At 44.8% G+C, this 57,671-nt stretch carries 38 protein-coding genes and 1 riboswitch (1 of these 39 running past the window's edge); of the genes, 21 read left to right on the top strand and 17 right to left on the bottom strand.

What is annotated here, in order from left to right; translation table 11 throughout:
• The 10 genes from QUA24_RS13825 to QUA24_RS13780 all read left to right on the top strand — a co-directional run.
• Window positions 1–3,500, top strand: the 3' portion of a protein-coding gene (locus QUA24_RS13825; RefSeq protein WP_445242614.1) for a PAS domain S-box protein. 445 nt of this gene lie to the left of the window's left edge; the window shows 3,500 of its 3,945 coding nt (coding positions 446–3,945); its start codon lies off the left edge, out of view; the stop codon is at window positions 3,498–3,500.
• Between the two features lie 7 nt (window positions 3,501–3,507).
• Entirely contained in the window at window positions 3,508–4,932 is a 1,425-nt protein-coding gene (locus QUA24_RS13820; protein ID WP_333230381.1) for a response regulator, read from the top strand.
• Window positions 4,933–5,142: 210 nt separating this feature from the next.
• Complete coding sequence (locus QUA24_RS13815; RefSeq protein WP_333209949.1) at window positions 5,143–5,535, top strand: response regulator; 393 nt, start codon at window positions 5,143–5,145, stop codon at window positions 5,533–5,535.
• Entirely contained in the window at window positions 5,532–8,090 is a 2,559-nt protein-coding gene (locus QUA24_RS13810) for a response regulator (protein ID WP_333230380.1), read from the top strand. Before QUA24_RS13815 ends, QUA24_RS13810 begins: the two co-directional genes overlap by 4 nt.
• Window positions 8,065–9,723: an adenylate/guanylate cyclase domain-containing protein gene (locus QUA24_RS13805; protein ID WP_333230379.1), complete on the top strand. Its 1,659-nt coding sequence runs from the start codon at window positions 8,065–8,067 to the stop codon at window positions 9,721–9,723. The genes QUA24_RS13810 and QUA24_RS13805 overlap by 26 nt, the downstream gene beginning before the upstream one ends.
• Window positions 9,724–9,911: 188 nt before the next feature.
• The gene (locus QUA24_RS13800; RefSeq protein WP_333230378.1) at window positions 9,912–10,427 is read left to right on the top strand and encodes a DUF1499 domain-containing protein; all 516 of its coding nucleotides are present in this window, start codon (window positions 9,912–9,914) and stop codon (window positions 10,425–10,427) included.
• A 543-nt stretch (window positions 10,428–10,970) separates the two neighbouring features.
• Window positions 10,971–11,834, top strand: a complete 864-nt coding sequence (locus tag QUA24_RS13795; protein WP_333230377.1) for a DUF2382 domain-containing protein — start codon at window positions 10,971–10,973, stop codon at window positions 11,832–11,834.
• A 222-nt stretch (window positions 11,835–12,056) separates the two neighbouring features.
• Window positions 12,057–12,950 (top strand): DUF2382 domain-containing protein, encoded by an 894-nt coding sequence (locus tag QUA24_RS13790; protein WP_333230376.1) that lies wholly within the window; start codon window positions 12,057–12,059, stop codon window positions 12,948–12,950.
• A 289-nt stretch (window positions 12,951–13,239) separates the two neighbouring features.
• Window positions 13,240–13,725, top strand: coding sequence for a glutathione peroxidase (locus QUA24_RS13785; protein WP_333209937.1), 486 nt, complete (start codon window positions 13,240–13,242; stop codon window positions 13,723–13,725).
• A 495-nt stretch (window positions 13,726–14,220) separates the two neighbouring features.
• A complete protein-coding gene (locus QUA24_RS13780) occupies window positions 14,221–14,682 on the top strand; it encodes a VOC family protein (protein WP_333230375.1) in 462 nt (153 codons plus the stop codon).
• 93 nt (window positions 14,683–14,775) lie between these two features.
• Here the strand turns inward: QUA24_RS13780 and QUA24_RS13775 are convergent, their stop codons facing one another.
• From QUA24_RS13775 to QUA24_RS13760, 4 genes are all read right to left on the bottom strand, one after another.
• Window positions 14,776–17,361 carry a PAS domain S-box protein gene (locus tag QUA24_RS13775; protein WP_333230374.1) on the bottom strand — a complete coding sequence of 862 codons (2,586 nt, stop codon included), beginning with the start codon at window positions 17,359–17,361 and terminating at the stop codon, window positions 14,776–14,778.
• A 131-nt stretch (window positions 17,362–17,492) separates the two neighbouring features.
• Window positions 17,493–17,768 (bottom strand): hypothetical protein, encoded by a 276-nt coding sequence (locus tag QUA24_RS13770; RefSeq protein ID WP_333230373.1) that lies wholly within the window; start codon window positions 17,766–17,768, stop codon window positions 17,493–17,495.
• Between the two features lie 543 nt (window positions 17,769–18,311).
• Entirely contained in the window at window positions 18,312–20,450 is a 2,139-nt protein-coding gene (locus QUA24_RS13765) for an ATP-binding protein (RefSeq protein WP_333230372.1), read from the bottom strand.
• 147 nt (window positions 20,451–20,597) lie between these two features.
• Window positions 20,598–20,942, bottom strand: coding sequence for a slr1659 superfamily regulator (locus QUA24_RS13760; protein WP_333209928.1), 345 nt, complete (start codon window positions 20,940–20,942; stop codon window positions 20,598–20,600).
• A 539-nt stretch (window positions 20,943–21,481) separates the two neighbouring features.
• On the opposite strand from QUA24_RS13760, the gene cynS reads away from it, so the two are divergent.
• The 3 genes from cynS (at window position 21,482) to QUA24_RS13745 (ending at window position 24,196) form a co-directional block, all read left to right on the top strand.
• Complete coding sequence (cynS, locus tag QUA24_RS13755) at window positions 21,482–21,925, top strand: cyanase (RefSeq protein WP_333209926.1); 444 nt, start codon at window positions 21,482–21,484, stop codon at window positions 21,923–21,925.
• A 227-nt stretch (window positions 21,926–22,152) separates the two neighbouring features.
• Entirely contained in the window at window positions 22,153–23,535 is a 1,383-nt protein-coding gene (clpX, locus tag QUA24_RS13750) for an ATP-dependent protease ATP-binding subunit ClpX (RefSeq protein WP_333209924.1), read from the top strand.
• 55 nt (window positions 23,536–23,590) lie between these two features.
• Entirely contained in the window at window positions 23,591–24,196 is a 606-nt protein-coding gene (locus tag QUA24_RS13745; protein ID WP_333209921.1) for a type IV pilin-like G/H family protein, read from the top strand.
• Here the strand turns inward: QUA24_RS13745 and QUA24_RS13740 are convergent.
• Together QUA24_RS13740 and QUA24_RS13735 are read right to left on the bottom strand one after the other, a co-directional pair.
• Window positions 24,188–25,462: a serine/threonine-protein kinase gene (locus QUA24_RS13740; RefSeq protein ID WP_333209918.1), complete on the bottom strand. Its 1,275-nt coding sequence runs from the start codon at window positions 25,460–25,462 to the stop codon at window positions 24,188–24,190. The two genes, QUA24_RS13745 and QUA24_RS13740, sit on opposite strands and share 9 nt — an antisense overlap.
• Before the next feature lie 83 nt (window positions 25,463–25,545).
• Window positions 25,546–27,507 (bottom strand): serine/threonine-protein kinase, encoded by a 1,962-nt coding sequence (locus tag QUA24_RS13735; protein ID WP_333230371.1) that lies wholly within the window; start codon window positions 27,505–27,507, stop codon window positions 25,546–25,548.
• 268 nt (window positions 27,508–27,775) lie between these two features.
• Window positions 27,776–27,922: riboswitch (cobalamin riboswitch) on the top strand.
• A 22-nt stretch (window positions 27,923–27,944) separates the two neighbouring features.
• Here QUA24_RS13735 and QUA24_RS13730 point away from each other — a divergent pair.
• The 5 genes from QUA24_RS13730 (at window position 27,945) to QUA24_RS13710 (ending at window position 32,604) form a co-directional block, all read left to right on the top strand.
• The gene (locus QUA24_RS13730; protein WP_333230370.1) at window positions 27,945–28,355 is read left to right on the top strand and encodes a DUF1636 domain-containing protein; all 411 of its coding nucleotides are present in this window, start codon (window positions 27,945–27,947) and stop codon (window positions 28,353–28,355) included.
• Window positions 28,356–28,540: 185 nt separating this feature from the next.
• On the top strand, window positions 28,541–29,578 hold the full coding sequence (gene cobW, locus QUA24_RS13725; RefSeq protein ID WP_333230369.1) for a cobalamin biosynthesis protein CobW: 1,038 nt from the start codon (window positions 28,541–28,543) through the stop codon (window positions 29,576–29,578).
• A 182-nt stretch (window positions 29,579–29,760) separates the two neighbouring features.
• Window positions 29,761–30,732 carry a GTP-binding protein gene (locus QUA24_RS13720; RefSeq protein WP_333230368.1) on the top strand — a complete coding sequence of 324 codons (972 nt, stop codon included), beginning with the start codon at window positions 29,761–29,763 and terminating at the stop codon, window positions 30,730–30,732.
• A complete protein-coding gene (locus QUA24_RS13715; RefSeq protein WP_333230367.1) occupies window positions 30,720–31,802 on the top strand; it encodes a WD40 repeat domain-containing protein in 1,083 nt (360 codons plus the stop codon). The genes QUA24_RS13720 and QUA24_RS13715 overlap by 13 nt, the downstream gene beginning before the upstream one ends.
• 121 nt (window positions 31,803–31,923) lie before the next feature.
• Entirely contained in the window at window positions 31,924–32,604 is a 681-nt protein-coding gene (locus tag QUA24_RS13710) for a CADD family putative folate metabolism protein (RefSeq protein WP_333204863.1), read from the top strand.
• A gap of 210 nt (window positions 32,605–32,814) precedes the next feature.
• On the opposite strand, the gene QUA24_RS13705 is transcribed toward QUA24_RS13710, so the two are convergent.
• Together QUA24_RS13705 and QUA24_RS13700 are read right to left on the bottom strand one after the other, a co-directional pair.
• The gene (locus QUA24_RS13705) at window positions 32,815–33,651 is read right to left on the bottom strand and encodes a metal ABC transporter permease (RefSeq protein ID WP_333230366.1); all 837 of its coding nucleotides are present in this window, start codon (window positions 33,649–33,651) and stop codon (window positions 32,815–32,817) included.
• A 97-nt stretch (window positions 33,652–33,748) separates the two neighbouring features.
• On the bottom strand, window positions 33,749–34,468 hold the full coding sequence (locus QUA24_RS13700) for a metal ABC transporter ATP-binding protein (RefSeq protein WP_333230365.1): 720 nt from the start codon (window positions 34,466–34,468) through the stop codon (window positions 33,749–33,751).
• 90 nt (window positions 34,469–34,558) lie between these two features.
• Between QUA24_RS13700 and QUA24_RS13695 the strand changes: the two genes are divergently transcribed.
• Entirely contained in the window at window positions 34,559–35,635 is a 1,077-nt protein-coding gene (locus QUA24_RS13695; RefSeq protein WP_333230364.1) for a metal ABC transporter solute-binding protein, Zn/Mn family, read from the top strand.
• Between the two features lie 117 nt (window positions 35,636–35,752).
• Here the strand turns inward: QUA24_RS13695 and QUA24_RS13690 are convergent, their stop codons facing one another.
• Both QUA24_RS13690 and QUA24_RS13685 read right to left on the bottom strand, forming a co-directional pair.
• On the bottom strand, window positions 35,753–36,013 hold the full coding sequence (locus QUA24_RS13690; protein ID WP_333037090.1) for a DUF7219 family protein: 261 nt from the start codon (window positions 36,011–36,013) through the stop codon (window positions 35,753–35,755).
• Between the two features lie 289 nt (window positions 36,014–36,302).
• Window positions 36,303–36,470 (bottom strand): metallothionein, encoded by a 168-nt coding sequence (locus QUA24_RS13685; RefSeq protein ID WP_333081421.1) that lies wholly within the window; start codon window positions 36,468–36,470, stop codon window positions 36,303–36,305.
• Between the two features lie 146 nt (window positions 36,471–36,616).
• Between QUA24_RS13685 and QUA24_RS13680 the strand changes: the two genes are divergently transcribed.
• On the top strand, window positions 36,617–37,027 hold the full coding sequence (locus QUA24_RS13680; RefSeq protein WP_333230390.1) for a metalloregulator ArsR/SmtB family transcription factor: 411 nt from the start codon (window positions 36,617–36,619) through the stop codon (window positions 37,025–37,027).
• Between the two features lie 114 nt (window positions 37,028–37,141).
• Here the strand turns inward: QUA24_RS13680 and QUA24_RS13675 are convergent, their stop codons facing one another.
• From QUA24_RS13675 to QUA24_RS13660, 4 genes are all read right to left on the bottom strand, one after another.
• A complete protein-coding gene (locus tag QUA24_RS13675) occupies window positions 37,142–37,339 on the bottom strand; it encodes a heavy-metal-associated domain-containing protein (protein WP_333209897.1) in 198 nt (65 codons plus the stop codon).
• A 173-nt stretch (window positions 37,340–37,512) separates the two neighbouring features.
• The gene (gene aroF, locus QUA24_RS13670; RefSeq protein ID WP_333230363.1) at window positions 37,513–38,412 is read right to left on the bottom strand and encodes a 3-deoxy-7-phosphoheptulonate synthase; all 900 of its coding nucleotides are present in this window, start codon (window positions 38,410–38,412) and stop codon (window positions 37,513–37,515) included.
• 530 nt (window positions 38,413–38,942) lie between these two features.
• Window positions 38,943–41,078 (bottom strand): phosphodiester glycosidase family protein, encoded by a 2,136-nt coding sequence (locus QUA24_RS13665; protein WP_333230362.1) that lies wholly within the window; start codon window positions 41,076–41,078, stop codon window positions 38,943–38,945.
• Window positions 41,079–41,211: 133 nt separating this feature from the next.
• Window positions 41,212–46,695: an AAA family ATPase gene (locus QUA24_RS13660; RefSeq protein ID WP_333230361.1), complete on the bottom strand. Its 5,484-nt coding sequence runs from the start codon at window positions 46,693–46,695 to the stop codon at window positions 41,212–41,214.
• A gap of 1,563 nt (window positions 46,696–48,258) precedes the next feature.
• Between QUA24_RS13660 and gltB the strand changes: the two genes are divergently transcribed.
• On the top strand, window positions 48,259–52,986 hold the full coding sequence (gene gltB / locus QUA24_RS13655) for a glutamate synthase large subunit (protein WP_333230360.1): 4,728 nt from the start codon (window positions 48,259–48,261) through the stop codon (window positions 52,984–52,986).
• A gap of 181 nt (window positions 52,987–53,167) precedes the next feature.
• Here the strand turns inward: gltB and QUA24_RS13650 are convergent, their stop codons facing one another.
• From QUA24_RS13650 to QUA24_RS13640, 3 genes are all read right to left on the bottom strand, one after another.
• Entirely contained in the window at window positions 53,168–53,566 is a 399-nt protein-coding gene (locus QUA24_RS13650; RefSeq protein WP_333230359.1) for a PIN domain-containing protein, read from the bottom strand.
• Window positions 53,567–53,572: 6 nt separating this feature from the next.
• Window positions 53,573–53,806 (bottom strand): hypothetical protein, encoded by a 234-nt coding sequence (locus QUA24_RS13645; RefSeq protein ID WP_333230358.1) that lies wholly within the window; start codon window positions 53,804–53,806, stop codon window positions 53,573–53,575.
• 126 nt (window positions 53,807–53,932) lie between these two features.
• Entirely contained in the window at window positions 53,933–57,316 is a 3,384-nt protein-coding gene (locus tag QUA24_RS13640; protein WP_333230357.1) for an Eco57I restriction-modification methylase domain-containing protein, read from the bottom strand.
• Window positions 57,317–57,671 lie beyond the last annotated feature (355 nt).

Raw genomic sequence — 57,671 nt, 5'->3', positions numbered from 1 at the left:
TAGCTCGATATACTGCCGACTCTCAGGGAAATCGCGTTCAATCAGTGCAAATTTCACCCAATATTTACGACCCGCGAACTCGTCCTTGGTACCTAGCTGCCGCTGCCGCAAAAAAACATATTTGGACTCCAATTTATACAGATTTTTTGACCAGGGAACTGGCAATTACTGCTGCTTTGCCTATCTACGACGATGCTGGCAAATTGTTAGGAGTAGCTGGCAGCGATTTGCTCTTTTCCAGAATCAAAGAATTTCTGGTTAGCCTCAAAATTGGCAAATCAGGACAAACTTTTGTCATGGAGCGATCGGGGATGTTAATTGCCACTTCAACGGCGAGTCCAGAATTCGTGGTGGAAGGTAAAGAAACAAGGCGCATTAAAGCTTCAGAAAGCGAGAATCGGGTAATTAGCCAAACTGCACAATATTTAGATAAATCCTACGATAGCTTAGCTAAAATCAATAATTCTCAACAACTTACTTTTGATGTTGATGGCAAGCGAAATTTTATTCAGGTAGCTCCTTTTAAAGACGATCGAGGGTTGGATTGGCTGATTGTAGTAGTTGTGCCAGAATCGGACTTTATGGAACAAATTAACGCCAATACGCGCACGACTTTTTTGCTGTCGGTTGCAGCTTTGATTGGGGCGACAATTCTGGGAATTCTTACTGCTAAATGGGTGGTGCAGCCGATTTTAAGATTGAATGCGGCGGCGAAAGCTTTGGCGCGGAATGAATGGGATACAAAGCTCATTCTGAATCGTCAAGATGAACTCGGAGAACTTGCCACTGCTTTTAACAGCATGGCCGAGCAATTACAGCATTCATTTACTTCTCTTTCGGAAAGCGAAAACCGAGTAAAACAATTTTTTAATGCAGTACCGCTAGGGATTTTTATTGCAGAGCCGAACGGTCAACCTCACTACATTAATCCTACTGGAAAGCAACTTTTATCTCAAGGAATTGTACCAGCAAATTCCGAAACTTTACGTCAATCCTACCGAGTTTATTTAGCTGGTACTGAGAAAATTTACCCGGCGGAACGCGACCCAATTTTAAATGCTTTGCAGGGTAAAAGTGTAACTGTTGATGACATTGAAATCTTCTCGACTGACAAAACTGTTCCCCTGCAAGTTTGGGGAACTCCTATTTATGACGCTCAAGGAAATGTTATCTACGGGATGTGCGCTTTTCAAGATATTACAGAACGCAAACTAGCCGAGAAAGTATTAAAAGAATACAACGACAATTTAGCCGTGCAAGTTGCAGAACGTACCGCCGATCTTGCCAAGGCAAAAGAAAAGTTTTCTAAAGCTTTTCGTTTAAGTCCTAATGCAATTACCCTGACTAGAATCAGCGATGGTCGCCACATAGAAGCCAATGAGAGCTTTTGTCGGATGATGGGGTACAGTCATGAAGAAATTATTGGAAAAACAGCGGTACAGCTCAATTTTTGGGCGAGTTTGGGAGAGCGCGACCGCATGATTCAAATGTTAAAAAATAAGACGGCTCTTCACAATTATGAACTGAGGTTTCGCAATAAAAATGGTACAGAAAGAACGGCACTGCTGTCGATAGAAACCATCGATATTGACGGAGAAGCTTGTTTTTTGTCGATTTCTAGCGATATTACCGAGCGCCAAAAAGCAGAAACTGCCCTCCGGGAAGCAGAAGAAAAGTACCGTAACATTTATGAAAATGCTTTGAATGGAATTTTTCAAACTGCTATTGACGGGAAATATATCAGCGCTAACCCCGCTTTAGCTAACATCTACGGTTACGACTCGCCTGCGGAATTAATAGCAGCACAGCCGAATTTCTATAACCAGCTTTACGTGAAACCGAACCGCCGCGACGAATTTGCAGCGCTGATGAACGAGTACGGGATACTATCAAACTTTGAATCGGAAATCTACCGCAAAGATGGCAGCATAATCTGGATTTCGGAAAATTGTCGCGCTGCCTGCGATCAAGCAGGAAATCTGCTTTACTATGAAGGTTTTATTAAAGACATTACTGATAACAAACAAGCGGAAATCAAACTGCAGCAGGCGAAAGAAGCGGCCGAAGCAGCAAACAAAGCGAAGAGTACGTTTCTCGCTAATATGAGTCACGAATTGCGATCGCCCCTGAACGCGGTTATAGGCTTTGCTCAAGTCATGCTTCGCAGTAAAACGTTGTCTCAAGAAAATCAAGAAGATGTTGGAATTATTCTGCGGAGTGGTGAACATTTACTGGCTTTAATTAACCAAGTTTTAGACTTGTCAAAAATCGAAGCCGGACGCACGACGATTAATGAAAAAAACTTCGATTTGTACCAACTAATCGACGATTTAGAAGATATGTTTGCTCTTAAAGCTGAGCAAAAAGGTTTGCAGTTAATCTTCGACAGAGACGCCGAAGTTCCCCATTACATTTGTACTGATGAAGTTAAATTGCGGCAAGTCTTAATTAATTTGCTCAATAATGCAATTAAATTTACTTCAGAAGGGGGAGTGTCGGTGCAAGTCAAAGGGGGAAAGCGGAATATACATAAAAAAAGCACTGACCAATTACCCGGCCGCTACTGGCTGCATTTTGAAGTTCAAGATACTGGTGCAGGCATTGCTGCTGAGGAAATCCATCAGTTGTTTGAAGCATTCGTGCAGACGAAAACAGGTAAAGATTCTCAGGAAGGAACGGGTTTAGGTTTAGCTATTAGCCGCCAGTTCGTGCAATTAATGGGAGGTGAAATTACTGTTAGTAGCGAGATCGGAAAGGGGGCAGTATTTCAGTTTGACATCCAAGTTCATCTGGTTGAAGCTAGTGATATTGAAAGCAAAAAAACTCAACGTCGAGTTGTTGCCCTCGAACCGAATCAACCGAGTTATCGCTTGCTAATCGTGGATGACAAACCTTTGAACCGCCAACTGTTAGTAAAACTTCTCAGTCCACTCGGATTTGAGTTGAGAGAAGCGAATAACGGTAAAGAAGCGGTTGATATTTTTATGGAGTGGGAACCGCATCTGATTTGGATGGACATGAGAATGCCTGTCATGGACGGCTATGAGGCAACGAAACAGATTAAAACTACAACTGGCGGGCAAGCAACGGCGATTGTGGCCCTAACTGCTAGCGTTTTGGAGGAAGAACGGGCGGTGATTCTTTCGGCGGGTTGTGATGATTTTATGCGGAAACCGTTTCGAGAGGAGGATATCTTTGTGGCAATGGGAAAACATTTAGGAGTACGCTATATTTATGAAGATCCAACCGCAGTAAGTACCGCAGGTGTAGAGGAGTCAAGTCAGGAGGTGCTGACACCGGAGGCTTTCGCCTCTCTTTCTCCAGACTGGATGGCCCAATTCAAGCAAAGTATTTTGAGTGTAGACATGGAGGCGATCGCAACTTCGATCGCACAAACCGGCACTGTCAATCCCTCTCTTGCGGGCAAGCTTCAAGATTGCATTAATAATTTTGAATATGACAGAATTTTGAACATAATCGAACTCAGCGAGAAACAGTAAATACCCGATGACTTCAACTTCACCTAAAACCAATCGAGCTAATATTTTAGTTGTGGATGATACGCCAGAAAACCTGCGGTTGCTGGCAGGAATTTTGAGCGAAAAAGGCTATCAAGTTCGCCCGGTTCCCAATGGCAAACTAGCATTGTCTGCATCTCAAAAAATACCCCCGGATCTAGTGCTGCTGGATATTATGATGCCGGAAATGGACGGCTATCAAGTTTGCCAGCAACTCAAAGATTCTGAAATAACTAAAGACATTCCTGTTATTTTTATTAGTGCGATCAATGACGTGCTGGATAAAGTTAAAGCTTTTGCAGTTGGCGGAGTTGACTTTATTACTAAACCGTTTCAGGTTGAAGAAGTTTTAGCCCGGATAGAAACTCATTTAAAAATTTGTTCACTGCAACAAACTTTGCAAGAAAAAAATCAAGATTTAGCAACGGCACTGCACCAACTGCAAGCCACTCAAGAGCATTTGATTCAATCGGAAAAAATGGCAGCCCTGGGACAACTGATTGCCGGCATTGCCCACGAAATTAATACGCCTCTGGGCATTATAGGTTCCTCTATTAATAATATAGCTAATTTTTCCGACGAGTTTTTAGAAAAATTTCCTGAAATTTATCAACAACTTTCGGAGGAAAGCAAAGCTTATTTTTTAGCTTTAATGTACAGAGCAACCCATCAAGAAGTTTTATTTACAAGCAGAGAGAAACGGAAATTTAAGCAGCAGTTGACGGGGAATTTGATTGCAGAATATGTTGACAACCCGGAGGAAATTGCGGATACTTTAGTAGACATGGGAATCTACGAAAACATAGAAGATATCTTGCCACTTTTTAAATCACCGGATTGGGAAGTAGTTTTAAATAGTGCTTACCAGTTTGCGAGCTTTAAAAAAAGTATTAGCCTGATCCAAAGAGCGACAGCGAAGTCGGGGAAAGTAGTATTTGCCTTAAAAACCTACGCTCATTTTGATAGCCAACCAGAAAAAGTCCAGGCGAACTTGCACGATGGCATTGAAACGGTGTTAACTCTTTATCAAAATCAACTGAAACACGGTATAGAAGTAGTTAAAGATTATGGAGATTTACCAGACATTATGTGCTATCCCGATGACTTAAATCAAGTTTGGACGAATCTTGTTCATAATGCCTTGCAAGCAATGGATTATAAAGGTATTTTAACTATTGAAACTCGGCAGCAAGAGGCAACTATTTTCCTCAAGTTTACTGATAACGGCAAAGGTATTCCCTCAGAAGTTATTTCCAAAATTTTTCAGCCGTTTTTTACAACTAAATCTGCAGGCGAAGGTAGCGGTTTGGGATTGGATATTGTAAGAAAAATTGTGGAAAAACACCAAGGCACAATTGCTGTAGATTCTGTACCGGGGCAGACAACTTTTACAGTCTCGCTGCCAATTTATTAAACAAAACTTACTTGCAGGGGGCTAATTCGCGGTGGCAGTCATCGCTGTCTCGCTGACAAACACAAGATTTATTACAAGAGACCGGGTTTATCTTCGGAAGTCCTATTAAAATAAGATAGGAGACAGATATCCTGCATACTTGGCGGAAATCCATAATGTAAAAGCAACTCATGTCGGTAAACCTACTAAAATTTAAGCAGAGAGCAAAAGATGAATAAGCCTATAATTCTTTGCGTTGATGATGAACCGGATATCTTGAATACTCTCAAGATTCAGCTCAAAAAAGAATTTAAAAATGATTACTTTTATGAATTAGCTGAAAGTGGTGATGAAGCTTTAGGTTTACTGGAGGACTTTCAAGAAAAAGCTCAGGTGATTGTGGTTGTTTCTGATTGGCTGATGCCGGGAATTAAAGGTGACGAACTTTTAATTAAAGTTCACCAAAAATATCCTAAAATTATTAAAGTGATGTTGACTGGACAAGCGGATGCAGCGGCTGTTCAGCGGGCAGTAGAAGAAGCAGATTTATACTGTTGTTTGTACAAACCCTGGCAAAGCAAAGACTTAATAGAGACTATAAAATCTGGCCTGGCTAAGTTATGAAAAAACCTGTGATTGTTTGTATTGATGATGAACCTGATGTTTTGAACAGTTTAAAAATTGAACTGAAAAAGGCGATCGGCGATCGGTGTATAATTGAAACCGCTGAAGGTGGGGCTGATGCCTTAGAGTTGCTGGCAGATTTGCAGGCAGATGAATACGAGATTGCTTTGGTGCTTTCCGATTATATCATGCCGGATATTAAAGGGGATGAACTGCTCAGAAGAATTCACGAAAGCTCGCCGGAGACTCTGACCATAATGCTAACGGGGCAAGCTGATTTGGAAGCCCTGAGTAATGCTATTAAGTATGCTAAATTGTACCGTTATATTCCTAAACCTTGGCAAAATGAAGACTTAAAATTAACGGTAGTAGAAGCAGTTCACAGTTATTTGCAAGATCAAAAGTTAACCGATGAAATTCATAAGCGCCAAGAAGTAAACGAGGAGTTAAAGCTAGTAAATGAGGCGCTGTCTGCGAGTGAAAGCCGCCTGAGTCAATTTTTAGAAGCTTTACCAGTGGGGGTATCTGTTTATCATCCCGATGGCTCGATCGCCTATTTCAACCAGGCAGCGCGGGATTTGCTGGGTGAAGACACGATCCCGGAAAGCACTGCGGAACAATTAGCTGCCACTTATCAACTTTATGTTGCCAATACTGATGATCTGTACCCGCCGGATAATCTGCCAATTTTGCGCGCACTGAAAGGAGAATCTGTCAAGGTTGACGATGTAGAAATCCGTCAAGATGGCAAAAGAGTTGCGATCGAGATCAATACCACGCCGATTTTTGACGCTAGCGGAAATATTGTTTATGCGATCGCAGCTTTTCAAGATATTAGCGATCGCAAACAAGCCGAAAAAATACTAGCAGATTACCACCACACCTTAGAAGCCCAAATTGACGAACGCACAGAACAACTGCAACAAGCCGCATTAGCTGCTGAAGCAGCAAACAAAGCTAAAAGCACGTTTATTGCCAATATGAGCCACGAGTTACGCACCCCTCTCAATTCTATACTCGGCTTTGCACAAATCATGGAACCCAGCCCGGATCTTACTGTAGAAAACCGAGAAAATATGAGAATTATTCGCCGTAGTGGCGAACACTTGCTTACCTTGATCAATGAAGTCTTAGACTTGTCAAAAATCGAAGCGGGGCGGATGACACTCAACCCGAAAAACTTCGACCTCTACCGCTTGCTTGACGATTTGCAAGATATGTTTCAACTGCGGGTCCATAATGAAGAATTGCAGTTGCATTTCCAGCGCGATGCTGACGTTCCTCAGTACGTGCGAACCGATGATATTAAACTGCGGCAAGTGCTGATTAATCTTCTGAGTAATGCGATTAAGTTTACCCAAACAGGCGAAATCATCTTAAGAGTTATAAAGTTAGAGAAATCTGGATTTCTGGATTTATTGGATAGTCCCACAGCTTGCTTTGATACTACAAGAAGCATTCGGGATTTTGCGAGAACTAGCAGTGATTTTGCCAATGTTGAATGCAGCGATGATGCTGAGGATTCAACAGTGCCTAGTTTTTTCCTTCTCTTTGAAATTGAAGATACAGGATTTGGCATTGCTCCCGAAGAATTGGGCAATATTTTTAAGGCTTTTGTACAAACAGCTTCCGGTCAAAAAACTCAGAAAGGTACGGGTTTAGGATTGAAAATCAGCCGTCAATTTGTCCGCCTGATGGGAGGAGAAATTGTCGTAGAAAGTCAACTGGAACTTGGCACCACTTTTAAATTTGAAATTCCAGTCAGTGCAGTTGATGTTGGTGAGATTCCCGATCCGGAACTTAACCGCGAAGTTAGTGGGTTGGAACCCAATCAACCGTGCTACCGGGTTTTAATTGTGGACGATCGCGAAGACAACCGCCAACTTTTAGTCAAAATGCTTTCTCCTTTGGGTTTCGCGCTGGAACAAGCCACCAACGGTCAGGAAGCAATAGAAATGTGGGAAAATTGGCATCCGCATTTAATTTTGATGGATGTGCGAATGCCAGTGATGGACGGCTACGAAGCTACTAAACAAATTAAGGCAAGAATCAAGCAGAGAGAGCAAGAGGGGGAAATGAATATTTCCCATCCCGACTCCCCGATTCCGAAGATTATTGCTTTGACAGCTAGTACAATTGAAGGAAGGCAAGCGTTCGCTTTACTGGTCGGCTGCGACGATTTTATTAGCAAACCTTTCCGCAAAACAGATATATTTGATACCCTGACCAAACATTTGGGGGTTAAGTATCTGTACTCTAACTCAACGGACTTTATCTCAATAGGCGATCGAAATAATTTATCTGGCTCCCTCCCTAATGCTGCGCTTGCTTATTTACCTACACTTCCGGCACAATGGATAGACAACATAAAGCAGGTAATCCGCAGTGCTGATTTTGACTTAATTGTCAGGACAATCGACGAAATAAGGGAGCCTCATCCTGAATTAGCGGAAATCCTCCAGGGTCATCTCGATAATTTTGATTACCAGAAAATTCTCAATTTAATTGCCGAGGCGGAGGAATCAGATAATGCAGATCAAGGCGGAACAAACTGAAAACTATCAAGCCGATATTTTAGTAGTTGACGATACGCCAGATAATCTGCGTTTGTTGATTAGAATTTTGCAAAAAAATGGCTATAAAGTTCGACCCGTTACTAATGGTTTTTCGGCGTTAGATGCAATTCAATCTAGCCCCCCCGATTTGATTCTGCTCGATATTATGATGCCTGATATTGACGGCTACGAACTATGTAAAAAATTAAAAGCACAATCGCAATTTAGGGAAATTCCCATAATTTTTCTCAGCGCGCTAGAAGAAGGAATAAATAAAGCACAAGCTTTTGAAGTGGGCGGAGCCGATTATATCACCAAACCTTTTCAGGTGAAAGAAGTCTTGGCGCGAGTGAGCAATCAACTTACTGTGCGTTCATTGCAAATGCAATTGCAAGAAAAAAATCAAAAATTGACTGCTCAAAATATCCAGTTGCACCAGGAAATAGCTGAACGCCACCAGGTGGAAATGGAAACAAGATTGCTGCTGCAGGCAACTCAAGCTATTAGCAAATCTGAGGATTTTGAGTCGGCTATAGATGTGATTTTAGGTTTAATTTGCCAAACTATTGAATGGAATCTGGGCGAAGCTTGGATTCCTTGCAGTGAGGGCTTTTTAAAATGCGCGACAGGCAGGTACGTCAGCGACTCCAGTTTTGCCGAATTCCGACAAACAAGTTGGCAGTTGATTTTTGCTCCCGGTGTGGGACTCCCAGGTAGGATTTGGCAGTCGCAGCACTCTGAATGGATCGATGATGTTTCTACTGCACCGGAACAAGTTTTTTTACGAGCGGAAATTGCGGTGAGTGTGGGATTGAAAGCGGCTTTTGGGGTGCCAATTGTGGCGGACAATCAAGTGTTAGCTATTTTGATTTTTTATCGCGAAAAAGTTCTGAAATGTCAGCCTCGCTTGTTGGAATTAGTGAGTGCCGTTGCTACGCAGCTCGGTTCGTTGATTCAGCGGAAACAAGCTGAAGCAGCGCTGAAAGTGCAGCAAGGACAAACAGAGAAATTGCTGCTGAATATTTTACCGAAACCTATTGCGGAGCGCTTACAAAAAGAGCAAAAGTTGATAGCGGATCATTTTGATGATGTGAGCGTCTTGTTTGCTGATTTGGTGGGTTTTACAGAGTTTTCGGCTCACAAAAGTCCGACGCAGTTGGTAGAAATTTTGAACGGGATTTTCTCGGAGTTCGATAGGTTGTCTGAATTGCACGGGTTGGAAAAGATTAAGACGATTGGGGATGCTTACATGGTGGTTGGGGGTTTGCCGACGCCGCGGGAGGATCACTCTGAGGCGATCGCACTTTTAGCTTTGGAGATGCAGGCAGCTTTGAGGAGATTTAATGCCAAAATGGGAGAAAATTTTCAATTGAGGCTCGGAATTCACAGCGGTTCGGTGGTGGCTGGAATTATTGGGATTAGTAAATTTAGCTATGATTTGTGGGGGGATACTGTTAATGTAGCTTCGCGGATGGAGTCGAACGGATTGCCGGGTAAAATTCAAGTGACGGCTGCGACTTATGAGCGTTTGAAAGAGCAGTTTGTTTTGGAAGAACGGGGTCATATCCCGGTTAAAGGTAAAGGAAGAATGCTGACTTACTGGTTAATTGAAGAACAAAAAAAATCTTTTTAAATTTTAGAGGTCAATTTCAATTAATATGAAAAGGAGACCAAATCTGGGTTTGCCATACCCTTTATGATTCGGCGGTTGAAACCGCTACTAGACAAACGAAGTCTGCCTTAGCAGACTAAGAAATAAAGGGGGTATTTAAGCCGGATTTGGTATTATATCCAACTTGCACTTTCTGGAGGGCTAATCCTTTGCAAACAGTTGAAACAAAATCGCCGACAGCGTTGAAAAGAGTCCTAGTTATTTTAATATCACTGCTAGCAGTAGCGGTACTGTCGATCGCTACTTTTATCGCTATACCCGGAGAAAAAACAATGTTTGCTGGAACAAGACCTGCCAATATCGGGATTCAGTCAGGAAAACTCGCAGCGTGCCCGAGTTCCCCCAACTGCGTCAGCAGCTTCAGTCAAGATGCCGAACACAAAATTGAGCCTTTGGCTTACACTTCGTCCCAGAGTGAAGCGATGGTAAAGCTAAAAGGGGTAATCGACTCCTATGGAAAAACTAAAATTATCACGGCAACTGATAATTACCTCTATGCGGAGTTCACCAGTGCTTTGATGGGGTTTGTTGATGACGTTGAATTTTTGGTAGATGATGGAGCAAAAGTCATTCATGTGCGATCGGCTTCCCGTCTGGGACAGTCCGATTTGGGGGTTAACCGCAGTCGGATAGAAGCTATCAGAACTCAATTCAATCAACTCTGAACTTAAAATTTCTAGCTTTCCTGAAGCCCCTCTCCTAAACGGCTGTTTCATTATCCGTAGGGGCAAACCCCCCGTGGTTGCCCCGATATTTGAAACACCCATTCCCACGTCCGTGGAGGGGGTAGGCACGGGGGTGCTACCCCTACAAAACGATGATTTCCCTGAGAATAAAACAGCCTTACCCTCTCCTGCAAGATGAGGGCCTTTGATTTTTATGTATTACTATATAATGTTCATTTTTCACAACTTAGTTAACAATTATTAACAGTAGGCACAGCACAAAGGAGTCTCCTGCCGGGGGAGTAGGACACTCCTTTGCCGTTTCCCTACGGTGCGTTTTGAGTTTTAATACTTGTTATAAGATTGACGATTGTAGAGTTTTACAATCTTTAAAATAGCTGAGCGCGCTAGCACCGAAAAAAAGATGCCGTAGTATTCCTATAGGATTAAACAACCTAAATGATACACTTCTGACTTTAGGGAGAGGGAACTGAACGAATTAATTTCTACTATTAATTTAAGTAGAACAAAGAGGAAAAACACATGGCACTTCAAAGATTAGCAGAATTTTATCCTAATTATCAGGAAGAGATCTTTGCGGGAGACGACATCAAGGGATTTGATGTTTATGCTGGCGACTCGGATGAAAAAGTAGGCACCGTTTATGATGCTTTGGTTGATGACACGGGTCGTTTCCGCTATCTGGTAATTGACACCGGTATTTGGATTTTTGGCAAAAAAGTATTGTTGCCAATCGGCTCGGCTCGCTTCGACTACGGCTCCCATCGGGTCTACGCAACAGGCCTTCGCAGCAAAGCTCAAGCAGAACAATTGCCGGCTTACAATGAATTAGAAGCAGTAGATTACGATCGCGAAGAACAGGTAAGAGGCGTCTACCGCAATCAAGGAACTGCCGCTGCTGCAAGCACTGCAACTCCTGCTAGCTACGATCGCAGTAGCTACAACTACGATATCGACCGCCCCCTCTACGAAACCAACGAACAGCAGCACCAAAATCTCAAGCTTTATGAAGAACGCTTGATTGCCAACAAACACCGCGCAAAAACAGGCGAAGTAGCAGTTGGCAAGCGCGTGGAAACTGAAACAGCGCGAGCTTCAGTACCAATTGAAAAAGAACGAGTCGTAATTGATCGAGTAACCCCGGTAGAAGCAGGTCGAGTAGTTTCAGTCGGTGAGGCTGACTTCCAATCAGGGGAAGTTGCACGCATGGAAGTCTACGAAGAAACGGCCGACATCCATAAGGAAGCTTTCGTCCGGGAAGAAGTCAACGTCAGAAAAGAAGTTGTTCGCAGCACGGTTGAGGGCGAAGAAACCTTGCGTCGTGAAGAATTAGACGTTCAAACTGATGGAACTGCGGTTGTAGATAATAAAAATCCAAAGATCTAAACCAACCGCAACAGCTATTGCATAGGAATTGCGCCTTAATGACATAATTCTGTCACCGCGCAGGTTTGATTGGATTGGTAGCGATCGCGCAATTCCTATGTGAGCGGCGGGGGGGGGTACAAAACTTGTCTAGTTTTGGCAACGTTTATCCACTTTCCCCGCCTTTACCAATTTCCCCTTACCAATTGATAATAAAAATCCCTAAGCAGGAAAGTTTAAAAAATGAACGGTCAAGCATCAGCAGAAAAGATAGCAACTGCCAAATCAATAACCCGTCTCAACCAGGTTCCTGAAAAAGTCAGAACGAAGCTAAAAAGTTTTACCGTCAAAGACAACCAAGGTCACTTGGTCGGCAAAGTTAAAGATGTCTATTTTGATGCTAACGGTCAGTTAAACTTTGTGGTTGCCGGGCTAGGCAGCGAAAATACCCGCACTTTTTTATTAAGTATTAAGCTGCTCAAAAAAGTAGATTATCATCAAAAAGCGCTGTTTGTAACTATTAATTCGGGTCAAATCGATTTGCTGCCGTTCGTGTCGGCTAATGGCGAGCATCCGTATTTAGAAAATGCCTCTGGAACGCATAGTGAATTTAGCAACAGTGAGTTAACCAATCCCTCAACAGATATGTCAAATCTAACAGATGCCGAGCTCACAGATCCAAATTTGGAGACAGATGAGGATGAGGAAAACTTCGATATTGTTGATCAAGAAGTAATTCGCCTGCTAGAAGAACGATTGGTGATCAATCGCAGCAAGCGGAAAGTCGGCGAAGTCATAGTGCGTAAAGAAATTGAAACTCGGATGGTACAAGTACCCATCCAGTGGGAAAAGCTGATTGTCGAACAAGTCGGCGACGATCCGAAGGTGTTGGCCGAAATAGATTTAGGCGAGGGAAACATCACCGGTATAGATTTGACGGAGGTTAAGAGCGATCGCCATGAACCGACAGTTAAGGCGGAATTTACCTCTGTGCAGAAAGCTAGCAAAATCTTAAATTCGATCGCCTCTCAACCTCGTCACGGTTGCGTCAAAGTTCGCCTAGAACTCGTTCTCGAAGACAAGCAACTTGAGGATACTTACCAAAAATGGATGACGGAACACCACTCAGAGAGTTAAAATATTCGTTCTTTTTGGTGTAGATTTTAGCTATTAGCGAGAAACTTAAATCTAATGGCTGACTTTGCCGATAGATGCTGTGGGAAAGTTCACCGCCGTCTATTAAGATCATGTTCGGTAAATTAATCGTGATTTTGGTAGAGGCGGGTTCACCAATATCTATAATATAAGCCTGATATCCGTCAACCCGCCCCGACCGGGCTATTTAAATTTTTAGCGATGGGCATCTAGACAAAATTGTACCGAGTTGCGGTAAAATTGTGGTGGTCAAATTTAAAAGTATTTGAAAATGCCCAGCACAATCTCCGACATTAAAGTAAAAACGATCGCAGGCGAAGACAAGCAGCTAGGAGAGTACGCTGGCCAGGTACTCTTGATAGTTAATGTAGCTTCCAAATGTGGCTATACACCTCAATACAAAGGGCTCGAAGAATTGAGCAAGAAGTACAGCGCGGCTGGACTCCGTGTTTTAGGATTTCCCTGCAACGACTTCGGAGGTCAAGAACCCGGAAGTAATCCAGAAATCGTCAATTTCTGTACTACCAAGTACGGCGTAACCTTTGAATTATTTGACAAAGTACGCGCTAAAGGCACTCAGCAACACCCGCTGTACGCTAAGCTTACGAGTGCAGTCGATCCCAAGGGTGAGGTTTCCTGGAATTTTGAGAAATTCTTAGTTAGCAAACAGGGTGAAGTGGTTGCCAGATTTCGCAGCAGTGTTGGCCCCGATTCGCCAGAACTAATCGCTGCTATCGATCGAGAATTGGCGAAATAAGAAGTTCGGCAACTAAGCAGTGTACAGGATTTAACTGATTTAACGGATGGATGTTTAGGGAAGAGGGAAGAAATTAATAGGCTTTTTTTCTCATAAGTTGAAAGCTATTTTTTTTCTTCTTCTTTTCCCCCTTGTGTGCAAGCACTCAACCATGAACAAATACCGATGATTGTATTTAATTGGAGAACAGTTTAACTTAATGGAAAATACATCGGGATTAGATTTAGTTGTAGGTGTACTTGCCTTCGCCATTCTGGCAGGTGGTCTGACCATGCTATTTGTAGGCATGGCATCGTTTCCCAAAGAAAAATAATACTAATGGATATGATGTGCGATCGCACGACCCGAATAAAAGTGTTGGTAGTGAGGACTTCAGTCCTCCTAGAAATCGCAGGGTTCCACTCCTGACTACCCACTGAAAATGCTTATTTTACAGCAGACTATCTGAATAAATAAAACTGCTTTCAATTTGAACATTCGCAATTGATGACAATCATGCAAACTACCGAAAACAACGTCAAAATTGTCCTCGCGTCGGGGAATTTGCGCCGCGTTCACCATATCGCTTTAAACGTGCGCGACATGAAAGCTTCCCGCCACTTCTACGGTACAATTCTCGGCCTGCACGAACTAACAGGCGCAGAAATTCCCGCAACTTTAACAGAAATGGTAGCCGCTGGTAAAGTCGCTAATTTCGTTACCCCAGACGGTACTGTTATCGACTTATTTTGGCAGCCAGACTTGGAACCGCCAAACCCAGACCCGGAGAAAGCTTTTACCCGCGCCAACCACTTAGCCTTCGACATCGAGCCGGCTTTGTTCGATCGCGCTCTGGAAGTGCTAAAGTCTAATCAAATTGCGATCGACAGCGGCCCCGTCACTCGCGCTACAGGACGCGGCATTTACTTTTACGATCCTGATGGATTTATCATCGAAATTCGTTGTGATCCAGCTTAAAAACTCGCTATCGGTTTCTCTGTAGTCCGTCTGCACCCTACATTTACTCTTTGGAGTGCGGTAATTCTTAAACATCCTACCTTTAAAGTTGTTTTATGTTCCGTCTTGGCTAATAGGTTGCTTCGGCCAAGTAAACCGAAAAGTTGCTCCCTCACCTTCGGCAGATTCTATGGAAATACTGCCCCCTTGACCTTCGACAATTTTTTTCACCAGCGACAAACCAATCCCAGTATTTTCTACTTTATCGCGAGCTTCCAAGGTCTGAAAAATCACAAAAACTTTATCGTGATATTGAGGATCAATTCCCGGCCCGTCGTCCTCTACAGAAAATTCGTAAAAATCATCTAACTCTTTAACCGAGATTTTTACGTGACCCGATTCAGCTCGGTTGTGCTTAATTGCGTTGGTAATTAAATTTGAAAAAACCTGTTGCAACAGCAATATTTCTGTCACAAAAGTTGGCATTCCCGGTTCAACTTTAACCTCAAATCCAGAGGGTGGCGCCAACGAATCAATTATTTCGGCTAATAAATTATCAACTTTTACCATTTCTGAAGGCACTTGAATTCGTCCGACGCGGGAATATTGCAACAGTCCCTCAATCAAACCTTCCATCCTGTGAACTCTGCCACGCAGCAGGTTCATTTGGTGGAGAGTATCCTCTGTCATCGATTCGCTGAGGTCTTCTTCTATCCAACTGCTGAGATTTGCGATCGCCCTGAGTGGCGCTTTCAAATCGTGAGAAACTACATAAGCAAACTGGTCTAATTCTTGATTCCGCTTTCTTAAAACATTCGTCGTTTGAGCCAGATTTTGAGCTGTTAACCTCAATTCTTGAGCGCGCAACCGCAGCGATTCCTGCGCTTGTTTGCGATCCCTAATATCTTCAACCACACTCATCAGAAATTGAGTGCCATTTTGTTCTCGCAGCAGCGAAACCGTCAAGTTTGCCCACACCAACTCTCCGTCTTTGCGGATGTAGCGCTTTTCCAGAGAGAAATTTTCAATTTCTCCTGCTAACAATTGGCGCACAAGTTCCAGTTCACTTGCCAAATCTCCATGCCAAGTAATATCCTGAAATTTTTTCTCCACCAATTCTGGGCGGCTGTAGCCCAAAATTTCGCAAAGTTTTTGATTGACTAACAGAAATTTACCTTCTACACTCGCTTGAACCATGCCGACTGCCGCCTGCTCAAAAGTAGCACGAAACCGCTGCGCGCTTTGGGCTAAAGCAATTTCTGAGCGTTTGCGATCGCTAATATCGTTGCTGATTTCCAAAATAGCAACCGGTTGATCTTGATCGTCGTACTGCAAAGTCCATCGGCTCGCCACCGTTATTTTTGTCCCGTCTTTCTTAGTTCGCACCAGTTCTCCTTGCCAAGAACCCCGATCCAAAAACACTTTTTGAATAGCCTCAAAAGGTTGAGTCCATTCTGTTTTTAAAAGCTTGTGAATATTTTTTCTTATTGCTTGCGACTTCCGCCAGCCGTAGAGCCACTTTGCCCCGGAATTCCAATAAGAAATTGCCCCATTCAAGTCTAGTACCGCGATCGTATCGTTGGCCAAATCCAGCATTTGCGCTTGCTTTCGCAGAGTTTCCTCGGCTTGTTTTCGTCCTCTGGCATCGCGGCAAATCGCAATAAACAAGTGTTGATTTGCCAGACGCATTTCGCTGATAGCTAACTCCATCGGAAACTTAGTTCCGTCGTGGCGAATTCCAACTGTTTCTTGCTGGTAAGTCTTCAGCGGAGTATCTGGATGTAACACAAAATATTCGATCGAATAATCCCCCGCGGTGCTGTAAGGCTGCGGTTGAGCTATCAGTCGCCGCAAGTTAGAGCCAATTATTCGATCGGCTTTCGCGCCAAAAATCTTTTCTGCTGCCTTATTAAAAGACTCAATATTTCCCCCTGCGTCCAAAGTGATAATCCCGTCGGCCGCATTGTCTACCACAGCTTGAATGCGACTTGTACTTTCTTCCAATCCTGCTTCCCGCTTCCTCAACTCCTTCTCTAAAGCATCAAATAAATACCATGAAGCCCCTGCGCCCAAACAGCCGAAAAGCAAACCAGCAACTTGCACAAAATTAGTGAAATCTATCAAACCCCGTCTTTGCTCATCTAGAGCTTTCTGGTAGGCTTCGCCGGCATTAGCAAACACATTAATTTTTGCACGCAGGTTATCCCTCCTCAATTTGCCTTGAGTGAACACCTCAATTATTTCCGGCGACTGCAGGCTTGTTGCCGAACTGTCGAGCTTATTCAAAGTGTTTTGCAAGAAATTTATATGCTGTTCGGTACTTTTTTTTATATCTTCAAATCGCTGAGCTTGCAGTTTGTTCTCTTGAACCATAACCTTGAGTTTAGCCAGCAGCGGAGGCAAACTCTTCTTGGCTTCTAAGTAGGGTGAGAGAAATGCGGGGCGCTTCGTCAAGCCGTAACCTCGAATGCCCGTTTCTGCATCCACCACAAGGGTTAACAAGCGGTTAGTTTCCTGAAGTATTGCCCTGTTAGTATCTCCTCGCTCTCTTATCTGTATGGTAATCTCTCGGAGGGCTGCAATTGCTAGCAGGGAAGCAAACAGAAAAATAATGGGGATAGCAACGATGATTGTTCCCCGCTGGCGAATTGGTCGGTCTGTCCATACCAAGTGGAGGCAGCGATCGAGCAAATACTTCACGGATATTGCATGAAAAAGTTTGCTGCCAGTATATCGCTTTTTGGCAGTTTAGGCTATGGATAAGTTTGTTTTGTTTGGGTTGACGATCGCCGGGGACTAACCGTGGAAACTAGATTAGACCCCTGCTATAGCTACCTGCTGACACTAACAGCAGATTTTTGGGCACGGTGTTTAAACGGAGGCAGGGAGAAAGAAAGGACTTTTTTCGACACCGAGACAGCAGGCGAAGCAGAAAGGATCGTTTCTGCTTTACCTTCGTTTTCGCCTTCGGCTTCTGCTTTTAAACTAGAGTCTGTTTCGCCAGTGTTTGGAACACTTGTAACTACAGTAGTCCACCTGCCTGTAGCCGGATCGCGATAACAGGTAAAAGGGTTTATTTTTAGCGGTTGACTGCAAGGTTTAATCATGTAGATGCACTCCTTTGATTCTGAGAAATTGTGCATTGCTTTCAGCAGCAGTGCTATCTCGCCCGTAGAAGCAGTATGAAGGCAAAAAGCAGAATTGTGTTTCTGCGTCCAGAGACTTTTGAAACTTCCTGATTTCCTGTTAAATTTTGCCTTCTACTGCTTCGCGACCATAGCATTACTTTTACCAAATTGCCTTTCTGGAAGCAACCCCCCACCGCCTTAATTAGGTTGAGGTGGGAATTGTGAATGCAGCGAGGCCCCCGATCGTGCCTGCAGGACAATCTTGGAATAATATAGGTATTCTAGGCTGAAAAAAAATGCTACTGTGTGATCGACAACAGAGGTTAATCGCGATCGGTGTCACAATTAAAAAGGGAATGGGTAATTGGTAATTGGTAATTGGTAATGGGAAAATTAGTAAGGGGAAATTCTTCCATCTTTTGCTATCCGTTAAAGCCGTTAAATCCGATCCACAATTTCTGGAAAATTCCCCACCCGTTAAATCCCTTAAATCTGCTACATTGCTAGTTACCCAACTTGCTTCTAATTAATATCAACTTTTGTCTTTAAATGAACAGTAAAAGTAGAGCCAACCTCCAACTCACTCTCAACAGTTATATCGCCGCCCATCATCTGGCAAAACAAGCGGCTAATGGCCAATCCTAAACCGGTGCCGCCGTACTTGCGAGTAGTCGAAGCGTCCCCTTGAATAAAAGGTTGAAACAAATTCTGTTGCTGTTCAGCCGACATTCCAATCCCCGTATCAGATACCTGCAAATACACCCAATCGCTATCGCCTGCTGGTTCGCGAGTCGCACTCAACAGCACCGTTCCACCTTCGGTAAACTTCAGGGCATTGGAGAGCAAATTGAACAGAATTTGCCGGACTTTAGTCAAATCTGCATACATCACTCCCAAATTTTCAGAGCAAGAAACTTGCAATTGATTGTGATTTTTTTCGACCAAAGGGTGCAAAGTTGCAACAACTTCTTCTATTAAATTACTGAGGTCAAATTTTTCTAAATAAAGCTCCATCCGACCTGCTTCTATCTTAGAAAGGTCTAGAATATCGTTAATTAAAGTCAGCAAGTGTTTGCCGGCGTTATAAATTTTTTGGGTATCGGGAATGAGCTCTTCGAGTCCCGATTCCCGTGCTTCTTCTTGTAGCATTTCGCTGTAACCGATAATCGCGTTGAGCGGCGTCCGCAGCTCGTGGCTCATATTGGCTAAAAAAGTGCTTTTAGCTCTCGAAGCTGCTTCAGCTTTGTGTAAGGCTTCTTGCAAGGCTATTTCGGCTCTTTTGCGTTCGGCAATTTCGATGCGGAGCAGTTTATTGGCGGTGGTGAGTTGAGTGGTGCGCTGATCGACGGTCATTTCTAGCTGCGCTTTGGCTTTGGAGAGTGCTTCCTGAGCCCGCTGGCGCTCAAATCCTTCGATCGCCAGTGCTACCAAATTTGCCAAAGAATCAGCGAAGGTGCGCTCCTCCAAAGCCCACTGGCGGGGCGCGCCGATATGTTCGAGAGAGAGGATGCCCACGATCTGGCCCCCGAGCCTAATTGCTACATTTAATATGGATGAATTCGGCTTGCTGGCATTTGGCAGCACACCGGAATGTTCGGCTAGGGAAGATGAGTGGGACAAATTTGTTGGTACAGAGTTTTGAGTCTTTGTCGGAGGTTCTAAACCATTGTCCGATCGCAAATTTTCGCCCGGTGCGTCGCCTTCAACATCTAAAATTGATAAATTTAAATCGCTTGCCGATATGCACTCCCGGCTCAAATGATTCTCTTGGGTGCGATCGTACACGTCGAGACAAACTAATTTGAGGTTGGGGATTTTAAACTTAGAATGATTAACCCCCTCGTTTGGATCAGGGGTAGCGGTCTCTGTATCTAATGGCTCTGTTTGGTTGTGGGCGAGCACTCTCTCCGTAAAATTTAGCTGCTGATCACTGGGGTAGCGATTTCCAAATCTTCCATGGTTGTAAAGCCAGACGCTGACTTTTTCCACATCCAAAGTCCGGGCAGCAGCCTCGGTAATTTCGCGAATTCCCACATTCAGCGCACCGCTGTTGAGAGTCCTCTGCCTACCTAGCTGCAACAAAGCCAAACTCTGGCGGCGGAGACGCTTTTCGCTTTCTTGGAGGGTTTGTTCTGCTTCCTTGCGCTGGGTGAGGTCGTACAAGACGCACAATGCCGTCTGCTGCCCGTTAAACACCAGCGACTGAACCGAGATCATCGCCCAGAAAGCGGTGCCGTCTGATTTTTTACAGTGGAGTTCGTAGTTTTGCAGGTATCCCTCTTTAGCAAGTGCCTCAAGTAGGTTTGGGCGATCTGTGGGGTTGAAGTAAAAGTCTGGAGTGCAGCAGCCGATCAATTTTTCTAGGGGTATGTTCAGGAGAGAAGCCAATTGAGCGTTCGCATACATAATTAAGCCGTCACAGAGGCGAGAAACTAATATCGGCACGGGAGTTGCCGAGGCGATCGCCCGAAACTGCTCTTCGCTGGAACGCAGCGCCAACTGAGCTTTGCTCAGCAAGTGAGCTTCCATCGTATCTGAATGTTCGGTGGTAGTCTCCAGCAAGATTTCTAGGTCAACCTTTTCGCGCTTCAAGTTTTCAAGTTCCGCACTCAGCCGCTGAACGTCGAAAAGTAGCTGTTCTGTCGATGGTTCTTCCTGCATAGCAATTGAAAATTGGTAATTTTTAGTCGGTTCTGAAGTTTTTTAGGGTTTTGTGCTAGTTTAACTATGACTTATTGCGATTAACTTCAGCCACCCTCATCTTGGTTCTCGGACTTAGCCGGGGATTCATGTTTACCTTTTTCGTTATTATTCCAATTCTAAGTGCAAGGAAGGCATCAGCCGCTGCAAGTTCTTCAGGGATTTTATCTGCCAGGGGATCTGTTTAGAACCTTTGATGGCGATTTGAATATTTTTTTGCTGGCGCACTTTGATCACAAATTTTGAGAAAATATTAATTCCAGAACTATTTAAAAATTCTAGCTTTCGCAAGTCTAGAGTAACGGTGTTTGGGCAGGAGTCAGCCACTTCGTTGAGCAGATCGACGATCGGTTCGTATTCTTCCGCCTGGCTGAGTCGGAACGAGCCGCTACAGGTGACTGTTTGCGTAGCGCGATCGTACTGGATCGTGTAATCTTTGGTCTGAATCTCCATACTTTTGTCAGTTGCCGGTTTTGAGTGGTAAAGGGGCTTTGGCGGAGGGAGCGAGGATTGATCTTCAGGCTAGCACGAGCAAAATTCAGCCGTTTGCCGAATGCCTTGGTTTGTGTAACTTTTATTACATATACTGCCAACTGTACCATTGCCACAGGGCAGCTATAGCGGTTCTCAGATAAATGAGGTATACAGAAACCCTGTATTGTCAAGCTTTCCAGGTCAAAATTCGTACCTCACCTTTTTGAGAAAGGCTATATGAGTTATTTTAGGATTTATCAGTTGTGTCAGTTGTGATACCAGTTGGCAAAAAGAATGCAAGTGTTGACTGGCTCCAAACCCTGATAGTCATCAGTCATTGCCAACCTAACATCTCAAATCTCAAATCTCAAATTGTATGAGTTGTGGGTTGACGAGAGCGGCTTTTGCTGATGATCCGAGCTATCAATTGGATTTTTTTCTCAACTTGGTATTGACAAAATCCCCAAAACATGAGAGATATTTCACATCTGACACTGGAGTGAAGGGGAGAATATTTAATGGCAATTTCAGGAATTACAGAAAAGCTTTTGGCTGCTAAAAAAGCTCAAGGAATTAGTTTTGCAGATTTGGAAAAAGTTTTGGGGCGCGACGAAGTTTGGATTGCGGCGGTTCTTTATCGTCAAGCTACCGCATCAGCAGATGAAGCCGAGAAAATTATCTCGGCTTTGGGGCTAGATAGCGAGACCGCTGCGGTTCTCTGTGAACCTGTCTTAAAAGGTTCTTTGGAGAACTCGGTTCCGGTTGACCCCCTGATTTATCGTTTTTATGAAATTATCCAGGTTTACGGGATGCCACTCAAAGCAGTGATTCACGAAAAATTTGGTGACGGGATTATGAGCGCGATCGACTTTACTTTGGATGTCGAGAAAGAAGCAGACCCAAAAGGCGATCGAGTGAAAATAATTATGTCAGGAAAATTTTTGGAATACAAAAAATGGTAAGCCCGTGCGGCTTTATTTTCAAGTGAAAATGAAAAATTTAAATTTGCTCGAATGACTTGTGACTAATGACTAAAGCCTCAAAAGTGTTAACTTAGAAATAGAGATCGCGAAGCTTGACTGGCTTGGGTGTCCGATCGGGAAACCCTTCTAGGGCAAAGCTAAGGTCGCTCCCGCGGCAACTTCCCCAGTCGAAACAAGCAACCGCAACCGTAAATTAAGAGGCAAATATGTCAAAATATGACTCCCATCTCAGATGCTCCTTTTGCGGCAAGTCGCAAGAGTACGTCCGCAAGTTAATAGCTGGGCCCGGCGTATACATTTGCGATGAATGCGTGGAACTGTGCAATGAAATTTTAGAGGAGGAGTTCTTTGACTCCAGTAAAACAATTGGTCAACAGATTCCCCAATCAGAGGTGCGAGAGTCTCAGGGACAAGGAACCAGGCGTCCGGGTCGATCGAATAAATCGAAAATTGTTTTAGCTCAAATTCCGAAACCAACAGAGATTAAGCAGCATTTAGACAACCACGTTATCGGCCAGCATTCAGCAAAAAAAGTCCTTTCTGTAGCAGTTTATAACCACTACAAGCGCTTGAGCGTTGACCAAGCTAAAGATAGCGAGAAGTCTTCCCCTGATAGCGATGTAGAACTGCAAAAATCCAACATCCTGCTAGTAGGACCCACAGGTTGTGGCAAAACTTTGTTAGCGCAAAGTTTGGCGCAAATGCTCGAAGTTCCGTTTGCGGTAGCGGATGCGACGACACTGACAGAAGCTGGATATGTCGGCGACGATGTAGAAAATATCTTGCTGCGGCTGTTGCAAATGTCCGATTTTGATGTGGAAGCGGCGCAACGGGGCATTATTTATATTGATGAAATTGACAAGATTGCTCGCAAAAGCGAAAACACTTCGATCACGAGGGATGTATCGGGAGAAGGAGTGCAGCAAGCGCTGCTAAAAATGTTGGAAGGAACAGTGGTTAATGTTCCCCCGCAAGGCGGCCGCAAACATCCTTACCAAGATTTTATTCAAGTTGACACTAGCAAAATTCTATTTATTTGTGGCGGTGCTTTTGTCGGTTTGGAAAAAATAGTTGAACAACGTTTGGGTAAAAAATCCTTGGGCTTTATTCAGCCAACGGAAAGCGACAGCAACTCGACTTTGCCGGCGAAAGACAAGCGGGCTGCTGATATTTTGCAGCAGGTACAGCCGGACGATTTAGTCAAGTTTGGTTTAATTCCTGAGTTTGTCGGGCGGATTCCGGTGGTAACGGTGATTTCGCCGCTGGATGAAGCAGCTTTGATGCAGATATTGACCGAGCCCCGGAATGCGCTGGTGAAGCAGTATCAAAAGCTGTTGAAGATGGACAGCGTGGAATTGGAATTCCAGCCGGAAGCGCTACGGGCGATCGCCCAGGAGGCCTATCGTCGCAAAACTGGCGCCAGAGCTCTCCGCAGCATTTTAGAAGAGTTAATGCTCGATGTCATGTACGAGTTGCCTTCTCGCAAGGATGTGGCTAATTGTATGATTACTCCTGAAATGGTCGAGAAGCGATCGACTGCTGAATTGCTGTGGCATCCCGCATGGCACAAACAGCACGAAACTGCATAATTTATAATCTGTAGGGTGCTTGTGGCGCACCCTACAAGCTTGGCAAATTTACTTTATGACAGTTAAAAAAATGTCAGTCAATGTAGCTAAAGCCAGTAAAAAATCGAGATTGCCAGTATCCAGTTTGCTGCCGAGGATTGCAATTTACAGCGCGGTTGTGGCTGGCATCATGGCGTCATGGTACAATTTCCCACTCAATACGATCGTCCCGCCCCCGTCCCCGTCAAGGGGTAAGAATTTTTTTGAAGCCATACAATATATTTCAAGCATCAATAGAGCGCAGCAAGCTTACTATGCAGAATACGGTCAATTTAGCGATTCCATTGGAAAATTGAGTATTGGAATTAAAGAACAGACCAATAACTATTATTACACTCTCGTCTCATCAATGGGCCCGGTTCAAACTAGGCACAATCACCGCAAACCAGCACAATTTGAAAGCGCGATCGCGATTGCCCAACCTAATGATATGAGGAGCATGGAGAAATCCTACACTGGCGCAGTATTTGCTTTTAAAGAAAAGGGTAGCAATATTATAACAACTATTGCTGCAATTTGCGAGAGCGATCGAATTAATGCAAGTTATGCAGAAACTTGGAATCCGCCAACTTTTGACGGCAAAGAAATTCACTGCCAGCCCGGAACAACTATCTTAAGGTAAGACCTTGAAACTATTTTGCGCCACTCTTTCACCCTCTAAGTAAAATTCAAACTTCCAATTTCCCGGCTTGTCATCCTTTTGAAAAGTGTACCAACACCAAGTATTTAATCCATCCCCCGTCGTTCTTAAATAAGATTGACTTTGGGCTGCCAATAGTCCTTGAGGGTTGACAACCTTACAATAACTTCTATATTCTCCTTCTGGCAAGTTAGCAGCACTTACAGCAAAATAGACTTTTTTGTTTTTCTTCAAAGACCAAACATTCCTAAGTTTCGTTGATTCTAATTCGTCAGTTAACATTACTTGAGTCTTAGGGTTGAAATTTTCTAAGTTGATTACTCGTTGGAGATATACTGCTGTTTGAGGTTCGGGAGATTTCCTAAAAAGCGGAATAAAAATAGCCGAAATTGCTGTTAATACTCCGACTGATATCAATACCGGTTTTAAGTTGTTACGCTGCTGAACTACTTGGAGGGGAATCAAAGCATTTAAGGCCGCATCTGCGGAAGGATAACGGTGTTTAAAATTAGGTTCCACCATTTTTTGCAACCAGTCAAGAAATTCTGGAGTTAGCTGCGGCAACCGAGGTTTAAAATTAATCCGCCCCGTATCGTCCATCAAGCTGCCAATTTCAGTAGAATGGATGCCGATTAGCAAGCAAATTAGCGTTGCGCCGAGACTATATAAATCCGATGCAACAGTTAGCTGCCGATTGAACATTTGTTCTGGTGGCATAAAGCCCAAAGTGCCTTTAACAACGCTGCTGGCGGCCACTTCTCCCCCGCCGATTCTAGCAAATCCAAAATCGACAAGGCTGACATTCAGGCGATCGTCCACCAAGATATTTTCCGGTTTTAAATCTCTGTGAATAACTGGAGGAACGCGGTTTTGCAAGTATTTGAGTATTTCTAAAACAGAGATAGCAATTTGCTTGGTTCGCTGCGGTGTTAGCTGGCACAAAATAGCGAGAGAATCGGAATTTTTGTATTCCTGAACCATGCAGAAACCCGATGCAGTTTGGAAGGAATCTAAATAGCGGGGAATATTGGGATGATCCAGTTCTCGCAAAATCTTAATTTCTTGTTCGCACGCTTGATATTGAGCCCAATTAGCGCCTGTTTGGGCAAATTGAAATTGTTTAACAGCGACGGAACGTTGGGTATTAATTTCGGTAGCGAGATAGGTAACTCTCCCGCCGGCGCGATTGTGTCCGAGTTGGCGAGTTACTTGATAACCGTAGTTAGAAAAGTCAGGAAAAGCGTCCATAAATTTGTCAGGTTTGTAGTAATGACTTCAGTATTTAAAATTTTTGAAAAATCCAAACAAAAGTTATTAGTAGGAACGGTTGATTATGGTTTAATCAAATATGGCTTGGATTTGCGGTAGGCAGCAATCATTCTGTTTCTTTTAAGAACAATCAAGTAAAGTAATGGAATAGCGGTGACGAGGAGAGGGGCAGTCGCACTTGCTGCTAAAACTAAAACTTTTAAGGGTTCGATCGATCCCATCTCATTTGCCACGCTTAAGTAGCGTTGAAATACGGCTCCTAAACTGATGTAAAATCCAGCGGTGAGAAATGCGATTGCTACAGTATCTTTCTTAAAAAAGCCTCTTTTTATCTGTTCGTAACTCCTGGCTTTAGCTAAGGTATAAACTACCTTAAAACAACACAAATTAGTAACAAAGAGCACAAATGTCACTACTATACTCGTCGGTAAATAAAAGACACTCAAAAGTCCACAAGCTAGAAATGCCAGGATTGTCAAACTCCTACTCTTCTCAACACAACCTGAAGCACCAACTATAGCTGCAATCACCAAACAAAAAAGTAAAGCGATTTCTTGACCCGTACTATTACCAAAACTACTACCAATAACTGATAAAAAAGTAGTCGATGCCAGAAATATTGTTGTAATCCCTAAAGTGGCTCCTAAGACAGATTGAAACCCATTTGCAGTTTTATTTACTTTTGTATAGAGCGTCTTTTCTTTTTCTGTATAGAGCATCTTTTCTGCTGCTGCAAAACCCGAAAGTAGCACAGCTATTAACGTGAAAAACATCCCTCGATCCATCGGGTTGCTTAGCAGCCAACCGAGGCAGATAAACACAAACATAAAACTCCCTCTATCTTTAAACAAATATGGCATTTGCTTTGGTTCGGGAAGAGGAGCAGTTTTAACTTGAATCTCAATTTCATGGGTATTTGGATCGGAATTAACGTGGAGTATCATCTGGCGATGATAAGTTTTACTTGCTAGCAATTTGCTCGTATCTACCGTTATTTTGCACCTAACCTCATTGCCCTCAAATTTCTGCGGTTCAAAGGAGATGTAAGGGTGGTCGTAAGGAGTATGTGGCGGATCGTTCGGGTGCGGTGCAACTTCCCATCGACCGGCTAAAATTGTATCCGGAATAGGGTTGCTAACGGTAACGATTTGTGTTACTTTCTCTCCATATTCTGTGGCTATGAATTGAATGCGATCGCGCTCAATTCTCACTTTCGGCAAGCTGCTGACATCCAAAGATTCTAGCGCAGTTAAAGCATCTGCCGCCGATGGATATCTGTCTTGCAATCTCGGCGCTACCATCCTCTCCAGCCAATTCATCCAACCCTGCTGCAATGGTGGCACTAAATGCCGGAAATGAATGCCATAATTGGCATCAACTAAATTACCGACATCCGCAGATTTCGTACCACTTAACAAGCAAATTAGCGTTATCCCCAAGCCGTAAAGATCGGAGGCTTTTGTTAATTTCCTGTTAAACATTTGCTCCGGCGGCATGAATCCCATCGTACCTTTGACAACGCTGCTAGCCGCGATATTTCCACCTCCTAGCCGAGCAAAACCGAAGTCTACTAAATAAACATTGAGTTCGTCATCTATTAACAAGTTTTCTGGTTTAATGTCGCGGTGAATTATCGGCGGGTTCTGAGCTTGCAGGTCAACTAAAATCTCTAAAGTTTCGATCGCAAATTCTTTTATATCCGGCGGCGAAAAACTCCGCGCTACAGCAGATTCGGCATTTTTGTATTCCTGCACCATGCAGAAACCGCTGTCAGTTTGAAAAGAATCCAAATAGCGGGGAATGCCCGGAAAATCCAGATTTTGCAAAACTTGAATTTCTTGTTCGTAAGCTTCGTATTCTGTCCAGGTAGCACCTAGTTGAGCGAATTGAAATTGCTTAATTACAACTAATTTTTGAGTATTCGTATTTTTCGCTAAGTATGTAACTCGGCCGCCGAGACTGTTGTGTCCGAGTTCTTTTTCAATCTGATAGCCGTGAGTGGAAAAATCGGGGAAGGCGTTCATATAGTTTGTAGTAATGTTCTTGTGGGATGGGCTTCTAGCCCGTCATTAACAGGCAAGATGCCTGTTCCACAAACAGTGATTTTTTTTGGGATGGGTTTCTATCTTGTCAGCAACAGCCAAGATGCCTGTTCCACAAAGACTTATTTTTTTTGTGGGGTTATATCCTGTCAGTAACAGGCAAGATGCCTGTTCCACAAAGACTTATTTTTTTTTGGATGGATCGACATTACCAAAATAACTTTTTTCCAAAAAGGCGGCAAGTGCGGTATGATGTGATTTCGCGATCGGTTCTAGCGGGGAGCAGCCGTTAGAGGAAACGGGGAAAGTTCGGTGCAAGTCCGGCGCTGTCCCGCAACTGTAATGAAACCGTTGTGGTTTCTCAAGTCAGAATGCCCGCCGATATCTAACTCACTTTTGAACGCATCTGCGAGGTACGGATGATGGATGGAATTAACACGGCTGTACGCACAAAGCACAGTCTATTTGTTTGCACTGCTTGCGCTAGTGTTTGGAACAACGGCAAGCGCGAAGGTAAAAGCGGCGGCCAACAATTTATGGAAAATTTGTCGCAACTCGCTAAAGATTGGGAGTTTTCTGATAAGTTTGAGATTCAAGAGGTTGAGTGCATGAGTGCTTGTAGTCACTCTTGTGCTGTGTCTTTTGCTGCTGTTGGAAAGTACACTTATCTGTTTGGCGATTTACCAGCAAATGAGTCGGAAAGCGTCGAGGCTGTACTCGAATGCGCGGGTCAATACTATGCTAAACCGGACGGTTTGTTGCCTTGGTCGGAGCGTCCTCAAGCTCTGAAAAAAGGTGTTTTAGCAAAGATTCCACCACTCCCACATTAGATAGGTTTGTCGTAAGGACTTTAGTTTTTTCCTTCTCGTTCCTAGGCTTTGCCTGGTAACGCATACTGAGAGGATCTGCTTCGTATTAAAAGCGCTCCTTTATTCCAGCGAGGCAGAGCCTCTAGATTAGCATTCCTAGGCAGAGCCTGGGAACGAGATATCACCAAATAAGCACAAAATTATCAATGCACAAAATTCCTGTTACTGTCATCACTGGTTTTCTTGGTAGCGGCAAAACTACCCTAATTCGCCACTTATTGCAAAATAATCAAGGTCGTCGCATTGCTGTTCTGGTTAACGAATTTGGCGAAATCGGTATTGATGGAGAATTGCTGCGCGATTGTCAAATTTGCGACGAAGAAGAAGAAAATGTCAGCAGCAATATTGTTGAACTAACAAATGGTTGTCTTTGCTGCACTGTTCAAGAGGAATTCTTGCCGACTATGCAGGAATTGTTGAAGCGCCGAGAACAGATTGATTGTATCTTAATTGAGACTTCAGGCCTCGCACTTCCTAAACCTTTGATTCAAGCTTTTCGCTGGCCGGAAATTCGCACGGGTGCTACAGTGGATGGTGTTGTTGCTGTTGTCGATTGCGAAGCTATTGCTAGCGGTTCTTTTGTCGGTGATATCGATGCTTTGATGGCACAGCGACAAGCTGATGATAGTTTAGATCACGAAACTCCGATCGAGGAATTGTTTGAAGACCAGTTAGCCTGTGCCGATATGGTACTTTTAACGAAGGTCGATCGCGTAGATGCGGAAACTCACCAGAAAGTCCAAAGCTGGTTGCAGCAAGAGTTACGTCCGAGTGTGAAAATTGTGCCCTGCAAAGGTGGCGAAATTAACCCGGATGTGTTAATAGGATTTAATGCGGCGGTTGAGGATGATTTGGAGTCTCGTCCGAGTCACCACGACACTGAGGAGGAACATGAGCACGATGATGATATTAACTCGACTTACTTTATTGCCGATCGCGAATTTGAACCTGAAGCTTTGGTGAAAAAACTGCAATCCTTGATGCAGCAGGAGGAAATCTATCGGATTAAAGGATTTGTGGCGGTTCCCAAGAAACCGATGAGGATGGTGTTGCAAGGTGTGGGCTCGCGGATAGAATATTTTTACGATCGCCCTTGGCAACCTTCCGAACTCCGCCAAACCAAATTAGTGCTGATCGGTCGAGAGTTAGATCGCGATCGAATTGCAGCTATGATTAACAACTAATTGTCCTCTGAGAGGGGCGGGTTTATCGATATTTTGAATTGCAGCAAATATTATTGGTAAAACTCGCCCCAACAAGCTCTGACAAACCATTTATTAACATTATTTGATATTGTGGGCGCTACCAGCAGGTCTGGTGTACAATAGCGATAATGGTTATCATTGTACAATAATCGAGGTCAAGTATGGTGACTGCTAGGGCGATCGAATCAGTTCCTGTTACCGTTCTCACGGGTTATCTCGGCGCAGGCAAAACTACGCTACTGAACCGCATTTTAACACAGGAACACGGCAAAAAAGTTGCAGTCATCGTCAACGAATTCGGCGAAGTAGGCATCGACAACCAACTGATAATTGATGCCGATGAAGAAATTTTCGAGATGAACAACGGCTGCATTTGCTGTACAGTCCGAGGCGACTTAATTCGGATTATCGGTAACTTAATGAAGCGGCGAGACAAATTCGATCACATAGTCATCGAAACCACAGGTTTAGCCGACCCCGCACCCGTAATTCAAACATTTTTTGTAGACGAAGATATGCGGGACAAATTGCTGCTAGACGCAGTTGTCACCGTAGTGGATGCCAAGCACATCTGGCAGCACTGGGATGCAGACGAAGCTCAAGAACAAATTGCCTTCGCTGATGTAGTTTTACTCAACAAAACAGATTTAGTGACTGACGAAGAAGTGGTTAAATTAGAAAAGCGAATTCGCGCCATGAATGCAATGGCAAAAATTCACCTAACCCGCAATGCTGAATTACAAATGGATGCTTTGTTGGGCGTTAAAGCATTTGATTTGAACCGGGCATTAGAAATCGAACCCGACTTTTTGGGCGAGCACACTCACGAACACGACGAAACAGTTACTTCCGTAGCAATAGTAGAATCCGGCGCTATTGACCGCAACAAATTCAGCGATTGGATGGAGGAATTGTTGCGGACTCAAGGGCCAAATATCTTTCGGACAAAAGGAATTTTGAATGTCGCCGGAGACAACCAGCGATTTGTTTTCCAAGGAGTACACATGGTGTTCGATGGCCGGCCGGATAGGCCTTGGAAAGCCACCGAAACTCCGAAAAATGAACTCGTATTCATCGGCCGTAACTTAAACGAAAATCAATTGCGAGAGGATTTCCGTCGGTGTCTAGTTTAAAAAGTAGCGAACAAACCCTGGAATTTCACGCCAAAGCAATGCTGTCTGACTACGTAACTGCTGTTACTTGGTCGCCGGGTGGTACAAGTTTAGCAGTCTGTTCTGCTGCGGGGGAAGTGATGCTGGCGGAAGTAGGGGAAGTTAATGAATTGTCCTTGCAAACACTACAAAGTGCCACGGGTAAGTCAGCCGATTGTTTGTCTTTTTCCCGCGACAGTCAGTTCCTAGCGGCTGGCGGACAAGATGGAAAAGTGCGAATTTGGCGCGTTAATTCTGGGGAATTAATTGCTGATTTGGATAACCAGCGTGTCTGGGTTGATAAGTTAGCTTGGAGTCCCAACTGCAACCAGTTAGCTTTCAGTATGGGCCGCTACGTTCAAGTCTGGAATGCTGAGGATAATGTTGTTGAAGTAACGCTGAATTTCGAGTCATCATCTATCCTCGATTTAGCATGGCATCCGATGGTTCAATATCTGGCAGTTAGCGGCTATCAAGGCGTCAAAGTTTGGCATGGCGAAGACTGGGACGAAGACCCGGAAATTTTATCAGTACCCTCTGCAACCGGTGCAATTGCTTGGTCGCCACAAGGAGAATATTTAGCTTGTGGCAATATGGACAATACTCTCATTGTTAATGAATGGGGAAATTTTGAACCGTGGGTAATGCAGGGTTTTCCGGGGAAAGTTCGGGAGTTAGCTTGGTCGGATAAAACTAATTCTTTGGGTGCACCTTTGTTAGCTGCTTCGAGCTCTCAAGGCATTTCCGTCTGGGAAAGAGACGCTGATGAAAGTGTTGGTTGGGATTCTTGGGCGTTAGAGGTGCATGAAAATGTGGTAAATGCGATCGCCTTTCAACCTAGCACATTTTTATTAGCTTCCGCCGCCGCAGATGGTCAAGTTTGTTTGTGGGGGGAAGCAGAACAATTGCTGCAAATTCTAGAAGGTGCAGAGGGCGGTTTTTCCTGTCTCGCATGGCATCCCGAAGGTCAGTTTCTCGCCGCTGGCGGATGCGGTGGCGAATTGCTGGTTTGGTCAAAGTCTATGCGCGGCCAAGGCTTCGGGCGGCGCTAAGTTAGCATAACGGGCGCACCAGTTTGACCAAAACATAAAAATTGAAAACTTGGTCTTGACAAAATGCTAGATTACAATACCATTTTAGTGGCTGAACTATCCTCCAAGGCGATCGACAATTATGACCCAACAGCAATTTCTCGAACAACTCAACACTATTCTCGACCAAAACCACTTGCTGAAACACCCGTTCTACCAAATGTGGAACGAAGGTAAACTCGACCTCGCAATGCTGCAAGAGTACGCCAAAGAATATTATCTGCAAGTCCACAACTTCCCCACCTACGTCAGCGCTACGCACGCCGCCTGTGACGACATCAAAATTCGTCAAATGCTCCTCGAAAACCTGATAGAAGAAGAGAGAGGCGCTGCTAATCACCCTGAACTGTGGCTGCGCTTTGCCGAAGGTTTGGGTTTAGACAGAAATGCTGTTATCGATCACGAACACTTAGAAAAAACCAGCGAATCCGTTCGCATTCTCAAAGACTTAGCGCGCAGCGAATCGCCTGTCACAGGTTTAGCAGCCCTTTACGCTTACGAAGCGCAAATCCCCGAAGTTTCTACCACCAAAATCGCTGGTTTGAAGGAATTTTACGGCATCGATTCCGAAGCGGCTTTGTCTTTCTTTAAAGTCCACGAAAAAGCCGACGAGTTCCACTCGGAAGCTACCCGCGAAGCGCTGTTAGAACTTTGCCAAACTGAAGAAGCCAAACAGGAAGCGCTGTTAGCCACTGAGAAAGCAACTTTTGCTATCAACTTACTGCTTGACGGCGTTTACGAAGCTTATTGTCAAGCTAAGTAAGCGTAAAAAACGCATAATTTGTAGGGCGGGCGGGACGCCCAAGGAGTGTCAGCTTAATCCGAAATCCCGCCAGGGGTTTCAACCACTGCAGGACTATGGGTTGTACCTTAAGTTGACACTGCTTGGGCAATTCTCTGTCCCTACGGGGAACTTTTTGCCTAAGCAAGCGTAAAAAACCCACAACAAATAGAGTGTGTGCATCCAATAGTGTTATCCTCTCTTTCGTGTCAAAACCCCTTGACTGGGACTGAACAGCAAAGCTACTAAAAATAACCCAAAAACAACTAATACAATTGCCGCACCCGACGGCATATTCAAATAATAGCTGAGATACATACCGCTCACGCTAGCTGTAATCCCAATAATTGCTGCTAATCCCATCATTAAATGTAGCTCTTTTACCAATAAGTACGCCGTAATTCCCGGCCCGATTAACAGCGAAATTACTAACAGCGCGCCCACAGTTTGCAAACTCGCAACAATCGTCAGCGTAATCGCCGAAATCATCCCGAAATAAATCCAGTTTACAGGCAAACCTGACGCTTGCGCCCCCAACGGGTCAAAAGTATAGAATAGCAGTTCTTTGTAAAGGAGTTTAACCGCCACCAAAATTATCAAAGTTATGACAAAAGTCTGCTGCACGTCAGCAGGTGCAACTGACAAGATATTCCCGAACAAAAAACCGTCTAAGTCTAATTTTGTTGTACGCAAAACGCTAATTAAGGTGATGCTAATTGCTAAAAATGTAGATAAAATTAATGCCATTACAACATCAATTTTTAGACGAGATTGTGATTGAATCCACGCCATAATTACGGCGCTGACAATTCCAGAGATAAACGCGCCGATCGAAATATTGAAGCCTAAAGAAAAAGCCACAGGCAATCCTGCTAATACTGAATGGGCAATCATGTCAACCATCATTCCCATTTGCTGTACAATTAAGTAGGAGCCGACGACGGCGCAGAGAATTCCTAGCAAAATTCCGACGGCGATTGCGTTTCGCATGAACTCGAATTGTAGTGGCTCAATTAGTAGGTTTAACATTGAATTACATCAATAATAGGATTTTTTAAAGCACAGTCAACTGCACAGGCGGGACGCCCGTGCTACAATTAACTTTAAAAATAAATCTTTTTTTTACTTACGCTGAAACTAAACTTAAATCGTATCCATAGGCTTTTTGAATATTCGCGGCGGTGAGAACTTCCCGGCAGGAACCCGTTGCAATTAACTGCTTATTTAGCAATAATAAATTGTCGTACTGTTTTAAAGTTTCGCCTAAATCGTGGCTGATTACTAGCAATGTTTTATTTTGGGCTTTTAGTTCGGCAAAAATATCGAAAATAATTTCTTCGGTTGCTTTGTCGATCGCGTTAAAAGGTTCGTCGAAGAAGAATAAATCGGCTTGTTGGGCGATCGACCTTGCTAAGAAAATCCGCTGTTGCTGTCCGCCAGACAGTTCGCCAATTTGCCGATCGCGCAAATCCCACATTCCTACCCGCAGCAAAGCAGCTTTCACCAATTCTTGCGACTGCTTCGAGGGGCTGCGAAACCAACCAGTCTGGACAGTTCGCGCCATCATTACCGCATTCCACACCGTAATCGGATAATCCCAGTCAATTTGCGATCGCTGCGGCACATAAGCCACCCGCGACAACTGTTCCTTCAGCAGCCGTCCCTGATATTTGACCAAACCCCGACAGGCCGGGATCAATCCCAGCATCGCTTTCACCATCGTGCTTTTTCCCGCACCGTTGGGGCCGAATACACCGGTTAATTGTCCCGATTGTAAATGGAAATTCACGCTGTTGAGCGCCGAAATTCCGCGATAATTGACAGCCAAGTCTTGTACTTCTAGCATAATTCGAGATTTTGAGAACGATTCTTGTTCGTAGCTACTAGAATAGGATAACTCGAAAAAGCAATAACGATTATCGTTCCAAAGGTGAAAATGTTAAAGAAGTTGGTTGGAAAAACCCGCAGATTGTCGGGGGTGGCTGTTTTGGCGATTGGCTGCGGAGTGGTTGGGTGCAGTGGAGGGCAGAACGCAAGCAATCCGGTGTCAGACAGTCCCGCCACAAGTCAAACTCAAGCCAGTCCCGCCGCCAATTTGCCAAAAGTCGTGGCCACGACTGGCGTTATCTGCAACCTAACTAAAGAAATCGCTCAAAGTTCGATCGACACCACCTGTCTGATCAAGCCGGGAGACGACCCCCACGCCTACCAAACCAAGCCGGAAAACCGCAAAGCTATTGAAACAGCAAATCTGATTTTATACGGCGGCTACAACCACGAACCCAGCATCATTAAGTTAATTGAATCTAGCAGTAATTCCGCGCCCAAAATCGCCGTCCACGAACTCGCCGTTCCCAAACCGCTGATGGGCGAACACGAGCACGAACACGGCGAAGAGAAAGGGGAAAACAAACCCCATGCAGAAGGTGAAAAAGTCCCTGACCCTCACGTTTGGCATAATCCTCAAAATGGCCGCCGCATGGTAGAAATAATTCGCGATCAATTGATCGAAGTTTCCCCCAACAATGCTCAACTTTATACAAAAAATGCAATAAGCTTAACAGATGAGCTGCAAAAAATAGATACTTGGATCAAAGCTCAAATTGCGACTATTCCAGCCCAAAAACGGAAGTTAGTAACAACTCACGATGCTCTGAGTTACTATGCCGATGCTTACGGTTTGGAGATGGCTGGAGCTTTGCAGGGTGTGACGACAGAGGAACAGCCCACCGCAGCAAGAATTGCCAAATTGTCCTCAGAAATTAAGACCGCAGGAGTGCCGACAATTTTTGCGGAAACTACAACTAATCCGAAGTTGATGGAGACTGTGGCGAGGGAGGCAAATGTCGAAATTTCCAACAAAGAACTTTACAGCGACGAGTTGGGTGGCCCCGGCACCGGTGCTGATACATATCAGGGAATGCTGAAAACTAATACTTGCGCGATTATTTCTGGCCTCGGTGGGAATTGTACTTCCTTTGCCGGAGCAACTGCACCAAATCCCAAACCATAGAGTGTCTAAAGTTTGCCTACTAGCAAGCACCTTACATTTGCTGGGTACGATGCAAAACGCAGCGCTCGCAATCGCAGGGGTTTTCGATTGCAAACGCTGCGTTTTGCAGCGATGACTTTAAGGTGAATTTGGCTCCTCGGTACTGGGGGGTTTTTGGCCAATTCCCAATTGCTTCTTAGAGGATTTTAAGTCTTTCCAAAGCATCTTAATATCTTTATAGGCTTTCTCAGCACTAATTTTCCCCCCTGTTTCCAGCGAGCAAATATAAGTTATTTTTTGAGCAAACTCCTGCAAGTTGGCATTAAACGCCAAGTTTTCTGGCGTGAAATCACCGTAGTAGCGATTGCGAGGATGTAAAAAATCTTCCCGCTCTTTCATTGCCCCCTCCTAATTAAACTTTTGGTATTCAACTTGTGGTTCGGTCTCTGCTGTTAATAGCACTATTTGTACTCAGTATCGCGGCGCTAACTTGCTTCTATTGTATTGCGTAAGTAGCAATTGTGCTTTTTCGCTCTGTATTTAGTCTATTAATACAGTCTTAACCTTAAGTTAGCTTTATTTTAACTTTTCTTTAACCTAAAAGCAAAAAAAATGGGAAATGCGCGGTTCGCATCTCCCTAAAGATAGATTTGGCAGTTGGTGATTAACCTTTTGTGAAGCCGAATATTTATTTGTGGCACTCGCAGCCGGTGTGGCCGCAGCCTTGGCCGTTGGGGTGTCCGTCAGCGCAAGCACTGGAACAGTATGTTTTGCCGTCTTTTTCAATGGCTTCGCTGGGGCTGACAACGCACGAGCATGAAGGACAGGCACATTTTGTTTGGGTGGCAGTAGTCATTTTACATTCTCCTGGTGGGGTTGTTTGTCTATACTAATATATGAACACATATTCAGATATAAGTCAAGGGAGTGTAAAAGTTTTGTTACAAAAGCTTTGCCGATCGCACTAAAATGAAAATGAGAATTAAAATTAGCCGGGAAAAGATGTCACCCAACTCTGCTGTTAATGGAGCGATAAGTCAGCCTCACCAAGAAAACGATACACCAATGTGCGATCCATCGCACCTAGTTGACTGTTTGCGGGCTGGGGACATCCAAACACAAGTTCTCAACACCGCAAAAGCGCAGCGGATGGCTGAGTTTTTCAGTCTTTTGGGAGATGCGAATCGCCTGCGGCTGCTGTCGGTTTTGGCAAAACAAGAACTGTGCGTGTGTGACTTAGCTGCAGCGTTGAGTATGAGTGAGTCAGCAGTATCGCATCAGTTGCGGGCATTGCGGGCGATGCGGTTGGTAAGTTACCGCAAGGTTGGGAGACAAGTTTTTTATAGTTTACTCGATCGCCACGTTTTGGAACTTTACCAAGCAGTCGCCGAACACTTAGACGAAGCAGATTAAGCTTTTGGGGATTGGGCATTGGTAATGGATTTAAAATTCTCTAGGGGCGGCTTTTACCAATTATTTTGGTTTAAGACCACTAATCTCGTAAATCCGCCCCCACCCAACTAGATATTAATCTTGGACGGTGTGGCCTGTAGCAACAACCGCCTGTTTAATTGACTCTTCCGAAGCTTGAGCTTCTACTGTAACAGTCTTAGCTGCGACATCCACATTCACAGTAGCATCGGATTCAACAGTTTTGATGGCTTTGGTAATTGTATCACCGCAGCCGGAACAGACGATCGAGGGAACGTTAAGTAGTATTGCCATAATTAAGCAAAATTTCGTAGATGACAGTATTATTTTTTATTTTAATCTAAATTCGTGAAACACGCGCTTTCGCCGATTCTGGCAGGGGTTTAAACCCCTGCCTCAAAGCTCAAGCCGGTTAAAACCGACTGTAGAGTTTGACGTTAAAAGTTATAGATTATTTCCTACCAATATCACTTCAAACTTAATACCTCTGAAGGCACATTAATATCGGGTATGCGGCGCCCAACGGCGGCGGCTACAGGCCGCAAACTCGCAACTAAATCTACCATATCTGGTAAAGAAAGAGCTTGCCGCGCGTCAGAAACCGATTTTTCCGGTTGCGGGTGACACTCAATAATCAATCCGTCTGCACCGCAAGCAACCGCTGCTTTGGCTAGTGGTGTGACTAATTCTCGCTTGCCGACAGCGTGAGAAGGGTCTACTATTACTGGCAAATGAGTTAACTGTTTCAACGCTACGACTGCACCTAAATCTAATACGTTTCGGGTGTAATTGTCGAAGCTGCGGATGCCTCTTTCGCAGAGAACTACATGAGGATTTCCGTGACTGAGAATGTATTCGGCGGCCATCACAAATTCTTCGATTGTGGCTGATAAGCCGCGTTTTAGCAGGACTGGCTTTCCGGCTTGACCGATCGCCTTTAGTAACTCGAAGTTTTGCATATTGCGGCTGCCTAATTGCAGCATATCAGCATAGGTGACAACTGGCTCGATTTGGGCGATCGACATTACCTCTGTAACGACGGGTAAACCGTAACGCCGGCTGACATCGGCTAAAATTTCGAGTCCCTCAATTCCCATCCCTTGGAAAGCATAAGGAGAAGTGCGGGGTTTGTAGACTCCGCCTCGCAAAGCTTGCACGGATGCGGCGGATAGTTGGCGGGCGACGGTTTCCATTTGTGCGGAACTTTCTACGGTACAGGGGCCACCGATGATTAGTAATTCTGTGCCACCGACTGAGACTGTTTCTGAGAGTTTGACAATTGTTTGGTGTTCGGGATGAGATTTAGTGACGAGTTTGGCTTCTAACATGAGGGAATTTTCCTGGAAATTTAAGTGGGTGGTTGACAACAAAAAACCCGGAACTTTTAAGAGTTCCGGGTTGGTGCGAAAAGACAGCGCGACAATTTACCCAGAACTCTTGTTGGGCCAAAAATAAAAGCTGTAGTACCAGTTACTGAATAATGTCATTGCTGTTTTCGCTTGTACTCGATTGGTTGTTGGGAAAAAAACTAGAAAAAACAAAACCGCAGGTGTTAATCTGCGGTTCGCCCGGATGTTCACAGTGAATTACCAATTCACTCCGGGCGAACTTGGCTGTACCAAAAATAAAAATAGCTGTTGGCTGTGAACATAGCTAAAGTGCTGCGATTTGTGGATTAAACACCATACTATTCGACAAGCTAGCACAGGGAGACTGGGATGTCAAGTTATTTTTTGCAAAACATTTGTAGATGCCCCGGCGGTTGGAAACCGCAGCTACACAGACGAAACCTGCCTCAGCAGGTTGGGAAATTTACATTTCCCAGTTTACGTAGGTGGACTTTGTTTGTGTAGTAGCGGTTTCTAACCGCCGAAAATTAATGTCGAAAATTAACTACTTATGGTTGAATGAAAATACCGATCACATTATGAACTCTCGCAGCAGTTGACGGAGGTCGATCGAGCAAACTACCTCCCAAATACAAACTCGTCGAACTTCCCCCATCCAAATTTAAAGCCTCCACAGCACCCATTTGCTGCAATATCTGCGCCAGTTCTGCGAAGTTGGGTCCCGCCCCGCCCGCGCGATTGTGCACCGCTACAATCAGCAAATTCCCCGCAGCATTTCGCCCGATCGCACTTCTAATTGCTGTCTGTCTAACATAGGCATCGCTAAACCCTTCCGCCCTAGCATCCAGCACAACTTGACTGTTTTTTACCAACACCGGCCCGCCGCCAAGAATGTAAGGAAAACGGTTGAAATCAGCAGGAAAAGTGTTAGTTTCTAAACGCAATAAAGTGCCGATAGAGAGTTCAGATGCCGGGAACGAATCGGCACGCAAAACCAAAATATAACCGTTAGCTGGAATGGGAAAAGTTGTTGTTCCGGCCGCACCTCCGGGGGATTGGCTGACAACTCTATCGCCCGCAACAGTCACAACTATTTCATTGCCAGACAACGGAGTATAAGTTGTTCCCCAATCCGAATTGTAGCGACCGATTCCCGGTTGTACGTAGGCACTATTGAGATGAGAAACAGGCAAAAATTGATTTGCCGGAGTGATCAAAATTTCTTGCAAAGTTAAACGATCGATCGCAAATTCTCCGCGATCGTTCCACGCGATCGCCCCCCGGTTCAATATCGGCCCGGAAAGCCATTTATTGTCCCGCCGAATTGCCCCCAAAGCTAAGCGATTTATCCGATTGAAAAACCCTGCATTAATCGCCGCAGCCACTCCCGAAACTTCGGCTGTTTGCAATAAAGGTGCAGTGCCTTGATCTGCAGGCGGATTACTGAGAATTGGTCGAATTTTTACACCAGCTTGACGCGGATTCACTTCTAACCAAACTACCGGAAAACGCGCGGTTCCTAAAATCTGATACTGCTGCCGCCACAGCACACCGGGCGCCCAAACAATGTTTTTTTCTACTAACGAATCTGGGCGAATATCGATAACTAATCGATTGGGATTTCCCAGGCTGAAAACTTGCGGCCGCCAACCCAAAGGAATCCTCACTTTGACTCGGGTTTGAACGCCGTCAGGTTCGACTTTTAGTGATAGCAATTGTTTGCTGGTTGAGAAAGTCTGCTGAATTATGGCGGGTGCGACTTTGGCATCGATCGCGATCGACCATTCTTGACCGGCGATCGGTGCTGCGGGCGTTATTTGCAGCGGGAGGGTGGGTTTGGTCGGGTCGTCGGGTGTTTCGAGGTTTGGTGCTGCGCGGAGGTTTGGCAGTGGGATAGCGGGCTTTGTGGGGTCGTCCGGGGGGTTGGGTTTGGGTGTCGGCGACGGGATTGGTTTATTGACAAAGTTGACTTGCCAAGGAGTTGGTCGATCGAGATCTACTACAATGCGATCGCCCGATTCTATTTCTGCTTGCCGAATTCCGGTAACACTTGCAGTTTGAGAAGTAATTTTTAGAATATTCCCATCAGCAGATATCTCCCAGCCCGCAAGTCTAGCAAAATCTGTAACATCTAAGTAACGATACCGGCCTGTTGCCCGCGCTGCTAAGCTTTGAGCGCTGGTTAAAGATACCGAAAACCACTGCACCGGTTGTTTGGCACTATCGGCGCTGCTAAGCAAATCCACTCCCGCACTTTGCATCAATCCTACATCAGCAATCCAAGTTCGGAAATCCCCAGAAGTGTTGTTTGCCGGCTGCTGAGTCCAACTTAGGGGGAGAAGGCGGCCGTTTAGGGACACTTGGCGGCCTTGTCTAATTCTCGAAGATGGCGGTACAGATTGAGCCAAAAACTTATAGTCCGACAGGGGTTGAAACCCCTGTCTCATAGCTGAAGTTCTCTCAAGAGAACTATCGGTGAATATTTCAGTCGGTTTTAACCGACTTTCGCTATCAGCCAGGGAATTCATTCCCTGGCGGGATCTCGAAGCATGAATCAAGCCAGCCCTCTCCCCATCTTGTGCTCTTGCGGGTTGATTCCCGACTAAAGACGGGGCGATCATCGCCAGTACGGGTAAAATCGAGACTGACAATATTAGACGCCAATAGAAAAAATTACGTTTCACAGCTTACAACTCACAATTTCACTTCTAAACGCATGGGGATTTAGAAACCCGGAAAATCCGTATGTTTCTTCTTACTAAATCCGATATTTTTAGCCAATCGCACTAATTGCCCTCAAGCCCTACTACAAAAGGCTCACCCCGGAATAGAAATCACAAACTCCGAACCCTGCCCCAAAGAAGAATTTACGAATAACGTACCTCCATGTTTTTCCACAACAATTTGGTGTGCGATCGACAATCCTAATCCAGTTCCTTGACCCACAGGCTTGGTTGTGAATAAGTGGTTAAAGATGTTTTCCTGGACTTCCGCCGACATCCCCACTCCATTATCCTTAATCCGAATCAAAACCTGATTATTGTCTTCGCTCAGAGCTGTTTGAACCGTGATTTGATTAGGTAGGTTTTTAATTTCACTAAAACTCCGCCCCTTATTTAACTCCTCCAAAGCGTCAATAGCATTAGCCAGCACATTCATAAATACCTGGTTTAACTGTCCGGGAAAGCATTTTATGAGGGGTAAGTTACCATACTCTCTCACAACTTCAATGGCAGGGCGGAACTCGCTGGCTTTTAAACGGTGCTTGAGAATTAGCAGAGTGCTTTCAAGTCCATCGTGAATATTGAAAGCAACTGGTCTATCGCTATCTGCTCTGGAAAACGTTCTCAGACTCGTACTGATATTGCGGATGCGCTCGACTCCTTCCTTCATCGAGCCAATCAATTTGGGCAAATCTTCTCGCAAATACTCCAAGTCCATATCCTTAATTTCTGTTTCAATGTCCCCTCCCGGATTGGGAAAATTTTCTTGATACAAATCAATCAAATTGAATAAATCCCCCACGTATTCTTGAGCAGGTTGCAAGTTGCCAGCGATAAAGCCTACGGGATTGTTAATTTCGTGGGCTACCCCTGCGACTAAATTTCCCAAAGCAGACATCTTTTCACCCTGTACCAATTGCAGTTGCATCTGTTTGAGATTCTGGATAGACTGCTCCAGTTTTTGGGCATAATCCTGAGATTGTTGATAAAGTTGTTGAGATTGTTGATACAATCGGGCGTTTTCCAGCGAGATAGCAGCTTGGGAGCAGAGGATGTTGAGGAGGGCGACGCGATCGCCAGTGAATGCCCCCGTCGTCAGATTATTTTCCAAATACAGAATTGCCATCATTTTGCCTTGATGGATAATCGGAGTACATAGGATGCTCTTAGGTTGGTGCTGCTTGATATAGGGGTCAGAAGTAAATATTAATTCCGTCTTGATATCATCGAAAACTAGGGTTTCAGTGCTACGTTTAACGTAATTAATCACAGTCTGGGGAATTGATTCGCTCTCCTCGATCCCAATAGTTTCTTGCAGAATACAGCCTTGGCTATCGCTACAGTGGACGGCAATTTTCCAGTTTTCCTCTTCTTTCAAAATCAATACTCCTGTTTGAGCGCCTGCATTCTGAAGCGCCACTTCCATCAGCGTAGTGAGCAATTGTTCAAGCTTAATTTCGCTCGACAGAACTTGATAAGCTTTGATAACAGTTGGTAAATCTATTACTGCGGTACTCGTACTTCCAGCAATTGTTTGGTTTTTGCTAGAAGATGAGGTGTCATGGGAGGTAGTCACTACCTCGAACAAACGAACTTGATGATGTTGCAAAATAGGAGCCAGCAATTGAGAATAGCGTTGTTCTATGTCGTCAATTTTCGCTTTAGCTCCCCAACGAGAGTAGGCATAGTAGGCATCAATTAGATAAAGTTGAGCAATTTTTTCTTTACCCCATTGTAAATAAAATTTTGCAGCCAGCTCATTTGCCAAAGCTTCTTCATTGAGGTATTTGTTTTCTTTAGCCAGAGCGATCGCGCGATCGTAAAAATCCATCGCCTCAACTTGCTGTCCTAAAACGCGATGACGCTCTGCCTCGACCAAATAGAACTTATGCAAGTGATTCATAGGGGCATACTCCGCCCATCGCTGGCTTTTTGCCTGATTTACTGCTACTTTTTTTAGGAGTGCAGCTTGTGTTTCCGCATCAGCCTCTGCATACACCCCTAAGTACGTTAGAGACCCATAGAAATAAATCAGCGAATACTGAAGCCCTGCTGTTAGAGCATCCGAATATTGCTCTGCTAGCACGGCATTTTCCAGCGCTTGTTGAGAGTTTTCAAACAAATAACCGAGAATCAACTTGTTGAGATAAACGCTGCAAATCGCATACTGCACCTTATTAGCTTGATGCTGCGGTATCATGATGTCTTCATCATAAGCTTCCCCAACCAAACGGCAGGGGTTATCGGTTTTGCCTCGCAAGTTCAAAACAGCCTGCCGAAAAATTTTCACGAAACTGAGTGCGTTTCCCTGACGAATCTGATGAATAGCGCGCTCAAATGTTTCTGTCTCCCGCTCCATTTCCGCCAAGTCTCTGCCCATAGAGAAAGAAAGCGCCGTATAATTGTAAAGTCCATAGGCAGCATATTCTAATTCTCCTGCTTCTAGGGCAATTTGATGGGCTTCTAATAAGAATGGCAAAGAATCTTCGGGGTAGCGTTTCCAATGCCGGACATAGCCATAAACAAGATTGTAAGTTTTGGTTTTTAACTCTTTGCTTTTCAGATGATTTAGGAGACCTAAAGCTACCTCACCAGATTGATAGCCGATATCAATATCCCCTCCTGTTCCTGCATGAATTAAACCATACCAAGCATAACTAAAAGCAGATGTAGGTGCATTTCCATAAGTCAGGGATAGTTCTATTGGCTTGCACACAATCAGCGGGAATAATTTAGATGCAGACTGATAAGAAGCCGACACAACCGTGCCTAAAATTCGCAGCGCTGCCAGATAATAGGAGTCGGTCATCTTTGGAAGATTAATCAATTCTTCCAACCTGTGGCTGGCGAACTTGCGTTTCGTTTCTTCCTGGGTTTGCTGAACCTTCTCCGGGCTGGGATTATCTGGAAATTCTACGCCCAGTTGTTTGAGAACAATCAGCGCAGTCTTTTCTGCTAAGGGTAAATTATTTTGAGCGATGTAACTTTGAATTCGCACTGTATAAACTTTCACAGTATCCAGAGAGGTTTGGGCTTGCTGCAACACGATTTGCACCCATTGATCCATTTGTTCAAATTCACCGCTCAGGAATGCCGCTTCAACTGCTTCCTCATATAGGTTTAATGTGAGTTGGTACTGGCTGTCCCAACAATCCGTGGCTAATAATTCAATTCCCTTACTCAAGCACTCAAAGGCGGCAGCATACGCTGTTGCGGCTTTTGCTTTTCGTCCAGCTATTAGATTTAACTGGGCATATTTTTGCCGTTGCACCGGATCGCTAACCAGCTTAATCGCCCTATTCAAATGATTAACCATTTCAAAAACTCTTTCTTCCCGCTCGACTTCCGATGTTTGCTTAAACAGCAGTTGCCCTATCTTTAAGTGGGTCGAGCGTTTTTGGTCTTCGGGAATGAGAGAATAGGCAGCCTGTTGTACGCGGTCATGCAAAAACTTGTATTTCGCTAATTGTTCATTGCTAGTTAATAAGTTAGCGCTCTCTTCCCTGCCCGCTGGTTCAGCTAAGTCTTTACTACATTGTTGATAAAATTTATAAACATCGCTAACTGGTAAAATCAACCCTTCTTGCAATGCTTTCCACAAAGCTGTTGCTGTTTCTGTTGGCAAATTTTCATCAACAATTGCTAAGGTCGCCAAATCAAATTGATTGCCAATACAAGCAGCTAACTTTAAAACTTCCTGTGTCCTGATTGGCAACTTTCGCAACTGAATTGCCATGAATGCTACTACATCATCCGTTAGTGCCAAGGTTCGCACTAGGGCGATATCGCCCTGCCAATACCGAGCTTCCAAATTAAACTCAATTATCCCATCTTCATGCAAAGATTTGAGGAATTGTGTGCTAAAAAAGGGATTGCCTTGGGTTTTCTGATAAACGAGTTCTGTCAAAGGCATAGCCAACGCTTTAGAACAAACTAAAGTATCGGCAATCAAACAATTTAAATTGAAGCAATCGAGCGGTGCGAGGGTAATGGTGTTGACTGTGGCTCCCGTTTGTTGAATTTCGGATAATGTCACCACCAAAGGGTGTACGGGACTGACTTCGTTATCTCGATACGCTCCAATTAACAAGAGATACCGTCGTGAGCGATCGCTCGTCAAAAGTTGAATCAACTTTAATGAGGCTGAGTCGGCCCATTGCAAATCATCTAAGAAGATGACTAGGGGATGTTCTTCGGTTGTGAATAGTTGAATGAAGTTCTCTAATAAGCGATTGAAGCGATTTTGGACCGCACTGCCCGAAAGTTCTGGTGCGGGTGGTTGCTCTCCGATAATCCGTTCTAGTTCAGGAATTACCTCAACGATTACCTGAGCATTCTCGCCTAATGCTGCCAGGATTTGAGTCTTCCACTGTTCAACTTTCGCATCTGTTTCGCTCAGCAATTGGTTCATTAAATCGCGAAAAGCTTGTACAAAAGCTGAGAAGGGTTGGCTGCGTTCAAGTTGGTCGAATTTGCCTTTAATGAAGTAGCCTCTAGCTGCGACAATCGGTTTGTGAACTTCGTTGACGACGGCGGTTTTGCCAATACCTGAGAAGCCAGCCACCAGAATCATTTCCGCGCTTCCTGCACTCACGCGATCGAAGGCTGCTAGTAGGGAGAATACTTCGTTCTCTCTACCGTATAATTTTTCGGGAATGATGAAGCGATCGCACAAATCTCGCTGTCCTAGTTTAAAAGAGGCGATTTCTCCAGTTTTTTGCCACTGGTACAAACAATTTTCCAAATCAAACTTGAGTCCGATCGCACTTTGATACCTATCTTCAGCATTCTTCGCCATCAGTTTGCTAACAATTTCAGACAGCACCAAGGGAACGCTTTTGTTAAGGTGATGGAGTGGGATAGGCTGCTTGGCAAGGTGACAGTGTACTAACTCTATCGGATCTTCGCTTTGGAAAGGCAACTGTCTCGTTAGCAGTTCGTAGAATGTAACTCCCAGAGAGTAGAAATCCGTGCGGTAATCAATGCCTCGGTTCATTCGCCCAGTTTGTTCGGGAGATATGTAAGGTAAAGTGCCTTCCAGGAGGTTGGGATTTTGAATTTCTTGCGTTTGGCGCGGCAAAAGGGAAGCGATGCTGAAGTCAATCAGCTTAACTTGTTTGCTGGCGGGGTTAATTAGAATGTTGGCAGGTTTGAGGTCTTTATGGATGATGTGGTGGCGATAAAGTCCGTCAAGCGAGTTGGCAATTTGAATTGCAATGGGAAGAAACTCGTTAATGGGCAAGCCTTTTAGGGGTTCGTTACTCGCGAATACCAGACTAGCGAGGTAACTACTTAAGGAAATTCCCCCAAAGTCTTCCATCACCAGACCATAGTGGTTATTGTAAATCTCCAGGCTGTATGCCTTGACAGTGCCGGGGATCTCTAAGTTTTTAGCAATGACGTACTGGTTGCGGAAATGAACGAGTTCGTTGAAGCGGGGAAAGTCATTTCGCAGCAGTTTGATCACTACGGGCTGCTGATCTGAAGACCGACGGCCACGATAAACTAGAGTTCGATTGCCTGCGTATATTTGCTCGTTGATTTGATATCCTCGAAAAATATTTGTTATGCTAGCCATACCTACCTACTCCTAGTGCTTCTGTCAAGCCTGAAACTTTTTAGAGTTACTATCTACTATTTTCGCTCTATCGGCCGTGCTATTGATTAACTATATTTAGTTTAATCTACTTTGTCGCTCAAATTATGAAAGCGCTCTTTTAAAGCCAGACTTAATATTTTGGTTGTTTTTGCTTGTATACTTTTTTTGAGATAGCGTTGACCTAAAATTACTTTAGCTTTTGGCTTATTTGCTGAGTCATTAACACACATTAATACAAGTGTGCGGGGTTAATTTAAGCTAACCTCTTCCTTACGAAAAAAGCGTGAATTCTCAAGCACTCTGCTATTTTAATCAGTGTCAAGTTATTTTAATTATATCTCTCATATAATAGGATTACCATGATTTATATCACTGGGCTTCGGTCTATCTGTATGCAGAATTGAGCGTAATCACCATCTGCACATTTTAGCAGTATTACGATTTCCCCTAACTAACCTTTCTTTTATAAAAGATAGGCATGAAATATTCCCCATGCCAATCAAATCTGTAAAAACGCTCACGGTTGAGCCAAACAAAATTACCAAGGACAAGCTTGTGAGCGTTAGTCGAGTTGAGTTTGAGATTTGAGATTTACTTCAATGAATCTGGCAGCTTGGACAGTGGTCTAAAATTTTTGCCTCTCCCCGAATCAGCAAGCAAGTATCCATTTGGGCGCGTGTTCCAAAAGGCGGCGCAGGCTCTACCAGATGCTCCTAATGTTTTAGAAATCCTTGAAATATCCTGCATTGATGAGTGATATCCATTCCGGTTGTATCGGAATGATTAAACCGCAGAGGACGCAGAGGATACAGAGAAAGGGAAGAGAGAGAACAATAATTCCGATGCCAACGGATTTGAGATGACAAAACTTTGTGGGTAAAAAAATCTCAATTTGAGTTATGGAAAACTGTCAACCTTTTTCGGCTAGGCATCTTAGCGTGAGTTCTGGACGATCGCTGACAAGACTTGCACGCAAACTCTAAGTCTAATGGGTGAAATTTTATCAATTTTTTGATAAACTTGATGTTCGCGGCTTGAGAGTTGACTTCACAATAAGACAGGTTTCACCAGTTGTGAACCGCGCTGCTACATTGCACCTACCGACTGAGCGGGCAGGTTGCTTTTGTGTCTGCGGGCGCTGACGAAAGCAACTCAACAGCGCAGCAAGCAAAATAACGCTAAAGTTACTATCTACCTGTGTTCGCTGCAAGGCTACCCTTGCGGACTCAGGAAAAACCCACACAAAAAACTAGATCGGCTGCAATGTATCTAGTTGCAGGGCGGCGATCGCCCAAAGAATCACTGCTTTTTAACAGCAGGGTATTCTAGGAGACATCTCTGAGGCGATGCGAGCGAGATAATTTAAAATCTGCAAACAGGGTTTCAGTGCTAGGTACAGGCCGCATAGACGTAAATTTTTAATCAAATCAGCTTCCAATGTGCTGTCTTAAAGTTTACTAGGCTCCCACCGCTCGGCAGCCTTCTCTCTCCGAGCTATAAAAACGCATCAACACACAATCACGGAAATAACATTCAATCAACATGGGTAACACGATCGATCCAAACAGAAACGTGCATCAAACTGAGCGAGGAACTCCATTCGCCGGCCAAAGCTGGTTAGTGGAAGAAAGAGATGCCTGCGGTGTGGGTTTTATTGCTAACCAAAGCGGCGAAGCTACGCACTCCATTATTCAAAAAGCGCTCCCAGCTTTAACTTGTCTAGAACATCGCGGTGGTTGCAGCGCTGACTCTGATTCCGGCGATGGTGCGGGTTTAATGACCGCGATTCCTTGGGAATTGCTGGATACTTGGTTCGCCGAACAGGGAATTGTGCCTCCCGCACGGGAAAACTGCGGTGTGGGAATGCTGTTTCTGTCTCAAGATAAATTTCAAGCGACTATAGCGCGGCAGGTGGTGGAGCAAGTTCTGACCGATCGCGGGCTGACAGTTGTGGGATGGCGCAAAGTTCCCATTGTACCGTCGGTTTTGGGCGAGCAAGCGCTAGAAAATCAACCTCAAATCGAACAAGTAATTGTCAGTTCACCGCAATTAGCCGGAGACGAACTCGACAAACATCTATTTCTGGCGCGCCGCACGATCGGACACGCGCTGTCAAATCGCCCCAACTTCACCCGCCAAGACTTTTATACTTGCTCTTTTTCCTGCCGCACGATCGTCTATAAAGGCATGGTGCGATCGGCTGTACTAGCAGAATTTTACCCAGACCTGAAAAATCCCGCTTATAAAAGCTCCTTTGCCGTCTATCACCGGCGCTTCAGCACCAACACCATGCCCCGCTGGCACTTAGCCCAGCCGATGCGCTTGCTGGGACACAACGGCGAAATTAACACGCTGTTGGGCAATATTACCTGGATGAAGGCGCGGCAAGCGAATTTAGCTCACCCGAATTGGACTCAAGCTGATATCGACACGTTCAACCCAATTGTCAATCCCGAAAGCAGCGATTCGGCAAACTTGGACAACGTGATGGAGTTGTTGGTACACTCGGGCCGCACCCCCCTGGAATCCCTGACAATTCTGGTGCCCGAAGCTTACAAAAATCAGCCGGATTTGGCTCCTTATCCAGAAATTGTCGATTTTTACGAATATTACAGCGGCATTCAAGAACCTTGGGACGGCCCCGCACTGCTGGTATTCAGCGACGGCAAACAAGTAGGTGCTACGCTCGATCGCAACGGTTTGCGGCCGGCCCGCTACTGCATTACTAAAGACGGTTTGGTAATTGTGGCTTCCGAAGCCGGAGTTGTCGATATTCCCGAAGCAGATATTGTCGAAAAAGGCCGTTTGGGGCCCGGACAAATGATTGCAGTGGACCTGCAAACTAAGGAAATTCTCAAAAATTGGCAACTCAAGCAGCGCATTGCTAAGCGGCATCCCTACGGCGAATGGCTGCAAAAACACCGCGAAACCTTGGAACCGCAGCCTTTTGCCGAAACAGCAACCCTAGACTCGCAAACGCTGTTGGCAACCCAAACTGCTTTCGGCTACACAGCCGAAGATTTGGACATGGTAATCGTCGAGATGGCGAGTTCTGGGAAAGAACCGACTTTCTGCATGGGCGACGACGCTCCCTTAGCTGTATTGTCAGAAAAGCCTCAGTTGCTGTACAACTATTTCAAACAGCGGTTCGCTCAAGTCACAAATCCGCCGATCGACCCCCTGCGCGAGGGGATGGTGATGTCGCTGACGATGAATGTGGGCCTGCGGGGCAATTTACTGCAAGCAGTGCCGGAAAATGCCAAGCGGTTGAAAATTGATTCTCCCGTACTCAACGACGCTGAACTGTCTTTCTTGAAAGATCAAAAGTCTTTCCCAGCTACGGAATTGTCAACTCTTTACAAAATTTCTGCTGGGCCTTCTGGTTTGAAAACAGCAGTCGAGCAACTTTGTCAAAAGGCGGCTGCTTCGGTGCGCGAGGGTTCGAGAATTCTGATTTTGAGCGATCGACTATCGAAGGCACAAGGCGAATCTTCTGTGGGATTGAGTGCAGAATTCACTTATATTCCGCCCTTCCTGGCAGTTGGTGCGGTTCACCACCACTTAATTAGCGTCGGCCTGCGGATGCAAACTTCGCTGGTTGTTGATACCGCGCAATGTTGGAGCACTCACCACTTCGCTTGTTTGATTGGTTACGGGGCGGTGGCTGTTTGCCCTTACTTGGCATTGGAAAGCGTGCGCGCCTGGTGGTCTGACAGCAAGACTCAAAATTTGATGCAGCACGGCAAAGTTCCCAATATTACCGTGGCACAGGCTCAAGCTAGATACCGCACAGCAGTGGAAAACGGCTTGCTGAAGATTATGTCGAAAATGGGGATTTCACTGCTGGCTAGCTATCAGGGGGCCCAAATCTTTGAGGCGATAGGCATTGGCGGTGATTTGCTCGATTTGGGTTTCAAAGGCACGGTTTCTCGGATCGGCGGTTTGAGTGTGGCGGAACTCGCTAATGAGGTAATGTCTTTCCACAGTCAGGCTTTCCCAGAATTGCACCTCAAAAAGCTGGAAAATTACGGCTTTGTGCAGTACCGGCGGGGCGGTGAATATCACATGAACAGCCCGGAAATGGCTAAGGCTTTGCACAAGGCTGTAACTACTTTTAAGGCTCAGACTAACGGCAACGGTAACGGGGCTCAAGCAAAAACTTCCACCACGGTGGACAAAAATGGTGAAAGTGCCTACGACCATTACGAGGTTTACAAGCAACAGCTCGAAAACCGCCCGGTAACGGCTTTGCGCGATTTGCTGGATTTCCAGAGCGATCGCCCTTCCATTCCCATTGAAGACGTAGAATCTGTAGCAGATATTGTCAAGCGCTTCGCCACCGGCGGTATGTCCCTCGGCGCTTTGTCCCCGGAAGCCCACGAAACGCTAGCCATTGCGATGAACCGTATCGGCGGCAAATCCAACTCCGGCGAAGGCGGCGAAGACCCGGTGCGCTACAAAGTGCTAAACGATGTGAGCGAGGCAGGTTTCTCACAAACGCTACCTCACTTAAAAGGTTTGCAGAACGGCGATACAGCTTCTTCATCCATCAAACAGGTAGCTTCCGGGCGTTTCGGGGTGACTCCTGAGTACCTGATGAACGCCAAACAAATCGAAATTAAGATCGCACAAGGTGCGAAACCGGGTGAAGGCGGTCAATTGCCAGGGGCGAAAGTGAGCGAGTACATTGCTTATTTGCGCCGATCGAAACCGGGTGTCACGCTGATTTCGCCTCCTCCTCACCACGATATTTATTCGATCGAGGATTTGGCGCAGTTGATTTTTGACTTGCACCAAATCAATCCGAAAGCAGGAGTTTCTGTGAAGTTGGTGTCGGAAGTTGGCATCGGGACTGTAGCCGCCGGTGTCGCCAAGGCAAATGCTGATGTGATTCAAATTTCCGGCCACGATGGCGGCACCGGTGCTTCGCCATTGAGTTCGATTAAGCACGCAGGTTCTCCGTGGGAACTCGGATTGACAGAAGTTCACCGGGTGCTGATGGAAAATAAATTGCGCGATCGAGTTTTGCTGCGCGTTGACGGTGGCTTTAAAAGCGGCTGGGACGTGATTGTAGGCGCTTTGATGGGCGGCGAAGAGTACGGTTTCGGCACGGTGGCAATGATTGCAGAAGGCTGCATTATGGCTCGGGTTTGCCACATGAATAGTTGTCCGGTGGGGGTAACAACTCAACAAGAACACTTGCGGAAACGGTTCCCCGGTACACCGGAACACGTTGTTAATTTCTTCTATTTCGTAGCACAAGAAGTGCGGAGTTTGCTGGCGAAATTGGGTTATAAGTCGATCGCAGATATCATCGGTCGCGCGGATTTGCTGAAAATGCGCGATGGGGTGAAACTAACTAAAACCCAAGCGATTAATTTGGATTGTTTGACCAAGTTACCAGATACTAAGAGCGATCGATCTTTCTTAATACACGGCGACGTACACACCAACGGGCCAGTGTTAGACGATGATTTGCTGGCGGATGCGGAGATTCAAAGTGCGATCGCCAATCACGGCACTGTTAGCAAGAATGTAAAATTGGTGAATACCGATCGCACTGTAGGCGCAAGAATCAGTGGTGCGATCGCACAGCAACACGGTAACACCGGCTTTAGCGGTCAAATCACCCTCAACTTCACTGGTAGCGCGGGCCAAAGCTTCGGCGCGTTCAATTTGCCGGGGATGACGCTGGTACTGTCAGGCCAAGCCAATGACTACGTTGGTAAAGGAATGCACGGTGGCGAAATCGCGATCGCACCGCCGGCTGGTGCGACTTATGATGCTTCCGAAAATGCGATCGTCGGTAACACTTGTTTGTATGGTGCGACGGGGGGAACTCTGTTGGCTGCGGGTAAAGCTGGCGAACGGTTTGCGGTGCGTAACTCGATGGCGAAAGCAGTGATCGAGGGTGCGGGCGATCACTGCTGCGAGTACATGACTGGGGGCGTGATCGTCGTGTTAGGAAAAGTCGGCCGGAATGTCGGCGCTGGAATGACTGGCGGTTTGGCTTATTTCCTCGATGAAGATGGGACTTTCCCGGCTCATGTCAACGGAGAGATTGTGAAGATGCAGCGGGTTTGTACGGCGGCTGGGGAGGCGCAATTGAAGGAGTTGATTGAGGCTCAGTGCGATCGAACCGGCAGCAAGAAAGCTGAGAATATTTTAGCAAATTGGTCGGAATATTTGCCTAATTTCTGGCAAGTTGTGCCGCCAAGCGAAGCGAATTCGCCGGAGGCTTCGGAACAAAAGATCGCTGTGGAAGTGTAATTTTCCAGTTGATTAAATAGAAGAGGGGCGACGCGAGTTGCCTCTTTTTTCATCTTCATATCAAATCCCTTGGTATCGAAATTTTTCATCTCTCTCTTCTCTTCCTCAGCGTCCTCTGCGCTCTCTGCGGTTTAATAATTCCGAAACATTGGCTTTCCTCTTTTAACCGTTGTTTTATTAATCACCAGATAACAGAAATTACACCTGAAGCCGTAATATTTCCATCGCACGTCAACAGCGCAACAGCTTCACCTTGATTTTGCAAAATCATTGCGGTTGCTACAATTTGACGATCGTGCATTTCATGGATGCTCAATAAGCTGAGCGTTTGGGTGATGATGGTTCTATCGAGTGGATAAATCGCGATTCTAGGATCGCTGTTAACTGCATTCAACAAAGCATTCACAGATGGAATTGATGTTTTTCTTCGTTCTACAATCCATGCAGCTTCAGCCAAGGCGATCGCAGGTAGAACAAGCTGACTGGTCAAATTGGAGAGAATTGCTTGGGCTTGAGTCCCCAATCTTTGATTTCCTTCGAGAAACCAGATCAGCGCGTGGGTATCAATGACATATTTCATCGGCAGCTATGACCAATCTAATTCATCGTCAGTATCCCCTTGAAATTCGGCAATCTCGAAATCAGCTTCGGTGGATTGATGAGAACCTGCAAACATTCCAAACTGGATAAATGTAGGCGATCGAGGAATGGATGGCGCAGCCAAAAAAGTAATCACCACGCGGCTTTCATAAATGTTTTCAGGAACTTCTAAAAGTTCGATGACTCCATTTCTGTAAATTCCTTCAAATGCTTGGAGCATAATGATTCACCTCGCGTACAAAGTATGGTCTATCGACTCGCTAGTTAACAATCCCAGTCTAACAAATCTTCCCCCAAAAACACAAATTTTTGATAATATAATAGTTTTATAAAATATAACATTATATCAAATCTGTCGGGCGATCGGCATCCGCGGAGGTGCTGTTTTCCACATCAAATCTATTTCTTCTGGTGTCAATCCGTAAGCTTGATTAACTAAATCGGATAAACGGTGTTCGAGTCTCAACGCCTCAGCTTTGCGAGATTGAATAGCCGGTGCATATTCATTATAAGTTTCGCGGACTGCTTTTAGTCCAGCAACGCCGAGAGGATCGGAGGATTTAGTTTTTGGCATCCGCTTTCTGATTTCTGCTACAAACTCTGCAAAGGAAAGCGCAGAAAAATCTTCGAGTTTTTGTCCTAGTTTATCAATTAAATAAGTGATTTCCAGCCAGTGCAACACATCTCGGTGAGTTTCTTGATTAGTTTTGGCGATTTCAATTAAACGGCTGACAATTGGTTCTACTTCGGCACGAATTGAGTCAGTTGGTGGTGCGATGGGTAAAGCTTCTACCTGTTCTCTAAACATTCGCAGTGTGTCATTAATTCCTTTTTGCAAAGTGTGGTGACAAATCCACCAAGTTATTGGCGAACACAGCCACCCAAGCATATAAAAATTTCCTGTTGGCCATAGATAGCAAGTATTCACTGGGTATATCTCTTGATCGACGAAGCAAAACCAAGAATAAGTAGCCAAATCTTGAGTGATAATTTTTGGTTCTTGAAAAACGTTATAGTAGGCACACGATCGCAGTTCCCACCAGTAACGCCCTTGGTCGGAACGCTTAGACAGTTTTTCTTGCCTCGGCTTCATATACTTATATACCGATGGAAATGTTTGTGCAAATACTTCCTCTGCTTTATCGTTTGCGGTACTCCACGGCCATACACTATCGCTGCTAGATTTCAGCAGAATAATCCAAAGGTTTTCCCACTCAGGACTCCAGCGTTTAATGTTCTGACCTCGCAATAATGGCTTGATGATTTCAGCGGATTTAGGGTCTGCTTGCACTAGACTGTTTTTAGTAGCTTCATCAATTAAAAAAGCTTCATTCAATCCTGTTAAAATACCTCGATAAGGCTTAACTCCTGCAAAATCTTTAAGCGGAACACCCACTCGTTGAATTTTTTGCATCAAATCATCAACAGCAGGAGGTTCCAAACTCCAAGCATTCGCAGTAAAACGATCTCGCGAAATTTGATAGCCGTGTTGTTGAACGTATTGTGTAAGGTTGATATTAGCAAGTTCCTCGCGCGGAACCGAACAAACAATGACAGGCGAATTAAGTTCAGATTTACCTTGGTCAATCTCGCTTTCAGTTTCAGAGATACATAGAGAAGCGTTAGGTTTTCTGACTGCGACAATACAGGGAAAAGTATCAGCATCCTCAAAAATTGGCGCGTGTCCGAAATCAATAATTTGCTCTAGTAAAGCTTGACTGGCAAAGAACTTGCGTAGAGGTTCGCCGTATCCCGAACGCAGCCATTTATTTGTGACAATATACGAAAGCACTCCCCCCGGTTTGAGAATGTTTAATCCGAGTTCATAAAAGTAAGTATAAAGGTCTGCTACCCCGTTATAGGATTCATAATTTGCTTGCAAATAGGGTTTAATTGGAGATAGCAACTCCTGCCGCACGTAAGGCGGATTGCCAATGACTACATCAAAACCGCCATCAGCAAAAATCTGGGGAAATTCAGCTTGCCAATCAAACGCTGTATCTGCTACATTACTGTCAGCGACGATCGAGTTTCCCGCTTTAATATTATCATCCAAATACGTCAGGGTTTTACCCGCTTGGGCCGTCTTCAACCACAGGGAAAGTTTGATAATTTCGGCCGATTCCGGCAGCAAATCTACGCCGTACAGGTTGTTGCTTAAAATGCTTCGGTCAAATTCCAGCGAGTTGCCGTTTTTTGGCTTACATCCCAAAGCATTCAATTCGCGATCGACTCTTTCGTACTGCTGCATCAAATAATCAAAAGCCGCAATCAAAAAAGCACCCGAACCGCACGCCGGATCGATGACGCGCGTTTTTTGCAGCACTTCGTCTCGATACGTTTTCCAAAACTTAATTGCAGTTTTTTTTGCCGGCTGAACCGACACTTCAGCAACTTCGCCCATTAGGAATAAATCGCGCAATTCTTGCTCTCGACGCTGCAAATAGCCACCGAGAGAAACCTCGACAATATATTGAGTAATATAAGCTGGCGTGTAAAACACACCTTGAGTTTTCCGCTTGCCTTTTTTCGGATTGTATTCCTGTCCGGTAGTTTCAGCATTTAACTCTTCCAAATCTGTAACAGACTGCTCGAAAATATGCCCCAAAATATCGACGGAAACTTCGGTATCAAAATCAAATCTTGTCAGCTTATTCAGCAGACTGCATAAAGGATTTGGCACAGTCAATTGTGCGTCTAAAACCGGATCGAATTTAAATAAACCGCCGTTGTATACCGGTACAGGAGGGTCATCATTTCCCACATCAACCCAGCGAAATACAGATTGATAATTTTCCCATATTAATCTAGGATTGTATTGGTCTTTGTGGTCGTAAGCGGTGCTGAGCGTGTTTCGCGGCAGCAACCCTTTATCTTCACAAAAAGCAATGAATAAAACGCGGTCTAAAGTTTTTTGAGCTTTTTCGATGAGTACGCGATCGCGGTTGGGGATATCCTGCGGCCCAGAAAAGCGAAAATGCTTGACGAGAGCGAGTCTAATTGCTTTGTACTCTTGATATAATTTATTGGTAATTTCTTCTTGAGCTTCGTCAGAGTCTTTTAACAGTCTGTCAACAACAGAACCTGTTTGCTCTTGGTTTTTAGGCAAAAAATTGCGGCGACACAGCAGAAAGTAAAACCGCTTAAAAGCTGCAATATCCGCCAAGTCAGTCAGAAAAAATTGTTCGTAATAAGCAGGAGTTTTATTGGTATGATAAAGTCGCAACTCTCGATAATTCGAGACAATAATCCAGCGACAATCTGGTGTATAATTAGCGTAGCGCCAACCTTGGTCAACTGCTGATTCCGATCGCCCGGATGCGGGACGGTCTAAATCATTTTTCGCTCCCTTGAGTTCGATCGGAGCAATCACTTTACCTTGCAGGGAAACGGTTTCGCCTTTAGGATTGTCAGCAGCAGTAAAAAAGCCGATCGCCCCGTCAGCAGAACCGCCACCATCAGATATAGTTTGTTCTGCGTTAATTTCCCAAGCTTTCCCCGCACCTTGAATTACCGAGCAGTATCCCAAAACATCCTGAAAAATATCATTAATAAAACTGCCGTGCAGCGAAACTTCTTTCACTTCGTCTAACGTACCCGTTTTAAGTGCAGCAATCCAGGTTCCCAATTTTTGGTGGCGCACTTCCATATCTTGCGGAAAGCTAAAAGCGCGCAAAGCAGTGTTGAGTGTTTTGCTGTGAAAAAGGGCGCGAGTAGAGCGATTGGTCATCTTTTCAAGCAGGTTAATAAAGTTAATTTTACAGCATCCAAGTGCAACAGCGGCTCAGACCTTCTGCTATCAAATCAGTTGTACTCAAAGGTCGATCCTCTTCGAGGGCTTCGCTAACGCACCCTGACCCCTCAAAAAAGCCTGTGAACCGCAGCTATCGGGTTCTTAACCCTCTTTTGTCACTCTCGTGGTAGTATAAGGAGTGACACAGATCAAAAGCATTGCCAGTCCTATGGTAGAACCTCGTCAACCAGTACCCACAGTCAAATTTATAGATGAATAAGTAGTTAGACAGAATTAATTACACAAATACATAGTAGAATGATATTCCAGGCAAAATTATGAGTTAATTAGA

This window comes from Microcoleus sp. Pol12B5 (genome assembly GCF_036701335.1).
Classification (GTDB): Bacteria; Cyanobacteriota; Cyanobacteriia; order Cyanobacteriales; family Microcoleaceae; genus Microcoleus.
Note: the sequence above shows the minus strand (reverse complement) of the source record. Positions and strands in the feature narration are given on the sequence as shown.

Excerpts from the sequence above, each read along its gene's own strand:
- QUA24_RS13820 (WP_333230381.1), top strand. The coding sequence starts at position 3,508 with ATGACTTCAACTTCACCTAAAACCAATCGAGCTAATATTTTAGTTGTG.
- QUA24_RS13815 (WP_333209949.1), top strand. The coding sequence starts at position 5,143 with ATGAATAAGCCTATAATTCTTTGCGTTGATGATGAACCGGATATCTTG.
- QUA24_RS13810 (WP_333230380.1), top strand. The coding sequence starts at position 5,532 with ATGAAAAAACCTGTGATTGTTTGTATTGATGATGAACCTGATGTTTTG.
- QUA24_RS13805 (WP_333230379.1), top strand. The coding sequence starts at position 8,065 with ATGCAGATCAAGGCGGAACAAACTGAAAACTATCAAGCCGATATTTTA.
- QUA24_RS13795 (WP_333230377.1), top strand. The coding sequence starts at position 10,971 with ATGGCACTTCAAAGATTAGCAGAATTTTATCCTAATTATCAGGAAGAG.
- QUA24_RS13790 (WP_333230376.1), top strand. The coding sequence starts at position 12,057 with ATGAACGGTCAAGCATCAGCAGAAAAGATAGCAACTGCCAAATCAATA.
- QUA24_RS13785 (WP_333209937.1), top strand. The coding sequence starts at position 13,240 with ATGCCCAGCACAATCTCCGACATTAAAGTAAAAACGATCGCAGGCGAA.
- QUA24_RS13780 (WP_333230375.1), top strand. The coding sequence starts at position 14,221 with ATGCAAACTACCGAAAACAACGTCAAAATTGTCCTCGCGTCGGGGAAT.
- QUA24_RS13770 (WP_333230373.1), bottom strand. The coding sequence starts at position 17,768 with ATGATTAAACCTTGCAGTCAACCGCTAAAAATAAACCCTTTTACCTGT.
- QUA24_RS13765 (WP_333230372.1), bottom strand. The coding sequence starts at position 20,450 with ATGCAGGAAGAACCATCGACAGAACAGCTACTTTTCGACGTTCAGCGG.
- QUA24_RS13760 (WP_333209928.1), bottom strand. The coding sequence starts at position 20,942 with ATGGAGATTCAGACCAAAGATTACACGATCCAGTACGATCGCGCTACG.
- cynS (WP_333209926.1), top strand. The coding sequence starts at position 21,482 with ATGGCAATTTCAGGAATTACAGAAAAGCTTTTGGCTGCTAAAAAAGCT.
- clpX (WP_333209924.1), top strand. The coding sequence starts at position 22,153 with ATGTCAAAATATGACTCCCATCTCAGATGCTCCTTTTGCGGCAAGTCG.
- QUA24_RS13745 (WP_333209921.1), top strand. The coding sequence starts at position 23,591 with ATGACAGTTAAAAAAATGTCAGTCAATGTAGCTAAAGCCAGTAAAAAA.
- QUA24_RS13740 (WP_333209918.1), bottom strand. The coding sequence starts at position 25,462 with ATGGACGCTTTTCCTGACTTTTCTAACTACGGTTATCAAGTAACTCGC.
- QUA24_RS13735 (WP_333230371.1), bottom strand. The coding sequence starts at position 27,507 with ATGAACGCCTTCCCCGATTTTTCCACTCACGGCTATCAGATTGAAAAA.
- QUA24_RS13730 (WP_333230370.1), top strand. The coding sequence starts at position 27,945 with ATGATGGATGGAATTAACACGGCTGTACGCACAAAGCACAGTCTATTT.
- cobW (WP_333230369.1), top strand. The coding sequence starts at position 28,541 with ATGCACAAAATTCCTGTTACTGTCATCACTGGTTTTCTTGGTAGCGGC.
- QUA24_RS13720 (WP_333230368.1), top strand. The coding sequence starts at position 29,761 with ATGGTGACTGCTAGGGCGATCGAATCAGTTCCTGTTACCGTTCTCACG.
- QUA24_RS13710 (WP_333204863.1), top strand. The coding sequence starts at position 31,924 with ATGACCCAACAGCAATTTCTCGAACAACTCAACACTATTCTCGACCAA.
- QUA24_RS13705 (WP_333230366.1), bottom strand. The coding sequence starts at position 33,651 with ATGTTAAACCTACTAATTGAGCCACTACAATTCGAGTTCATGCGAAAC.
- QUA24_RS13700 (WP_333230365.1), bottom strand. The coding sequence starts at position 34,468 with ATGCTAGAAGTACAAGACTTGGCTGTCAATTATCGCGGAATTTCGGCG.
- QUA24_RS13695 (WP_333230364.1), top strand. The coding sequence starts at position 34,559 with ATGTTAAAGAAGTTGGTTGGAAAAACCCGCAGATTGTCGGGGGTGGCT.
- QUA24_RS13690 (WP_333037090.1), bottom strand. The coding sequence starts at position 36,013 with ATGAAAGAGCGGGAAGATTTTTTACATCCTCGCAATCGCTACTACGGT.
- QUA24_RS13685 (WP_333081421.1), bottom strand. The coding sequence starts at position 36,470 with ATGACTACTGCCACCCAAACAAAATGTGCCTGTCCTTCATGCTCGTGC.
- QUA24_RS13680 (WP_333230390.1), top strand. The coding sequence starts at position 36,617 with ATGTCACCCAACTCTGCTGTTAATGGAGCGATAAGTCAGCCTCACCAA.
- QUA24_RS13675 (WP_333209897.1), bottom strand. The coding sequence starts at position 37,339 with ATGGCAATACTACTTAACGTTCCCTCGATCGTCTGTTCCGGCTGCGGT.
- QUA24_RS13660 (WP_333230361.1), bottom strand. The coding sequence starts at position 46,695 with ATGGCTAGCATAACAAATATTTTTCGAGGATATCAAATCAACGAGCAA.
- gltB (WP_333230360.1), top strand. The coding sequence starts at position 48,259 with ATGGGTAACACGATCGATCCAAACAGAAACGTGCATCAAACTGAGCGA.
- QUA24_RS13650 (WP_333230359.1), bottom strand. The coding sequence starts at position 53,566 with ATGAAATATGTCATTGATACCCACGCGCTGATCTGGTTTCTCGAAGGA.
- QUA24_RS13645 (WP_333230358.1), bottom strand. The coding sequence starts at position 53,806 with ATGCTCCAAGCATTTGAAGGAATTTACAGAAATGGAGTCATCGAACTT.
- QUA24_RS13640 (WP_333230357.1), bottom strand. The coding sequence starts at position 57,316 with ATGACCAATCGCTCTACTCGCGCCCTTTTTCACAGCAAAACACTCAAC.